Annotated in this window: 58 protein-coding genes and 1 tRNA gene (2 of these 59 running past the window's edge); 31 read left to right on the top strand and 28 right to left on the bottom strand. The window is 72.6% G+C overall.

The window, feature by feature from the left end; genetic code table 11:
* Nucleotides 1–746, top strand: partial view of an arginine deiminase gene (locus JOF41_RS31170; RefSeq protein ID WP_372448502.1) — the 3' portion only. 499 nt of this gene lie to the left of the window's left edge; 746 of the gene's 1,245 nt are visible here — the last part of the coding sequence; the start codon falls outside the window, past its left edge; its stop codon occupies nt 744–746.
* A gap of 91 nt (nt 747–837) precedes the next feature.
* A complete protein-coding gene (locus JOF41_RS31165) occupies nt 838–1,395 on the top strand; it encodes a ferritin (RefSeq protein ID WP_189221448.1) in 558 nt (185 codons plus the stop codon).
* A 47-nt stretch (nt 1,396–1,442) separates the two neighbouring features.
* On the opposite strand, the gene JOF41_RS31160 is transcribed toward JOF41_RS31165, so the two are convergent.
* Genes JOF41_RS31160 through JOF41_RS31150 form a run of 3 tightly spaced genes read right to left on the bottom strand, consistent with a single transcriptional unit; the run spans nt 1,443 to nt 3,476 of the window.
* The gene (locus JOF41_RS31160; protein ID WP_189221449.1) at nt 1,443–1,766 is read right to left on the bottom strand and encodes a DUF952 domain-containing protein; all 324 of its coding nucleotides are present in this window, start codon (nt 1,764–1,766) and stop codon (nt 1,443–1,445) included.
* Between the two features lie 37 nt (nt 1,767–1,803).
* Complete coding sequence (locus JOF41_RS31155) at nt 1,804–2,757, bottom strand: DUF5926 family protein (protein WP_189221450.1); 954 nt, start codon at nt 2,755–2,757, stop codon at nt 1,804–1,806.
* Nucleotides 2,758–2,777: 20 nt separating this feature from the next.
* Entirely contained in the window at nt 2,778–3,476 is a 699-nt protein-coding gene (locus tag JOF41_RS31150) for a glycerophosphodiester phosphodiesterase family protein (RefSeq protein WP_209623502.1), read from the bottom strand.
* 60 nt (nt 3,477–3,536) lie between these two features.
* Here JOF41_RS31150 and JOF41_RS31145 point away from each other — a divergent pair, with 60 nt between their 5' ends.
* From JOF41_RS31145 to JOF41_RS31135, 3 genes are all read left to right on the top strand, one after another.
* Nucleotides 3,537–4,766: a cytochrome P450 gene (locus tag JOF41_RS31145; RefSeq protein WP_209623501.1), complete on the top strand. Its 1,230-nt coding sequence runs from the start codon at nt 3,537–3,539 to the stop codon at nt 4,764–4,766.
* Nucleotides 4,767–4,866: 100 nt separating this feature from the next.
* Nucleotides 4,867–5,430, top strand: coding sequence for an RNA polymerase sigma factor (locus tag JOF41_RS31140; RefSeq protein ID WP_307867579.1), 564 nt, complete (start codon nt 4,867–4,869; stop codon nt 5,428–5,430).
* A 2-nt stretch (nt 5,431–5,432) separates the two neighbouring features.
* Nucleotides 5,433–6,071 carry a hypothetical protein gene (locus JOF41_RS31135; protein ID WP_209623499.1) on the top strand — a complete coding sequence of 213 codons (639 nt, stop codon included), beginning with the start codon at nt 5,433–5,435 and terminating at the stop codon, nt 6,069–6,071.
* A gap of 77 nt (nt 6,072–6,148) precedes the next feature.
* Here the strand turns inward: JOF41_RS31135 and JOF41_RS31130 are convergent, their stop codons facing one another.
* Nucleotides 6,149–6,994 carry a helix-turn-helix transcriptional regulator gene (locus JOF41_RS31130; RefSeq protein WP_209623498.1) on the bottom strand — a complete coding sequence of 282 codons (846 nt, stop codon included), beginning with the start codon at nt 6,992–6,994 and terminating at the stop codon, nt 6,149–6,151.
* 77 nt (nt 6,995–7,071) lie between these two features.
* Between JOF41_RS31130 and JOF41_RS31125 the strand changes: the two genes are divergently transcribed.
* The gene (locus JOF41_RS31125) at nt 7,072–7,833 is read left to right on the top strand and encodes an SDR family NAD(P)-dependent oxidoreductase (RefSeq protein ID WP_209623497.1); all 762 of its coding nucleotides are present in this window, start codon (nt 7,072–7,074) and stop codon (nt 7,831–7,833) included.
* Nucleotides 7,834–7,864: 31 nt separating this feature from the next.
* Here the strand turns inward: JOF41_RS31125 and JOF41_RS31120 are convergent, their stop codons facing one another.
* Nucleotides 7,865–8,500, bottom strand: coding sequence for a TetR/AcrR family transcriptional regulator (locus tag JOF41_RS31120; RefSeq protein WP_209623496.1), 636 nt, complete (start codon nt 8,498–8,500; stop codon nt 7,865–7,867).
* A gap of 84 nt (nt 8,501–8,584) precedes the next feature.
* Between JOF41_RS31120 and JOF41_RS31115 the strand changes: the two genes are divergently transcribed.
* From JOF41_RS31115 to JOF41_RS31105, 3 genes are all read left to right on the top strand, one after another.
* Nucleotides 8,585–9,523 (top strand): NAD(P)-dependent alcohol dehydrogenase, encoded by a 939-nt coding sequence (locus JOF41_RS31115; RefSeq protein ID WP_209623495.1) that lies wholly within the window; start codon nt 8,585–8,587, stop codon nt 9,521–9,523.
* A gap of 158 nt (nt 9,524–9,681) precedes the next feature.
* Nucleotides 9,682–10,479, top strand: coding sequence for a hypothetical protein (locus JOF41_RS31110; protein ID WP_189221454.1), 798 nt, complete (start codon nt 9,682–9,684; stop codon nt 10,477–10,479).
* Nucleotides 10,480–10,598: 119 nt separating this feature from the next.
* Nucleotides 10,599–11,666: an LLM class flavin-dependent oxidoreductase gene (locus tag JOF41_RS31105; protein ID WP_244992420.1), complete on the top strand. Its 1,068-nt coding sequence runs from the start codon at nt 10,599–10,601 to the stop codon at nt 11,664–11,666.
* Here JOF41_RS31105 and JOF41_RS31100 read toward each other — a convergent pair.
* The 3 genes from JOF41_RS31100 to JOF41_RS31090 are packed head-to-tail and all read right to left on the bottom strand — an operon-like array spanning nt 11,641 to nt 13,834.
* Complete coding sequence (locus JOF41_RS31100) at nt 11,641–12,648, bottom strand: glycerophosphodiester phosphodiesterase (RefSeq protein ID WP_209623493.1); 1,008 nt, start codon at nt 12,646–12,648, stop codon at nt 11,641–11,643. The genes JOF41_RS31105 and JOF41_RS31100 overlap by 26 nt on opposite strands.
* Before the next feature lie 23 nt (nt 12,649–12,671).
* Nucleotides 12,672–12,944 (bottom strand): DUF397 domain-containing protein, encoded by a 273-nt coding sequence (locus tag JOF41_RS31095; RefSeq protein WP_189221765.1) that lies wholly within the window; start codon nt 12,942–12,944, stop codon nt 12,672–12,674.
* An 8-nt stretch (nt 12,945–12,952) separates the two neighbouring features.
* Nucleotides 12,953–13,834 carry a helix-turn-helix domain-containing protein gene (locus JOF41_RS31090; RefSeq protein WP_307867578.1) on the bottom strand — a complete coding sequence of 294 codons (882 nt, stop codon included), beginning with the start codon at nt 13,832–13,834 and terminating at the stop codon, nt 12,953–12,955.
* A gap of 48 nt (nt 13,835–13,882) precedes the next feature.
* On the opposite strand from JOF41_RS31090, the gene JOF41_RS31085 reads away from it, so the two are divergent.
* A complete protein-coding gene (locus tag JOF41_RS31085) occupies nt 13,883–14,101 on the top strand; it encodes a hypothetical protein (RefSeq protein ID WP_189221455.1) in 219 nt (72 codons plus the stop codon).
* Here the strand turns inward: JOF41_RS31085 and JOF41_RS31080 are convergent.
* Nucleotides 14,098–14,715, bottom strand: a complete 618-nt coding sequence (locus JOF41_RS31080) for a TetR/AcrR family transcriptional regulator (protein ID WP_189221456.1) — start codon at nt 14,713–14,715, stop codon at nt 14,098–14,100. The genes JOF41_RS31085 and JOF41_RS31080 overlap by 4 nt on opposite strands.
* Nucleotides 14,716–14,825: 110 nt before the next feature.
* Here JOF41_RS31080 and JOF41_RS31075 point away from each other — a divergent pair, with 110 nt between their 5' ends.
* From JOF41_RS31075 to JOF41_RS31065, 3 genes are read left to right on the top strand one after another with little or no spacing between them, the layout of a single operon-like run.
* Nucleotides 14,826–16,937 (top strand): 2Fe-2S iron-sulfur cluster-binding protein, encoded by a 2,112-nt coding sequence (locus JOF41_RS31075; protein ID WP_244989736.1) that lies wholly within the window; start codon nt 14,826–14,828, stop codon nt 16,935–16,937.
* 30 nt (nt 16,938–16,967) lie between these two features.
* On the top strand, nt 16,968–17,465 hold the full coding sequence (locus JOF41_RS31070; protein WP_189221457.1) for a SigE family RNA polymerase sigma factor: 498 nt from the start codon (nt 16,968–16,970) through the stop codon (nt 17,463–17,465).
* On the top strand, nt 17,465–18,421 hold the full coding sequence (locus tag JOF41_RS31065) for a hypothetical protein (protein ID WP_189221458.1): 957 nt from the start codon (nt 17,465–17,467) through the stop codon (nt 18,419–18,421). The genes JOF41_RS31070 and JOF41_RS31065 overlap by 1 nt, the downstream gene beginning before the upstream one ends.
* A 90-nt stretch (nt 18,422–18,511) precedes the next feature.
* Here JOF41_RS31065 and JOF41_RS31060 read toward each other — a convergent pair whose 3' ends face one another.
* The 11 genes from JOF41_RS31060 to JOF41_RS31010 all read right to left on the bottom strand — a co-directional run bounded on the left by JOF41_RS31060 (nt 18,512) and on the right by JOF41_RS31010 (nt 27,439).
* Nucleotides 18,512–18,991, bottom strand: coding sequence for an NUDIX domain-containing protein (locus tag JOF41_RS31060; RefSeq protein ID WP_209623492.1), 480 nt, complete (start codon nt 18,989–18,991; stop codon nt 18,512–18,514).
* 1 nt (nt 18,992) lies between these two features.
* Nucleotides 18,993–19,898, bottom strand: a complete 906-nt coding sequence (locus JOF41_RS31055) for a DUF4328 domain-containing protein (RefSeq protein ID WP_229794975.1) — start codon at nt 19,896–19,898, stop codon at nt 18,993–18,995.
* A gap of 1 nt (nt 19,899) precedes the next feature.
* The gene (locus JOF41_RS31050; RefSeq protein ID WP_189221460.1) at nt 19,900–20,235 is read right to left on the bottom strand and encodes a rhodanese-like domain-containing protein; all 336 of its coding nucleotides are present in this window, start codon (nt 20,233–20,235) and stop codon (nt 19,900–19,902) included.
* Nucleotides 20,236–20,248: 13 nt separating this feature from the next.
* The gene (locus JOF41_RS31045) at nt 20,249–20,539 is read right to left on the bottom strand and encodes a hypothetical protein (RefSeq protein WP_189221461.1); all 291 of its coding nucleotides are present in this window, start codon (nt 20,537–20,539) and stop codon (nt 20,249–20,251) included.
* Nucleotides 20,526–20,930, bottom strand: a complete 405-nt coding sequence (locus JOF41_RS31040; RefSeq protein ID WP_209623491.1) for a hypothetical protein — start codon at nt 20,928–20,930, stop codon at nt 20,526–20,528. Before JOF41_RS31040 ends, JOF41_RS31045 begins: the two co-directional genes overlap by 14 nt.
* Before the next feature lie 152 nt (nt 20,931–21,082).
* Complete coding sequence (locus JOF41_RS31035; protein WP_189221463.1) at nt 21,083–22,669, bottom strand: monocarboxylic acid transporter; 1,587 nt, start codon at nt 22,667–22,669, stop codon at nt 21,083–21,085.
* Nucleotides 22,666–23,022, bottom strand: a complete 357-nt coding sequence (locus JOF41_RS31030; protein ID WP_189221464.1) for a DUF485 domain-containing protein — start codon at nt 23,020–23,022, stop codon at nt 22,666–22,668. Before JOF41_RS31030 ends, JOF41_RS31035 begins: the two co-directional genes overlap by 4 nt.
* 432 nt (nt 23,023–23,454) lie before the next feature.
* On the bottom strand, nt 23,455–25,215 hold the full coding sequence (locus JOF41_RS31025) for a sodium/solute symporter (protein ID WP_209623490.1): 1,761 nt from the start codon (nt 25,213–25,215) through the stop codon (nt 23,455–23,457).
* Between the two features lies 1 nt (nt 25,216).
* Nucleotides 25,217–25,654 carry a hypothetical protein gene (locus tag JOF41_RS31020; RefSeq protein WP_189221465.1) on the bottom strand — a complete coding sequence of 146 codons (438 nt, stop codon included), beginning with the start codon at nt 25,652–25,654 and terminating at the stop codon, nt 25,217–25,219.
* Nucleotides 25,651–26,511 carry a LytR/AlgR family response regulator transcription factor gene (locus tag JOF41_RS31015; protein ID WP_189221466.1) on the bottom strand — a complete coding sequence of 287 codons (861 nt, stop codon included), beginning with the start codon at nt 26,509–26,511 and terminating at the stop codon, nt 25,651–25,653. The genes JOF41_RS31020 and JOF41_RS31015 overlap by 4 nt, the downstream gene beginning before the upstream one ends.
* A gap of 61 nt (nt 26,512–26,572) precedes the next feature.
* The gene (locus tag JOF41_RS31010) at nt 26,573–27,439 is read right to left on the bottom strand and encodes a S49 family peptidase (RefSeq protein ID WP_189221467.1); all 867 of its coding nucleotides are present in this window, start codon (nt 27,437–27,439) and stop codon (nt 26,573–26,575) included.
* A 36-nt stretch (nt 27,440–27,475) separates the two neighbouring features.
* On the opposite strand from JOF41_RS31010, the gene JOF41_RS31005 reads away from it, so the two are divergent.
* Nucleotides 27,476–27,643, top strand: a complete 168-nt coding sequence (locus JOF41_RS31005; RefSeq protein WP_189221468.1) for a hypothetical protein — start codon at nt 27,476–27,478, stop codon at nt 27,641–27,643.
* A gap of 1 nt (nt 27,644) precedes the next feature.
* On the opposite strand, the gene JOF41_RS31000 is transcribed toward JOF41_RS31005, so the two are convergent.
* A complete protein-coding gene (locus JOF41_RS31000) occupies nt 27,645–28,904 on the bottom strand; it encodes a sensor histidine kinase (protein WP_189221769.1) in 1,260 nt (419 codons plus the stop codon).
* A gap of 93 nt (nt 28,905–28,997) precedes the next feature.
* On the opposite strand from JOF41_RS31000, the gene JOF41_RS30995 reads away from it, so the two are divergent.
* From JOF41_RS30995 to JOF41_RS30985, 3 genes are read left to right on the top strand one after another with little or no spacing between them, the layout of a single operon-like run.
* Nucleotides 28,998–29,708: a (Fe-S)-binding protein gene (locus JOF41_RS30995; protein WP_189221770.1), complete on the top strand. Its 711-nt coding sequence runs from the start codon at nt 28,998–29,000 to the stop codon at nt 29,706–29,708.
* The gene (locus tag JOF41_RS30990) at nt 29,687–31,102 is read left to right on the top strand and encodes a LutB/LldF family L-lactate oxidation iron-sulfur protein (protein WP_209623489.1); all 1,416 of its coding nucleotides are present in this window, start codon (nt 29,687–29,689) and stop codon (nt 31,100–31,102) included. The genes JOF41_RS30995 and JOF41_RS30990 overlap by 22 nt, the downstream gene beginning before the upstream one ends.
* Nucleotides 31,095–31,694: a LutC/YkgG family protein gene (locus JOF41_RS30985; protein ID WP_189221470.1), complete on the top strand. Its 600-nt coding sequence runs from the start codon at nt 31,095–31,097 to the stop codon at nt 31,692–31,694. The genes JOF41_RS30990 and JOF41_RS30985 overlap by 8 nt, the downstream gene beginning before the upstream one ends.
* Here JOF41_RS30985 and JOF41_RS30980 read toward each other — a convergent pair.
* The 3 genes from JOF41_RS30980 to JOF41_RS30970 form a co-directional block, all read right to left on the bottom strand.
* Nucleotides 31,687–32,550: an Fpg/Nei family DNA glycosylase gene (locus JOF41_RS30980; protein WP_209623488.1), complete on the bottom strand. Its 864-nt coding sequence runs from the start codon at nt 32,548–32,550 to the stop codon at nt 31,687–31,689. The two genes, JOF41_RS30985 and JOF41_RS30980, sit on opposite strands and share 8 nt — an antisense overlap.
* A gap of 27 nt (nt 32,551–32,577) precedes the next feature.
* Nucleotides 32,578–33,015: a DUF983 domain-containing protein gene (locus JOF41_RS30975; RefSeq protein ID WP_189221472.1), complete on the bottom strand. Its 438-nt coding sequence runs from the start codon at nt 33,013–33,015 to the stop codon at nt 32,578–32,580.
* Nucleotides 33,016–33,157: 142 nt separating this feature from the next.
* The gene (locus JOF41_RS30970) at nt 33,158–34,582 is read right to left on the bottom strand and encodes a sigma-70 family RNA polymerase sigma factor (protein WP_209623487.1); all 1,425 of its coding nucleotides are present in this window, start codon (nt 34,580–34,582) and stop codon (nt 33,158–33,160) included.
* A 227-nt stretch (nt 34,583–34,809) separates the two neighbouring features.
* On the opposite strand from JOF41_RS30970, the gene JOF41_RS30965 reads away from it, so the two are divergent.
* The 4 genes from JOF41_RS30965 to JOF41_RS30950 all read left to right on the top strand — a co-directional run bounded on the left by JOF41_RS30965 (nt 34,810) and on the right by JOF41_RS30950 (nt 36,125).
* Nucleotides 34,810–35,205, top strand: a complete 396-nt coding sequence (locus tag JOF41_RS30965) for a DUF7674 family protein (RefSeq protein WP_189221474.1) — start codon at nt 34,810–34,812, stop codon at nt 35,203–35,205.
* A 26-nt stretch (nt 35,206–35,231) separates the two neighbouring features.
* Nucleotides 35,232–35,304, top strand: a tRNA-Gly gene (locus JOF41_RS30960).
* Nucleotides 35,305–35,400: 96 nt separating this feature from the next.
* Nucleotides 35,401–35,829: an OsmC family peroxiredoxin gene (locus JOF41_RS30955; protein ID WP_189221475.1), complete on the top strand. Its 429-nt coding sequence runs from the start codon at nt 35,401–35,403 to the stop codon at nt 35,827–35,829.
* Between the two features lie 89 nt (nt 35,830–35,918).
* The gene (locus tag JOF41_RS30950; RefSeq protein ID WP_189221476.1) at nt 35,919–36,125 is read left to right on the top strand and encodes a hypothetical protein; all 207 of its coding nucleotides are present in this window, start codon (nt 35,919–35,921) and stop codon (nt 36,123–36,125) included.
* A 58-nt stretch (nt 36,126–36,183) separates the two neighbouring features.
* On the opposite strand, the gene JOF41_RS30945 is transcribed toward JOF41_RS30950, so the two are convergent.
* Nucleotides 36,184–37,920, bottom strand: a complete 1,737-nt coding sequence (locus JOF41_RS30945; protein WP_209623486.1) for an SdrD B-like domain-containing protein — start codon at nt 37,918–37,920, stop codon at nt 36,184–36,186.
* 937 nt (nt 37,921–38,857) lie between these two features.
* Between JOF41_RS30945 and JOF41_RS30940 the strand changes: the two genes are divergently transcribed.
* The 8 genes from JOF41_RS30940 to JOF41_RS30905 all read left to right on the top strand — a co-directional run bounded on the left by JOF41_RS30940 (nt 38,858) and on the right by JOF41_RS30905 (nt 49,296).
* Nucleotides 38,858–39,166 (top strand): hypothetical protein, encoded by a 309-nt coding sequence (locus tag JOF41_RS30940; protein WP_209623485.1) that lies wholly within the window; start codon nt 38,858–38,860, stop codon nt 39,164–39,166.
* Between the two features lie 4 nt (nt 39,167–39,170).
* On the top strand, nt 39,171–39,695 hold the full coding sequence (locus JOF41_RS30935; protein WP_189221479.1) for a type II toxin-antitoxin system RelE family toxin: 525 nt from the start codon (nt 39,171–39,173) through the stop codon (nt 39,693–39,695).
* 146 nt (nt 39,696–39,841) lie between these two features.
* Nucleotides 39,842–40,996, top strand: coding sequence for a hypothetical protein (locus tag JOF41_RS30930; RefSeq protein WP_209623484.1), 1,155 nt, complete (start codon nt 39,842–39,844; stop codon nt 40,994–40,996).
* The gene (locus JOF41_RS30925) at nt 40,989–44,753 is read left to right on the top strand and encodes an FkbM family methyltransferase (protein ID WP_209623483.1); all 3,765 of its coding nucleotides are present in this window, start codon (nt 40,989–40,991) and stop codon (nt 44,751–44,753) included. Before JOF41_RS30930 ends, JOF41_RS30925 begins: the two co-directional genes overlap by 8 nt.
* A gap of 97 nt (nt 44,754–44,850) precedes the next feature.
* Nucleotides 44,851–45,495, top strand: coding sequence for a hypothetical protein (locus JOF41_RS30920; RefSeq protein WP_209623482.1), 645 nt, complete (start codon nt 44,851–44,853; stop codon nt 45,493–45,495).
* A complete protein-coding gene (locus JOF41_RS30915; RefSeq protein WP_209623481.1) occupies nt 45,488–46,429 on the top strand; it encodes a hypothetical protein in 942 nt (313 codons plus the stop codon). The genes JOF41_RS30920 and JOF41_RS30915 overlap by 8 nt, the downstream gene beginning before the upstream one ends.
* Entirely contained in the window at nt 46,426–47,532 is a 1,107-nt protein-coding gene (locus JOF41_RS30910) for an acyltransferase family protein (protein WP_209623480.1), read from the top strand. Before JOF41_RS30915 ends, JOF41_RS30910 begins: the two co-directional genes overlap by 4 nt.
* A gap of 123 nt (nt 47,533–47,655) precedes the next feature.
* A complete protein-coding gene (locus tag JOF41_RS30905) occupies nt 47,656–49,296 on the top strand; it encodes an acyltransferase family protein (protein ID WP_307867577.1) in 1,641 nt (546 codons plus the stop codon).
* A 70-nt stretch (nt 49,297–49,366) separates the two neighbouring features.
* On the opposite strand, the gene JOF41_RS30900 is transcribed toward JOF41_RS30905, so the two are convergent.
* On the bottom strand, nt 49,367–49,807 hold the full coding sequence (locus tag JOF41_RS30900; RefSeq protein ID WP_189221485.1) for an RICIN domain-containing protein: 441 nt from the start codon (nt 49,805–49,807) through the stop codon (nt 49,367–49,369).
* Nucleotides 49,808–49,955: 148 nt separating this feature from the next.
* On the opposite strand from JOF41_RS30900, the gene JOF41_RS30895 reads away from it, so the two are divergent.
* Nucleotides 49,956–52,706, top strand: coding sequence for an AfsR/SARP family transcriptional regulator (locus tag JOF41_RS30895; protein WP_209623479.1), 2,751 nt, complete (start codon nt 49,956–49,958; stop codon nt 52,704–52,706).
* 75 nt (nt 52,707–52,781) lie between these two features.
* Here JOF41_RS30895 and JOF41_RS30890 read toward each other — a convergent pair whose 3' ends face one another.
* Nucleotides 52,782–54,083 carry an alginate O-acetyltransferase AlgX-related protein gene (locus JOF41_RS30890; protein ID WP_209623478.1) on the bottom strand — a complete coding sequence of 434 codons (1,302 nt, stop codon included), beginning with the start codon at nt 54,081–54,083 and terminating at the stop codon, nt 52,782–52,784.
* Between the two features lie 370 nt (nt 54,084–54,453).
* Here JOF41_RS30890 and JOF41_RS30885 point away from each other — a divergent pair, with 370 nt between their 5' ends.
* Complete coding sequence (locus JOF41_RS30885; RefSeq protein ID WP_189221489.1) at nt 54,454–54,828, top strand: hypothetical protein; 375 nt, start codon at nt 54,454–54,456, stop codon at nt 54,826–54,828.
* Between the two features lie 57 nt (nt 54,829–54,885).
* On the opposite strand, the gene JOF41_RS30880 is transcribed toward JOF41_RS30885, so the two are convergent.
* On the bottom strand, nt 54,886–55,413 hold the 3' portion of the coding sequence (locus JOF41_RS30880) for a response regulator transcription factor (RefSeq protein WP_209623477.1). Its footprint extends 132 nt past the window's final position; 528 of the gene's 660 nt are visible here — the last part of the coding sequence; its start codon lies off the right edge, out of view; its stop codon occupies nt 54,886–54,888.

The following is a 55,413-nucleotide window of genomic DNA, read 5'->3' as shown; positions in this document are numbered from 1 at the left end:
CGAACCTGCTGTTCACCCGCGACTCGTCGGTGTGGGTGGGCGACCGGGTGGCGATCACCTCGCTGGCGATGCCCGCGCGCGACCGCGAGACGGCGCTGACCGACCTGATCTACGCCTACCACCCGCGCTTCGCCAAAACCGGCCGCGCGTACGGGGCGCACTCCGCGCCGGTGGAGGGCGGTGACGTGCTGCTGCTCGCGCCGGGCGTGCTGGCCATCGGCGTGGGCGAGCGCACCACGCCTGCGGGCGCGGAGTCGTTCGCCCGCTCGGCGCTGGCCGACGGCCTGGCGCACACCGTGCTGGCGGTGCCGATCACCCAGGAGCGGGCCACCATGCACCTGGACACGGTGTGCACGATGGTCGACCGCGACGCGGTGGTGATGTACCCGGCGGTGCGGGACAACCTGTTCGCCTACCCGGTGCGCGCGGACGGCGACGGCGTGGTGGTGGAGGGCCCGGTGCCGTTCCTGGAGGCCGCGGCGGAGGCGATGGGCATCGACCGGCTGCGGGTCATCGACACCGGCCTGGACCCGGTGACCGCCGAGCGCGAGCAGTGGGACGACGGCAACAACACGCTGGCCGTCGCGCCGGGGCTGGTGGTGGCCTACGAGCGCAACGTGGAGACCAACGCGCGGCTGGAGGAGGCGGGTGTGGAGGTGCTGCGGATCAGCGGCTCGGAGCTGGGCTCCGGGCGCGGCGGGCCGCGGTGCATGTCCTGCCCGATCGACCGGATGGCCCTGAAATAGGTTCGCCTTACCTTTCCCAGGTAATGCTGACCTAATTTCGCACAGCCTTGCCTCAAATGCGGACGTGAATATTTTCGGTTATTCTCCCGACATGGCCCTGAACATCAAGAAGATTACTCCGAAGTCGTCCCGGTTCCACGAGTTGCTGCAGGCCCAGGTGCGCAACGAGTTCACCGCGTCACAGCAGTACGTGGCCATCGCGGTGTGGTTCGACGACAACGACCTGCCGCGACTGGCCGCGCACTTCTACAAGCAGTCGCTGGAAGAGCGCAACCACGCGATGATGATCGTGCAGTACTTGATGGACAACGACCTGAAGGTGACGATTCCCGGCGTCGACGAGGTGCGCAACGACTTCACCGACGCGCGCGAGCCGGTGGAGCTGGCGCTGCAGCAGGAGAAGGCGGTCACCGAGCAGATCGTGGCGCTGGCCGAGACCGCCCGCGAGGAGGGCGACTACCTCGGCGAGCAGTTCCTGCAGTGGTTCCTCAAGGAGCAGGTGGAGGAGGTCGCGTCGATGAGCACGCTGCTCAACGTGGTCGACCGCGCGGGCGGCAACCTGTTCCACGTGGAGAACTTCCTGGCCCGCGAGCAGGTCGGCGAGGCCGCCGACCCGACCGCCCCGCGCGCGGCGGGCGGCGCGCTCTGACCGCGCCGTGCTGTGGCCGTGCCGTGCTGTGATCGGGTGGGCCCCGGTCACAGCACGGGCAGCGGGCGGAACTTCCCGTCCGGGTCGGGCGGGAAGTCGTGCACCGCCACCACCGCGTCGGCCGGGATCGGGCCGTAGACGTGCGGGAACCACGGCCCGGCCTCGGTCTCCCCCGGCTCGTACAGCAGCGGCAGGCCCTCCGGGTCGATCACCAGCAGCACCAGGTCCTCGCGCCCGGCGTGGAACAGGTTGGCGGGGATGTGCACGGTGCCGGGGTCGGAGCAGTGCACGAACCCGTCCGGGTCGAGCGGGATCGCGCCGTCCTCGCGCGCCCGCGCCCAGTCCGGGCGCGAGCTGATCCGCACCAGCATTTATCCACACCCTCCTGTGGACAGACCTGTGGACAGGTCAGCGCAGGGTGATCTGCCGCCCGCGCAGACCGTCCCGCGAACGCCGCTCGGCCTCGGTCAGCGGCTCGGTGTCGAGGCTGGTCAGCGCGTCGGACAGGCGCTTGCCCAGGCCCTCCGCCGGACCGGCCCACTCGCTGGAGTGCATCTCCCGGTCCAGGTCCCACACCGGCACCAGCAGGCCGTGGGCGCGGAACGAGCCCGCGTACCGCGAGCCCTCCCCCAGGTCCAGCTCGCCGCGCACGGACAGCCGCGCCATGGCCGCCAGCAGCCGCTCCTCCGGCTCGGGGCGGACCCAGCGCAGGTGCGCCTTGTCGCCGGCGTCGACCCAGTAGGCGGCGGTGACGCCGGGCGCGGAGACCCGCTCGGTGGGCAGCACGGCCGCGTTGGCGCGCTCCAGCGACAGCGCCACCTCGCCGGTGGGCTCGCTGCCCGGCGGCATCCACCAGCCGAAGTCGGCGTGCAGCTCGGGGGTGATCCCGGCCTCGGGGTCGAGCAGGTCCTGGAGGCGACCGGGGTCGCTGCCGTCGTCCGGGCCGACCACGGGCAGCGCCTCGCCGGTCTCGGCGGTCAGCGCCCACCGCACGGCGCGGGCCAGGTCGCGGCTGAGGTCGCCGGAGCGGGTCTGCACCTGCAGGCCGACGAACGCGGTGCCGTCGCCGCGGATCACGCCCGCCGCGGCCATCGGCAGCACCGAGGCCAGGAAGACCTCCCGCGCGCCCTGGTCCTTCAGCGGCAGCTTCACCGTCGCGGACGGCACGAACTCGCGCAGCGCGATCAGCTCGGCCTCGGCCCGCAGCCCCTCGAACGGGCGGGCCACGATCACGTCGGCCGCGCCGCCCGCGCCGCCGTGGCAGGCCTTGTAGCGCTTGCCGGAGCCGCACGGGCACGGCTGGCGGGGGTTGATCCCGTCCGCAGGCTTGTTCTTGTCCTTCAGAGCCGTCCGCTTGGCCACGCCGCCGCCTCCTTGTGCGTTCAGGGCGACAAGTTAGCCGCAAGCAGCCCGCGAGTTCGAGCCGGGTTGTCGGTGGCCAGGAACCGCACGCCGCGCTCCCGGCACAGCGCCACGTCGGCCGGGTCGTCCACGGTCCAGCAGTAGGCGCCCGCGCCGCGACCGGGGTGCCTGCGCAGCAGGTGCACGCCGGGTCCGGCGACGTCGGCCCAGGTGGGGAGGCGTCGCGGCCAGAACCGGTCGAGCAGCAGCACGGTGGGCACGTCCGGGCGCAGCGCCTTGAACCGGCGCACCGCCAGCGGCGAGAACGACATCACGTGCGCGTCGATGCGGTAGCGGGACAGCGCCCTCGCGAGTTCCCGCTCGACCCGCCCGCCCTGGCGGACGGGGTGCTTGGTCTCCGCGAACAGCCGCACCCGGTGATCGGCGGCCAGGCCCGCGAGCTGCTCGAACGTCAGCACCTCGGCGGGTTCGCCGCCGTGCCAGGAGCCGAAGTCGTGCCGCCGGAGCTGGGCCAGGGTCAGCGCGCCGACCGCGCCCGCGCCGTCGCTGGTCCGCCCGATCGTGCGGTCGTGGACGCAGACCAGGTGGCCGTCGCGGGTGAGCCGGACGTCGCACTCCAGCCCGTCGGCCCCCTCGCGCAGGGCCAACTCGTAGGCGGCGAGGGTGTGCTCGGCGCGGGCGGCGGAGGCCCCTCGATGGGCGACGACTTCGGTGTCCACGACCACCGATGGTGACCCGACGTCACCAACATCTCAATATTTGCGCCAACAAGTAACCTGATGGACGTAATCCCGTCTCACGAACTACCGTCCGTGACCGTGCTCCTCTTCGACCCGCGTGACCCCGCCTTCCTCGCCGACCCGTACCCCGCGTTCGCGGAGCTGCGCGAACGCGGCGAAGTGCACCACCACGAGGGCATGGGCCTGGCGGTGGCGGTGTCGCACGCGGCGTCCTCGGCCGTGCTCCGGCACCGCGACCTCGGCCGGATCTGGACCGACGCCCGCCCGGTCGAGGCGTTCACCTCGTTCAACCTGCTGCACCGCAACTCGCTGCTGGAGAACGAGCCGCCCACGCACACCCGGCTGCGCCGCCTGGTCGCCAGCGCCTTCGGGCGCGGCCACGTCGAGCGGCTGCGGCCCTGGGTCGCCCGGCTGGCCGACCGCCTGGTGGACGACCTCGCCGCGCGCATCCGCGACGAGGGCTCGGCCGACCTGCTGGCCCACGTGGCCGGGCCGCTGCCCGTCGAGGTGATCGCGGAGCTGCTGGGCGTGCCCGAGGCCGACCGGCCGCTGCTGCAACCCTGGTCGAACACCATCGTGAAGATGTACGAGTACGGCCTGCCCGAGGAGCAGCGCGCCGCCGCCGAGCGGGCGTCCGGCGAGTTCGTGGCCTACCTGCGCGAGCTGGCCGCGCGACGGCGCGCGGAACCCGGCGACGACATGGTGTCCAGCCTGGTCGCGGTGACCGACACCGACGGCGCGAAGCTGACCGAGGACGAGCTGGTGGCCACGTCGGTGCTGCTGCTCATGGCGGGCCACGAGGCCACCGTGAACGTCATCGGCAACGGCGTGCTGGCCCTGATGCGGCACCGCGAGCAGTGGGAACGCCTGGTCGCCGACCCCTCCCTGCTGCCCACCGCCGTGGAGGAGCTGATCCGGTACGACTCGCCGCTGCAGCTGTTCGAGCGCACCGCGACGCGGCCGGTGGAGATCGCCGGGCACGTGGTCGAGCCCGGTCAGAAGATCGCCGCCCTGCTCGGCGCGGCGGCCAGGGACCCGCGCGTGTTCGCCGACCCCGACCGGCTGGACATCGGCCGCTCCCCCAACCCGCACCTGGGGTTCGGCATGGGCGTGCACTACTGCCTGGGCGCGCCGCTGGCCCGCATCGAGGTGCAGGCGGCGCTGGGCTCGCTGGTCCGCAAGCTGCCCGGCATCGAGCTGGCCGCCGAACCCCACCGCCGCGCCGAGTTCGTCATGCGCGGCCTGCACACCCTCCCCCTCACCACCTGACGCCACGCGCCCCCGGCGCGCCCCCGGCGGAAGTCCCCCGTGCGTGCAACCGATGGCCGCCTGCGGCTGTATGGGGTGGTGACAGCGGGGAGGCTTGCTCGTGGATCGTCACGACTTCACGCACGTGGTGCGTGAGCGATCGGTGCCGTGGCGGCGTGTCGCGTTCCTGATCTGCGGGGACTGGGGACGTGCCGAGGACCTGACGCAGGTGGCGTTGATCCGGCTGTACCGGCACTGGCACCGCATCGACGGCGACGGGCTCGAAGCGTACGTCCGCCGGGTGATCTCACGGCTGGCCGTGGACGAGGCGAAGCGCGCGGCGCGGCGCGGTGAGGTGTTGGGCGAGGTGCCCGATCGGGCGGGCAGCGGTGTCGCGGTGGACGAGGCGGTCAGCGGGACGCTGGACGTGCGCGAGGCGTTGCGGAAGGTGCCGCCGCGACAGCGCGCGGTGCTGGTGCTGCGCTTCTACGACGAGCTGAGCGTGGCCGAGACCGCTGCGGCGCTGGGCATCAGCCAGGGCACGGTCAAGTCGCAGTGCGCCCGCGGGTTGCAGGCGTTGCAGACCGCTCTGGGACTACCGGTGGATTCGCATTGGGCACCGACTGCGCACTCCTGGTCCGCCGGGCACACCGAACGGCCACACGCCGAGCGATCGAGGGGGTAGGGGTGAGCCGCTACGACGATGGACCCGGCGAGGTGTTCGAGCGGGCGTTGGACGGCGAGCCGCCCCTGCGGCTGGACTTCGAGGCCATCGAGCGGGCCGGGGCGCGATCGCTGCGCCGTCGCCGAGCGGCGGTGCCGACGCTGACCGCGGTGGCCGCGATCGTGGTGGTCGGCGGCGTCGTAGCGCTCACCGGCACCGGAAGCGGAGGCCCGACACGGGTCGCCGGTCCGGGGCAGAGCGTTCCCGCCGGGTCGCCCACCAGGACCGCACCGGCGCCGATCAGCACGGCGGTGCCCACCACGCGCACCGCCGGTTACTGCTACCGCACCGCCGACATCACCACCGATGAACCCGACCAGCACGTGATGATGGGCGTGGCCGGTGACGACCCCGACGGTCGTGGCGACGTCGCCTCCCGACTGCTGAACATCTGCGGCATGGCCTGGACCGAGAACCTCTACGGCTGGCAGGGCCCGGTTCACGAGGGCGGGACCCACACCGCGCCGCAACTGGTGGCCTGCGTGCTCGACGCCACCGCCGCCGCGGCCACCGACGTGGTCGCGGGGGCCGCCGCCGTGTTCCCCGGCACCGAGCAGACCTGCGCCGACATGGGGCTCCCGGTGGCCGAACTGGGCGGGTGACCCCGTCCGGGGTGCCGCCGGCAGCACGGTCGTGACAGCGGTCGTGACAGCCGCACCGGGTGCGAGGGGACGACCGCTCACCCCCTCGGGCCCGCTGCTCGTCGTCGGCGGGCCAGCTTGCGCAGCGCCTCCTCCGAGCGGCTGCCGGGCGCGGCCGTGAACAGCACGACCTGGTGGTCGCGGTCGGGCACGTCGAGCACGTCGTAGTTCAAGGTGAGCGTGCCTTCCGCCGGGTGGCGCAGCGACTTCCTCCCGCTCCGCCCGCCGGGGCGGACGGGCTCGGCCCACATCTCGCGGAACCACGCGCTGCCGTCGCGCAGCTCGGCCACGAGGCGGCGTGTCCGCGCGTCGTGCGGGTACCGGTTGGCGGAGCCCCGCAGCGCGGCGACCGCCTGCCGCGCGAACTGGTCCTCGTCGATCCGGGAGAGGTAGCGCACGTCCGGGTCGGGGTGCAGGAAGTAGCGCCGCAGCAGGTTGCGCTCGTGATGGAAGGACGTGAAGAAGCCGCTGAGCAGCACCGCCGCCAGCGGGTTCCAGGCCAGCACGTCGGACCGGGCGTCGCGGACCAGAGCAGCGGTGAGCGGCAGGCGGTCGATCAGGTCGCGCACGTGCCGCGGGACGTCGACCGAGGGGCTGCCCGGCACCCGCTCGACGTCGTCGGCGAGCGCGAGGAGGTGGTCCCGCTCGGTGTCGTCGAGCCGCAACGCCCGCGCGATGGAGTGCAGCACGTGCCGGGACGGCGCCGACCCACGAGCCTGCTCCAGGCGCGTGTAGTGGTCGGTGGAGCAGTGCGCCATGGCCGCCACCTCCTCGCGCCGGAGACCGGGTGTCCGGCGACGCCCGACCGCGACGAGACCGACATCGGCGGGTGTGAGGGCTTCACGGCGACGGCGCAGGAACTGCCCCAGGGCTCTGCGGTCCACGTCCCCGAGCCTATCCGCGCCAACCAGGGACGGGTCGTCCCTGCTTACCCGGTGCGCGGTGGCGCACCGTCGAGGACATGACCACACCACTGCTGTTCGGCCGGAAGATCATCATCACCGGCGCGAGCCGGGGCATCGGCGCCGCGGCGGCCCGGCTGTTCGCGCGGGAGGGGGCCGCCGTCGCGCTGGCCGCCCGCAGCGCCGACGCGCTCGGCTCCGTCGTCGACGAGGTGACCTCGGCGGGTGGCACCGCCTTCTCCGTGGTCACCGACCTGGCGGACGCGCGCGGCGTGGAGCGCGCCGTCACCGAGGCCGCCGACCGCTTGGGCGGGCTTGACGGCGCTTTCAACAACGCCGCGTCCTTCGAGCGCACCAGCGACCTCACCGACCGCACCGAAGAGGAGTTCGACGACCTCGTGCGGGTCAACTTCAAGGGGACCTGGGTGGCGATGGCCGCCCAGGTGCGCGTCATGCGGGCCACGGGCGGCGGGGTGATCGTCGGCACGAGCAGCATCGCGAGCGTGCGCCAGTACCACCTGACCCCGGTGTACAGCGCGTTGAAGCGGGCGCTCAACAGCCTCACCGAGAGCGCGGCCGTCAGCTACGGCCCCGACGGCATCCGCGTCAACGCCATCGCCGCCGGGCTGACCGTCACCGACATGGTCGCCGACTGGGAGCGGCAGCAACCAAGAATCACCGAGGCGCTCATCGAGCGGATTCCGCTGCGCCGCGCCGCCCGGCCGGAGGAGATCGCCGAGGCCGCCGCGTGGTTGCTCAGCGATCGGGCCTCCTTCGTCACGGGAGCGGTGCTGCCCGTCACCGGAGGCGCGGACGTGTGACCTGATCACGTGGGCCACCCGCGACAGCGGCTCAGTCGCGGCAGAACAAGTCCTGCAGGTTGATCGGGGCCGGGGCGGGCAGCGGCTGCGCCTGCTCGGCGCGGAAGGACTGGAGCAGGTAGCCGACGAGCCTGCGCGAGGCCGCCGCCGCCGCTTCGCCCGCCGACCCGGCCACCCCGTTGTTGGCCATGATCAGCAGCGTCAGGTCGCTGTGCGCGAAGTCCCGGCGCAGCTTCCCGGCCTCCTTGGCGCGCCGCACCAGCTCGGCGAACTGGCGCTCGGCGCGGGCCCGCTCGGCCACGTTGGCCTCCCGCTCGGGGAAGGTCGACAGGAACACGGCGGTGAAGCCCCGGTCGGCCACCTGCATGGCGCAGATCTTCTCGATCACCGAGCAGAAGCCGCGCCACGGGTCGGGGTCGGCCAGACCGTCGTCCACGGCCGCCGCGCAGGTCGTCAGCTGGTCCGCGAAGACCTCGTGGACCAGCGCGCTCTTGGTCGGGAAGCGGCGGTACAGCGTCGCGACGCCGACCTCCGCGCGGCGGGCGATCTCGATCATCGGCACGTCCAGGCCGAGTTCGGCGAAGGCGTCCGCGGCGACCTCCAGGATGCGGTCGCGGTTGTGCTGCGCGTCGACCCGCAGCCCGATCCGAGAAGGTTCCGTCTTCACGACTATCACTTTACCGCAAGTGGAGAGCCTTTTCCGATTACCGTGCTAGCGTGTTTTCAAAGGCACTCCTACGAATGGTGAGAAATGCGCGCAGCTCTGTACGACCGCTACGGGCCACCCGAAGTGCTGTACGAGGGCGAAGTGCCCGAACCGGTTCCCGGAGAAGGTGAGGCGCTGATCCGCGTCATCGCCACCAGCGTGAACGGCGGCGAACTGTACATGCGGGCCGGGAAACTGAGTCCGCTGAGCGGCCGGAAGTTCCCCAAGAGGATCGGCATCGACTTCACCGGGGAAGTCGTCTCCCCCGCCGCCGGCCTGAAAGCGGGCGACCTGGTGTGGGGATTGGCCGGGCGGACGGCCCACGGCAGCGCCGCGGAATTCGTCGCGGTGCCCCCGGACCACGTCTCGCGCCTGCCCGCCGGGCTCGACCCGGTCGAGGCCGCGGCGCTGCCCGTCGGCACGACGGCGATCACCGCGCTGCGCGACAAGGCCCGCCTCAAGCCGGGTGAGCGGCTGCTCGTGCGCGGGGCCAGCGGCGGCGTCGGCTGCATCGCTGTGCAGCTCGGCAAGGCAATGGGGGCGCGCGTCACCGGGCTGGCCGGGGCGAAGAACCTGGACCTGGTGCGCGAGCTGGGCGCGGACGAGGTGTTCGACTACCGCACCACCAAGCCGTCCGACCTGGGCGCCTTCGACGTCGTGCTGGACACGGCGGGCAGCGAGCTGCGCGCGTACCGGCGGCTGCTCCGCCCCGGCGGGCGGATGGTGGGCATCACGTTCGACACCGACCACTTGGCGTCGTCGCTGGGCTACGTCCTCGGATCGGTGGTGTTCGGGTCGCGGCGGGTGCGGTTCTTCAGCGGCAACCCCAGGACCCCGCTGTTCGAGGACCTGGCGGGGTACGTGAAGAGCGGCGCCATCCGGCCCGTGGTCGACACGGTGTGGCCGCTGGCCGACATCGCGGGCGCGCACCGGGCGCTGGAAGCGGGCGGCGTGCGCGGCAAACACGTCGTGCGAGTGGCTTGACCGCGCACGATCGTTTTTAGGGGTCGGCTCGTTACACCTTTACCGAAATGATGCCGAAAACCCGCGAAAATCACAACTGCGACTATTACCGTGACTCCTGCTAACGCCATCCGGATCGTTGACGACTTTCCGGAGGACGTTTGATCAAGGAGATTGCCATGACTCACCCTGAGGCACCGCAGTACTACCCTCCGCAGCCCGCGCCGCCGAAACCGGCGAAGTTCGGCGCGCTCGCCTGGACCGCTCTGATCCTGGGCATTGTCGGGGTGGTCGGCTCGCCCATCATCATCCTGAACAACTTGACCGCCATCGTGGCGGGCGTGGGCCTGGTCCTGGGTGTCATCGCGCTGTTCGGCACCCGGAAGGTGCTGGCGATCATCGGTGTCGTGCTGTGCGTCGCGGGGATCGCGTTCACCGTGGCCGCGCAGGCGGCGGCCGTGAAGGAGCTCGACGAGATCATCAACGGCTCGACCAACCAGGGCCAGGTCAGCGAGGGCAGCGGCCAGTCGGCGGCTCCCGAGCAGGCCGCCCAGCCCCCCGCTGCCCAGACCCCGAGTGCGGAGACCCCGACCTGGGGCAAGCGCTACACCTGGAAGGACGGCCTGGCCGTCGAGATCTCGGCTCCTGCCGCCTGCACGCCCGGCCAGTTCTCCGCGCCCCAGGACGTGGCCCGCGCGGTGAAGTTCACCGTCACGGTCGTCAACGGCACCGACAAGCCGTTCGAGGCCGGGCTGCTGACCATCGGGGACAACGCGCAGTTCGACGGTCGGACCGCCGAGAAGATCTTCGACTCCAGCGGTGGGTGCGGCGGCGGCCTCGACTCGGCCACGATCCTGCCCGGCAAGACCTACACCTACGAGGTGTCGTACGCGGTCGGCGCGCAGCCGGGCGAGATGCAGATCGCCCTCCAGCCCACCTTCGGGGCCGACAAGGCGGTCTTCGTCGGGCAGGCGTAGTGCTTCCGGGCACCGCGAACGCTCGGTTCGCGGTGCCCGAACGCTCGGTTCGCGAGAGGGACTGGTTGGCGGTAGCTGGGGTGGGACAGTCGGCGTTAGCGTCGGGTGGCGTGGGGACCATGAAGTTCAGCTACGCGATGCTGCCCGACTACCCGCTCCACGAATCCCTGGCCGCGATCGAGCTGGCCGACCAGCTCGGCTTCCACGCGGTCTACGCGGCTGACGAGACCTGGCACAAGGACATGTGGCAGCTCTTCGCCGCCGCGGCGGGCCGGACCCGCACCATCCGGTTCGGGCCGAGCCTGTCACCGGTCACCCTGCGCGAACCGACGCTGATCGCGCAGGCTGCGGCGACGCTGGACGAGCTGACCGGCGGACGCGCGGAGTGCGTGATCTCCAGCGGCAACTTCGGCCTGCTCGCGCAGTACTGCGTCGACTGGACGACCACCAAGCCGCTGTCCCGCGTGCGGGAAGCCCACCGCGTAATGCGCACCTTCCTCGACGAAGGCGCGATCACGCACGTCGGCGAGTTCTTCAACTACCGGGGTCTGTTCACCTTCGCCCGTCCCGTGCAGCGACACCTGCCGCTGATGCTCGGCGCGATGCGCGGCCCGAAGTCGTTCCAGGCGGCGGGCGAGATCTCCGACGGCGTGCACCACGCCCTGAGCTACACCCGCAGCGCCTACGACTACGTGGTGGAGAACGTCAGGATCGGCGCGGAACGCGCGGGCAAGGACTGGAAGTCGCTGGACCTGGGCGCGTGGGTGGTGTTCGCGACCGGTCCGGACGCCGACGCGGCACGTCAGGCGGCGCGGGCGATGGTCGGCCTCTACGCCTCCTCCATGCCGGCCGAGCAGTTGGAGCGCAACGGCGTCGACCCGGACTCGCTGCGGGACATCATCGCCGCCGTGGGCACCGGCGACCTCCAGCGCGCCTACGAGCTGACCCCGCCGGAACTGGCCGACAAGCTCTCCATCTCGGGCACCCCGCAGGAGTGCGCGGACAAGCTGCGCAGCGAGGTCGCCGCCGCCGGGATGAACCACGCCATCCTGGCCATCACCGACTCCGCCCTGGTCAACGCCTTCACCGGGATGGAGCTGCCGAAGGTGGCGGGCGTGAAGGAGCAGCTGCGGCTCATCCACGACGAGATCATGCCCGCGTTCAGCGGTAGCGCTTCGGGAGCTTGAACCCGCGCTCCTTCATCACCTGCCGCAGCCGGTCGGGGTAGTCGGTGATGATGCCGTCCACGCCGTCGTCGATCAGCTTGTGCATGGTCGCCACGTCGTTGACGGTCCACGGCACCACCTTCAGCCCCGCCCGGTGCGCCTCGTCCACCAGGGCTTTCGTGGTGAACGGGACGTAGTTCGGGTCGTTGACGGCGCCGTTCTGCGGGTTGCCGTGCACCGGGGACAGCGCGGAAGCGCTGAAGCTCTTCACCGCCCGGACCACGCTGCCGCCGAAGTCGGCCAGCTCCAGCCCGCCGGTCCACGGCGAGCCGGGGCGCAGGAACTCCGGCTGGGTCAGCGCGACCAGCGGCAGGCGCGGCTCCGCCTTGCGCCACAGCATCAGCGTGCCCCAGTCGAAGGACTGGATGGTGACGTTGCGGGAGAAGCCGGACTTGCGGATCTCCCGCGCGGTGACCTCCACGAACCGCTCGCGCGGCGCGGTCTCGTGCGGGGCGGCGGCCTCGACCTTGGTCTCGATGTTGAGCTTCACGTCCCACGCCCGGTGGGCGCGCACCAGGGCGAACACCTCGGCGAGCGTGGGCATCCGCGCGCCGGGCGAGAGCTCCTGGTCCGGGTACTGCGACCAGCGGCGCGAACCGCAGTCCAGGGTGCGGACCTGGGCGAAGGTGAGGTCCTTGACGTACTTGCCCGCGTACGGGAAGTCCGGGTCACCGGGGAACGCGGGCGCGGTGTCGACGCACTTCGCCGGGTTGGTCTTGCGGTCGTGGGTGACCACCTCGCGGCCGTCCTCGGTGATCTGGACGTCCAGTTCCAGGGTGGTCACGCCGACCGCGAGGGCCTTGTCGAAGGCGGCCAGGGTGCTCTCGACGGTCAGGCCGATGCCACCCCGGTGCGCCTGGAGGTCGAAGTCGCGCTTCTTGTGCGCGCTCGCCACTCCGGGGAGCAGGAGCGTTGCCAGCAGTGCCACGACGAGTGCCCGCATGGCTCCACGGTCGCAGAGCCGGGTCAGTCGCCCAAGGTCCGGAGGAAGTACGCCCACTGAACAGCGGGGAAAGCGAGGGTGGGGCCGGTCCGGTTCTTGGAGTCCCGCACGGCCACGGCAGGCCCGGTGAACGCCACTTCGACGCAGGCTGTATTGCTGGCTCCGTTGCTGCGGCTGCTCTTGCGCCACACTGCATCAGCGCAGGCCACCTCGACACAGGCCGCGTTGCTCGCACCGTTGGTGCGACTGCTCTTCCGCCATCTCGCACCGGAAAGGTCCACTGTAGACACAGCCATCGCCTCTCTCATCCGGCCAGGACCCGCTCGATCAAGGTCACTGACGCATCGGGGCTCAATGCCTTGGCGGCGAGGTGATCGAACGTCAGTCTAGCCTCCCGGAGTTCATGCTCATCTTCGACGTGCAGCGCCCCGGTCACGTATTCGATGAAGAGGACACCTGTTTCTTCGGGCTCGGAGAAGTCCAGCAGGATAAAGCTAGTGCTCAGCCCATCGGGAACACCAATTTCATGCGGCACCACTTGCAGCGTGACATTGGGCAGCCGAGCTGCCCTGACCAGCTTTCCCAATTGATCATGCATAATCTCGGCGCTGCCGACCACCGTGCGAAGCGCACCTTCGCCTACGACGGCGTGCAGCCGCAGGGGGTTCTCGGAGTCGATGATCCGCTCTTGGCGGATTTGCCGGACTTTGATGTCGTTCTCCAACCAGCGCTTGGTCCGTTGCAATCGATGAGACTCGAACAAGGCGCGCATGTAGGCGGGCGTCTGGAGTAGACCGGGGATGATCAATGCCGCCACTTCACGCACATCGGATGCCTCTGTCTCCACGTCGATGTAGCCCTGGTTCTCGATGCCGAAGGAGGTCCACCAGCCCCGCTCGCGGGCGCGTTGGGTCTGGTCGACCAGGTCGGGGTCGTAGTGGTCGTACAGGTCCATCATCGACTTCACGAGGTGGACGTCGACCAGCGTCTCGCCCTTCTCGATGCGGTGCAGGGCGCTGCGCGTCTTGTACAGCGCCGCCGCGGCTTCGTCCAGCGTCATCTTCGCCCGCACGCGCATCCGGGCGAGCTTCTTCCCCAACCTGCGGCGGCGGAAAGGCGGTCGGTTCGGCACGTCTTCCATGATCGCAGCGGGACGGACAAAATCGAGATTTCCAATGATGTTCACCGAAAAGTGTGGCCGTCTCGGGTGGACATTACCCCTATGGAAGCCAACTTGTTCTCTCTCGTGTCCGCGAGCGACCCGAGCAAGGTGTTCGCCTACGGCATGGAAATCGCCCAGGAGACCCGCACCGACGCGATCGTCTACCGCCGCGACCCGGACACCGGCAGGACCATGGTCGGCCAGCACTCCACGGCCGAGGACGCCCTGAAGCGCTACGGCAAGCGGGTGCCGCTCGTCCTGCGCTGGGAGTACGACGAGGACGACTGCTAGTCGCCGCGCAGGTAGCGGGTCATCATCGCCACCAGTTCGTTCTCGAACTTCTCCACGGGAATTCCCTGCGGCATGGCCATGAACTTGTGCGTGTTCATCTCCACGGTGAACAGGACGAGTTCCGTGGCCATGTCCAGGTCACCCACCCGGACGTCGGGGTGGCGGGCGAGGACGTCGCGGACCTGGCTCGTGCGCAGCTGCTGGTGCCGGGCGACGGTGTCCAGCAGCTCCTGGGAGACCGGGGCCTCCTCGATCATCAGCCGGAGCAGCCGGGGATCGTCGCTGTGGTTGTCGATCGCGTCGCGGACGAGCGCCCGGACCGCGGCCTCCAGCGTGCCCGGCGAGAGGTCGAGCCGGTCGGCCTCGGTCCAGGTGCCGCGGTCGATGTGCTGGACCGCCAGCTCGGCGAGGATGGCGTCCTTGTTCGGGAAGTACTGGTACAGCGAGCCGATGGAGACGCGGGCGCGCTCGGCGATGCGGTTGGTGGTGCCCGCCGCGTAGCCGTGCTCGGCGAAAACGTGAGCAGCGGCGGTGAGGATGCGCTCGCGCGTCAGCTCGGCGCGCACCTGGCGGGGCTTGCGACGTGGCTCCAAGCGGCGGTCGGCCGAGGGCATCCTGATCCTCTCCGAGGGCGGTAAAAGCGAGTAGCAAAGACCTGAGCTAATGCTCACAATAGTGCTATGAGCTGCGAAAACAAGAGTCCGTTGTGAGTACGCCACACCGCTTGGCCACTGTCGCCGAGGTGGAGGCGGCCGTGGGGCAGCGGCCGTCGATGGTCATGCTGAAGCAGATCGGCGCGCTGGACGAGGGCTGCCGCTCCGTCCTGGCGCGCTGCCCGCTGGCGGGCTTCGGCTACCGCGACGCCGGTGGCGTCAGCCGCACGACGTTCATCGGCGGCACACCGGGCTTCGTGCGCGTCCACTCCCCCACGCGGATCTCCTTCGCCCTGCCGGAGGGCGAGGCGCACGGGCCGGTGTCGTTCGTGTTCCTCCTGCCGGGCATCGGGGAGACGTTGCGCCTCAACGGTTCCGTGGTCGAGCGGAAGGGGGTCGAGACGTTCGTCGACGTCCAGGAGGCGTATGTGCACTGCGCGCAGGCGGTGATCCGCTCGCGCCTGTGGCAGCAGCCGGTGGCCGAGGCCACGCCCGTGATCGTGGGCGACGGCCCGTTGGGTGGTCCGGGTGTCGTGGAATTCCTCGCTGCCGCACCGTTCCTGGTTCTGTCCACTTGGGACAAGTCGGGTGGCGGCGACAGCAGCCCGCGCGGGGACCAGCCGACCGTGGCGCGCGTGCTCGACGGCCGGACGCTCCTCATCGCCGACCGCAGGGGCAACAAGCGCACGGACAGCCTGCACAACCTGCTCCAGGACGACCGGCTGTCGTTCGCCGCGCTGGTCCCCGGCCGGACGGGCGTGCTGCACGGCAGGGGCCGGGGCTCGATCACCGACGACCCCGCGCTGCTGGAGACGGTGGCGCTGCGCGGGACGCCCCCGCACGCGGCGCTGCTCATCGAGGTCGAGCACGCCGAGGTGGCCGCCAACGACGCCGTGGCGCGCTCGCGGGTGTGGAGCGCGCACGTGGAACCCGGCGCGGTGCCGGACCTGATGGTGCTGGCCGGGGAACACCTCGCCGCGAACATGGCCGCCCGCCGGGGCGTGCTCGCCCGCGTGCTCAAGGTCGTCGGGAGGATTCCGGGGTTCGAGCGGGCGTTCCGGGCGGTGATGAACCGCGCCTACCGGTCCGGGCTGCTCAAGGAGGGCTACCAGGACGTCGAACTGGGCTCGCGGCCCGCGCGGTCCGCGGCGGACAAGCCGTTGCGGGAGGTGCGGGTCGTCGAGGTGCGGCGGGAGACGCCCAGCGCGGTCACCCTCGTGCTGGAGGACGCCGAACGCCCGCGTCCCTTCGACTTCCGGCCTGGGCAGTTCTTCACGCTGGTCGCGGACGTCGACGGCCGACCGTTGCGGCGCGCGTACTCCGCGTCGTCCGCGCCGGGGTCGCCGCGGCTGGAGATCACGGTCAAGCGGGTCGAGGGCGGCCGGTTCTCCACCCACGTCCACCGGAACCTGCGCGCCGGGGACCGGCTGTCGGTGCGCGGCCCGTCCGGATCGTTCCACGTGGAACCAACGTCGGGGGAAGTCGTGCTGGTCGCGGCGGGCAGCGGGGTCACGCCGATGATGAGCGTGATCCGCGCCCTGCTCGCGGAACCGACGTCGGGCCGGATCGCGCTGCTGTGCAGCAACCGCAGTGAAGAAGAGGTCATCTTCGCGGACGAGTTGCTGCGGCTGACGAAGGAGCACCCCGAACGGCTGACGGTCACCCACGTCCTGACGCGGGAGCGCGGGCGGCTCGACGCGGCGGGGGTGCGCGGCTGGCTGGCCGACCTGCGGCCGTCCGACGACGCCCGGTACTACCTGTGCGGGCCGGATGGGCTGATGGACACGGTCGGGGGCGTCCTGGTCGAACTCGGCGTGCCCGACGATCGCGTGCACCGCGAGCGCTACACCAGCGGGGCGGACGCGACCGCGACCACCGCGCCGCAGAAGATGGTGGTCGCGGACGGGACGCGCGAGGTCGGCTCGGCGGTGGTCGAACCCGGTCAGACGCTGCTGGACGCCGGGCTCGCCGCCGGGCTGCCGATGCCGTACTCGTGCACGGTCGGCAACTGCGGCGACTGCGTGGTGAAGCTGCGCGGCGGGCGGGTCGCGATGAGCGGGCCGAACTGCCTGACGCCGCGGCAGGAGGCCGACGGCTACGTCCTGACGTGCGTGGGCAGCCCGCTGACCGAGGTCGTCCTGGACATCGCCGCCGGTGCAACCCCTCCGGGCACAACCGCGTAGTTGGGGTGACCGCAGGCAGGAGGGCACCGGGTGGGACGCGACGACGAGTTCTCCGAGTTCTTCACGAACCGGTTCGACCGGGCGCGCCGCACCGCGTACGCGCTGTGCGGCGACTGGGTGGAGGCCGAGGAGATGGCGCAGCAGGCGTTCGTCCGCATGTACGCCAACTGGCGCAAGGTGCGCCGGGAAGGCGCGGACGGCTACCTGCACGTGGTGGTGACCAGGGTGTTCCTCGACTCCCGCCGCCGGGGCAGGCGACGGGAGCACACCGTGGCGGACCCGCCCGAGCGAGCCGTGCCCGCCGACACCTCGGCGGCCGAGGACCGGCAGCCGCTGCTCGCCGCGCTGCGCCTGGTGCCACCCCGGCAGCGCGCCGTGCTGGTGCTGCGCTTCCTGCACGACATGTCGGTGGAGCAGGTCGCGGACACGTTGCAGTGCTCGACCGGCACGGTCAAGAGCCAGACCGCGCGGGGCCTGGAGACCCTGCGCGAGGCCTACCGCGCAACCGAGACCCCGGAGTGTGCCTGATGTGGGACGACGAGCAGGAGCTGCGCGAGGTGCTGCGGTCCGAGGTCGAGGGGCCCGCGCCCGCGCCGTCCACCGAGCTGGCCGAGGTCCTGCGGCGGGGCCGCCGCCGGGTGCTGGCGCGGCGGGCCGGGGCGATGGCGGGGGTGCTGGCGGTGGTCTGCGGGGTCGGCTTCGGCACGATGGCGCTGCGCGACCTCGCGGGACCTCCGGTGCAGGTCGGGAAGCTCGACGGGCCCGCCGTCACCACGACCGCGCCCACCGCGACCGCGCCCACCGCGAACTGGACCCCCGCGAGCCTGCCCCCGCGCACCCCGTACGGCACCTGGCAGCCCGCCGCGTCGGCGCCACCCCCGCCGGACCGGTCGGTCCTGTCCATCCCGCAGTGCGACATGGGGGGCGACCCGCTCGGGAACCTGGGCACGGTCGTGCCGCCCAAGTCGCTGCTGGACGCGTGGCAGGCGGCGGTCACCGAGGTCGCCGCGCCCGCGCGGGTCGGCCCGCTCAACGAGCAGGTGCTCAAGGCGAACAAGGCGAAGCGCCCGGACTCGGTCGACGCCTACCAGCACTGGCTGGACGTCACCGACCCGCTGGGCACCGGCGGGGTGTGGCTGTCCGTGGGCACCCACCGGGGCGACCCGTTGAAGGCCGCGGACGAGCAGGCGTTCTCGCAGGGCAACTGCGCCCCGCCGCGGCGGGCCGTGCTGCCGGACTCGACGGTGGTGCAGTTCTACCCGGTGCGGCCCAGCGAGCCGTTCCAGTCGCTGAGCCAGGTGCTGCGCGTGTACCGGCCGGACGGGCGGTTGGTGCAGGTCGAGGTGCACAACTACGGCAGCCCGGACTTCCGGTTCCGCCCCGACCTGGAGGCATTCGACCGCTTCGGCCCCGGCCGCGCCACGCTGCCGCTGTCGGAGGACCAGCTCACCCGGATCGGCCTGGCCCTGGCCACCACCCCCTGACCCCCAGCCGCGTCGGCAAGTACTACCCGAGGGGCTCACCAGGGCCGTTAACTACTACCCGCCGGCGGACAGACGCGGGCCGGGTAGTAGTTAACGGCCCCTTTCGGGGGGTCGGGTGGTACTTGCAGGCGCGGGGGGCCAGCCGGTGAGGGTGAGGGAGGTTCCGGAGAGGTAGCCGCGCAGGCCGGCGGCGGGGTAGTCGATCAGGTCGGCGGGGAGGGCGGCCAGGGGGAACCAGGTCAGGGCGGAGCACTTGTCGGGCTCGCGGTTGACCGGCTCGCCCGACCAGCGGGTGACCTCGAAGAACAGGCCCAGGCGGGGCTCCAGGCCGGGGGCGGTGACGTGCACGGTGTGCACGTGCCGCAGGTCGGCCTGCTCGACGCGGACGCCGATCTCCTCCTCGGTCTCGCGCGCGGCGGCGGCGAGGACCGACTCGCCCGCGTCGACCTTGCCCGAGGGCAGGTGCCACCGGCCGTCGAAGCGGGAGTCGGTGTCGCGGCGGCGCGACAGCAGGACACGACGGTCGCGCACGAGCACGACGTGCACATCGACCAGGTGGCGGTGGACCACGCTAGCGCGGCGACCCGGCGGCGCGGACCGGGCGCAGTTCCGGCTCCGGGGCGTCCTTCACGCCGACCACCCGCATCCGGCGCACCGCCGACGGGTCCACCGGCAGCAGCAGCGTGGTGATCCGCCGCACCACGGCGGCCGTGGTCAGCGCCACCGCGGCGGCCAGCAGGTCGGCGACGGCGTGCAGCAGCACCCCGTCCGCCATGGCCTGCACGCTGTCGCGGAAGGACCAGGCGAAGGTGAACGCCACGAACAGGCCGGTGCCCGCCCACAGCGCCCACCAGGTGCGGACCAGCTTGGACGGCTTCGGGCGCGCGTTCGCGGGCTGCCGCGCCGCGGCGTGCTCCAGCTCGGCGGCGACCGAGCCGGGCACCACCAGGTTCACGCCCGGCACCACCAGGCCCAGGACGATTTCCCGCTCCGAGCGGGACGGGCCGTAGCCCGCCGTCGCGGCGGCGGCCTCGCGGGCCCGGCGCAGCCACAGCAGCGTGAAGACCACCGCCATCGCGCCCGACACGAACGCCACCACCGACGAGGCGACGACCATCGCGTCGGACACGCCGACCGTCGTCGCCGACAGCGCGCCGTACCGGCTGAGCAGCAGCAGCACGTAGCGCCACAGCTCGCTGCCCGCCGCCCACAGCGCGGTCAGCGCGACCAGGCCGAGGGCGTGCACGGCGGTGCGGGCGGACCGGCGGACCTGGTCGGCGGAGTCCAGGGGGCGGACGGCCTCCAGCGCCACCGAGGTGGGCCAGCGCCACGCCAGCAGCGGGAAGCCCCAGCGCGGCGGCACCGGGTAGGACGGGGGGCCCGCGTAGGGGCGGGTGGGCGCTCCGAACCGACGGTTGGGGTAGGCGCCGGGCGGAGGGCTCGCCACCCAGTCCACGCGCATCGGCTGGAACACCACGTCAGATGACCTCCGGCCGCGCGCCCTCGACCTCGGCCACCAGCGGACGGCCCTGCGCCGCCCACACCTGCATCCCGCCGTCGACGTTGGTGGCGTCCCAGCCGTTGGCGTTGAGGTACTGGGTGACCCGCGCCGACCGGCCGCCCGCGCGGCAGACCACGTACAGCTCCTTGTCGGGCAGCTCGTCCAGCCGCCCGGCCAGCTCGCTCATCGGGATGTGCAGCGCACCGGGGGCGTGGCCCGCCGTCCACTCGTCGTGTTCGCGCACGTCGAGCAGCACCGCGCCGTCGGGCAGCTCCTGCGGGACCTCGGACACTTCAACGCTGGGAACGCTCACGCGGACTATGGTGTCACGCCCCGCGTTGCACTGGCATGAGGACGGACTCCTGCTCGTGGACGTGCTCCCGGTGCGCCCCGGTGTGCGCGCTGGTCCCGGTGGGGGCCGCGCACCGCAGGCCCAGGGCGGTCACCCCGGCCGCCGCGGCGACCACCGCGAGGATGGCCACCGGGGTCCACCACCCGATGGCCGCGGCGATCGACACCACGGCGGCGGCGATGGCGACGGCCACCGCGCCGATCAGCGCCCACCGGGCCGCCCCGATCCGCCCGTGCCGGTTCCGGAAATCGTCAAGAGAACTCATACACCCTCACTCCCAACAGCACCGCGCTGAGCAGGAAGACAATTCCCACCAGGTTGGCCGTGACCACCCAACCCCACTTCTCCATCTCAGCACGGCCGGCATAGGCGAAGCTACGCAAAAAGATGGGAAACGCGGTGACGCCCAGCAGCAGCGCCAGGAAACTCGCCACCAGCTGGAGCGGCGGGACGGGTTTGCCCGCGAACGACAGCGCGAGGGTGGAGCCGATGAGCGCGACGGACGCCGCGATGATCCAGTCGGTCCAGAACAGCAGGTCGTCGCGCCGCAGGCCGTGTGATCTGCCGCCGAGACCCGGCCGACTGGCGGCCTTCATGAACATCTGCGCGCACGCCGTGCCGACCGCCACCGCCAAGGTGACCAGAACCCCGCCCACTCGGACCACTTCCTCACTGGAAACGACCACCCGCTTCCCTCGCCGGGTCATTCGCGAAAGAACTACTCAGCGTTAGCCAAATTTTCCGATGATCACACGAAAGAGGGCCATTCCCGCAAAAAGCGGGAATGGCCCTCTTTCTCAGCGTGACGCTAGTGCGCGGTCGCCTTCTCGGCGCCCACGCCGGTCAGCGCGCGCACCTCCATCTCGGCGTACTTCTCCGCGTCGTTCTCCTTCGACAGCACCGTGCCCAAGTAGCCCAGCAGGAACGCCACCGGGATCGACACGATGCCGGGGTTGGACAGCGGGAACAGGTCGAAGTCGGCGTTGGGGAACATCGACGACGGCTTGCCCGACACCGCGGGCGACAGCACGATCAGCAGGATCGTCACGCTCAGGCCGCCGTAGATGCTCCACAGCGCGCCCGAGGTGTTGAAGCGCTTCCAGAACAGCGAGTACAGGATGGTCGGCAGGTTCGCCGACGCGGCCACCGCGAACGCCAGCGCGACCAGGAACGCGATGTTCTGGCCGTTGGCCGCGATGCCGCCCAGGATCGACACGATGCCGATCACGATGGCGGTCCGCCGGGCCACCTTGACCTCGGTGTCCTTGTCCTCCGCCTCACCCTTCTTGATGATGTTGGCGTAGATGTCGTGCGCGAACGAGGCCGACGCGGTGATCGTCAGACCGGCCACGACCGCCAGGATCGTGGCGAACGCGACCGCCGCGATCAGGCCCAGCAGCAGCGGACCCCCAAGGGCCTCGGCGAGCAGCGGAGCCGCCGAGTTGGCCTTGCCGGGTGCCGCGTTGATCTTGTCGGGGCCGACCAGCGCCGCCGCGCCGTAGCCCAGGACCAGCGTGAACAGGTAGAACAGGCCGATCAGCCAGATCGCCCAGACCACCGAGCGGCGGGCTTCCTTGGCGGTGGGCACGGTGTAGAAGCGCATCAGGATGTGCGGCAGGCCCGCGGTGCCCAGGACCAGCGCCAGCGCCAGGGACAGGAAGTCCAGCTTGGTCGTGCCGCTGGTGCCGTACTGCAGGCCGGGGCTGAGCAGCTTCTCGCCCGCCTTGGGGGCGTTGTCCACCGCCGCGCCGAGCAGGCCGGACAGGTTCAGGCCGAACTTGGCCAGCACCCACAGCGTCATCACGCCCGCGCCGATGATCAGCAGCACGGCCTTGATGATCTGCACCCAGGTGGTGCCCTTCATGCCGCCGATGAGCACGTAGGCGATCATCAGCGCGCCGACCACCGCGATGACCACGGCCTGGCCGACCTTGCCGGTGATGCCCAGCAGCAGCGCCACCAGGCCGCCCGCGCCCGCCATCTGCGCCAGCAGGTAGAAGAAGGACACCGCCATGGTGGACGTGGCCGCCGCGGCCCGGACCGGGCGCTGCCGCATCCGGAAGCTGAGCACGTCGCCCATCGTGTACTTGCCGGTGTTGCGCAGCAGCTCGGCGACCAGCAGCAGCGCCACCAGCCACGCGACCAGGAAGCCGATGGAGTACAGGAAGCCGTCGTAGCCGTTGAGCGCGATGGCGCCCGCGATGCCCAGGAACGACGCGGCGGACAGGTAGTCGCCCGCGATCGCCACGCCGTTCTGCGGGCCGGTGAACGCGCGTCCGGCGGCCAGGTAGTCCGCGGCGGTCTTGGTGTTGCGGCTGGCCCGGATGACCACGACCAGGGTCGCCGCGACGAAGACGCCGAAGATGCCGATGTTGAGGAGGGCGTTGCCGTTCACGAGCGGCCCCCTTCGAGCTCAGCGCGGATCTTCTCCGCGGTCGGGTCGAGGTTCTTGTTCGCGTGGCGCACGTACAGCGTCGTGATGGCGAAGGTCGACACGAACTGGAGGAGGCCGAGGATCAGGCCCACGTTGATGTTGCCGACGACCTTGGTGGCCATGAAGTCGTGCGCGTAGTCCGCGAGCACCACGTACAGCAGGTACCAGGCCAGGAACAGGCCGGCCATGGGGAAGACGAACTTGCGCAACCTGCTGCGCAGTTCCACGAAGTCGGGGCTGGACTGGACCTCGACCCAGTTCTGCCCGGCCGAGTCGGACGGGGTGGGCCCCGAGGTGTTCTCAGCGGTGCTCAACGGTCCCCTCCTCGCTTACTTGGCGACGGTGTCAGCGGCATGAACGGCACGTAAGCCCTCCTGGTGCGCTCCGGTTCGCCGTGCACCGTAAAGAGACGTGGCTCACGCTCGGTAGTCCCCGTCCACGCTTATGCGCCCAACTGTCGAGTGATGCGACGAGCGGTAGTAATGCTGAGACGAAGTACCGTTCCGTGACCAACCTCACCGGTCACCCTATGGTGAGCACACCGTCACCCATCCGAGCAAGCCTCGACAAGGCAGCGCCCCCGGACCCCCGAAGGCTCGACCACCCCCCAACCCCGCGCCAGGAGCCACGTCGGCACACCGGACGCATCCGGCACCGATCATGCTCCCCGGCCGCCCTGGGACCGGTCCCGACAAGCCGACACGCGCCACCCCCGCATGGGGGGCAGTGCGGGGGGACAGCGCCGATCAGGCGTCCGCTTTCTCGCCGCTGCCGAAGCGCTGCACGTCGCGGTCGCGCATGAACCCCAGCGGGTCGGGCGCGTGCAGCCGCAGCAGGATCTGGTTGACGTCCTCGGGGGACCGGCGGGCGGTCAACTTGCTGATGACGACCATGGTGGCGAACGCCGCGGGCACGGTGAGCAGCGCGGGCTGGGCGGTGATCGGCGGCGCCCAGTCGCCGGTGTAGGAGCTGATCACGGTCAGCACCTGCGAGCCGATCACCAGGCCGCCGCCCACGATCAGACCCGCCATCGCGCCGACCCAGGTCAGGCCGCGCCACCAGATGCCCAGCAGCAGCAGCGGGCAGAACGTCGAGGCGGCCAGGGTGAACGACATGGCCACCACGGTCAGCGAGGCGTCGCCGCGGGGCAGCAGCAGCGCCAGGCCGATCGCCACCGCGCCGGTCAGCAGGGTGGCCCACCGGAAGTCGCGGACCTTGCCGGGCAGGATGTCCGTGGACACCACCCCGGCCACGCTCACCACCAGGCCCGACGAGGTGGACAGGAACGCGGCGAACGCACCCGCCGCCACGATCGCGCCGAGGATCTTGCCGCCCAGGCTGGGCACCATCATGTGCGGCAGCAGCAGCACCGCCGCGTCGGTCTTGCCGGTGACCAGCAGCTCCGGCAGGTACTGCCGGGAGATCACCCCGAGCACCGTGGGGAACAGGTAGAACAGGCCCAGCAGGTACAGCACGTGCAGCGCGGTGCGGCGGGCCGCCCGGCCGTCGGGGTTGGTGTAGAAGCGGACCAGCACGTGCGGCAGGCCCATGGTGCCCAGGAACGTGGCGAAGATCAGCGAGTAGGTCTCGAGCAGCCCGCTCAGGCCGCGGCCCCGCGGGTCCAGCCACTGCGCGTTGGACGCCGGCGAGCCCTCCACCACCGGCACCGGGTCGCCCGCGCGGAACCGCAGCTCGGCGCGCGCGCCGACCTCGTAGACCCGCGGCGTCCAGTACACCGGGCCGTTGGCCAGCGCGCCGTTGACCTGGCCGACGACCTCCAGCTCCATCGGCAGCACCGCCCGCACCCGCACCGGCTCGGTGGTGGTGATCGTGGTGTCCTGGTGGAACCGCAGCACGCCCTGGTCGTCCACGTCCTGCGCGCCGTTGCCCGGACCGGCGAGGAACACCGCGAACAGCACGAACGTCGGGGCCGCGACGGCGAACAGCTTGCCCCAGTACTGGAACGCCTGCACCAGGGTGATGGCGCGCATCCCGCCGCCGAGCACGTTGACCACGACGATCACGGCGACGACCACGCCGCCCAGCCACACCGGCAGGCCGGTGATCGTGTTCAGCGTCAGCCCCGCGCTCTGCAGCTGCGGCACCAGGTACAGCACGCCGATGCACACCACGAAGAACGTGCACACGTGCCGCAGCTCGCGCGAGCCGAGCCGGGCCTCGGCGAAGTCGGGCAGGGTGTAGGCGCCGGAGCGGCGCAGCGGCGCGGCGACGAACAGCATCATCGCCAGGTACCCGGCGGTGAACCCGATCGGGTACCACAGCGCGTCGATGCCGTCCTTGAGCACCAGCCCGGCCACGCCCAGGAACGACGCGGCGGACAGGTACTCGCCGGAGATCGCGGCGGCGTTGCGGGTGGCCGGGATCGCGCGCCGGGCCACCAGGAAGTCCGGTGTGGTGTTGGCCCGCCGCGATCCCACGTAGCCCAGCAGGAAGGTCAGCGCCGCGACCAGCACGACCAGGCTCAGGCTCCAGATGTTCTGCACCATGTCAGCGGTCGACCATGTTGACGAAGTCGCGCTCGTGCCGCTCGGCGGCCCGGCGGCAGACGTAGCCCACACCGTAGAACAGCGGGAACGGCAGCAGGCCCAGCAGCACCCACGGCAGCCGCACCCCCAGCAGCTGCACCCGCGACACGTCGTCGTACAGGTGGAACAGCGCGGGCAGCAGCGCCACCGCCACCAGCGCCGAGCCGCCGAGCAGCGCGGTGCGCAGCTGCGTCCGGATCAGGTCGCGGACCAGCTTCTCGCCGACGCTGGTCTGCTCCTCCAGCTCGATGATCGTGCGCAGCACCCGGCCGCGGCCCTTCGGGTCGGCCAGCACCACGCGCCTGCGGCGCGGCCTGCGCGCCCCGACCGAGAGCCACGCGTCCCGCTCGCCCGGCTGCGGCTGCTCCGGCTGGCCGGGCGGTCCGGAGTGCCTGGTCATCCCCAACCGCTCTTCGGGGGCCGCACGATCCGCTCCTTCAGCTCCCTGGTGTGCCTGCGGCTGACCGGCAGCTCCTTGGCGCCGTCACCGCTGCCGATCACCACCGCGTACCCGTTCGACGTCATCCTCAGCTCGGTCACCAGCGGCAGCGCCACCAGGTAGGACCGGTGGATGCGCACGAACCCGGCGTTCTCCCAGCGCTCCTCCAGCTGCGCCAGCGGGATGCGCACCAGGTGGCTCTGCCCGTCGCTGGTGTGCAGGCGCGCGTAGTCGCCCTGCGCTTCGACGTAGCGGACGCTGGCCCTGGGCACGAGCTTGATGGTGCCACCCAGCTCGACCGGGATCACCTCGTCCTCGGCGGCGTCGACGGGCGCGGGCTCCGGTGCGCCCGCCGGGGTCAGCGAGACCCGGTCGACCACCCGCGAGATGGCCTTGTTGACCCGGTCCTCGTTGATCGGCTTGGTCACGAAGTCCAGCGCGCCGACCTCGAACGCGACCACGGCCTCGGAGTGCTCCACGCCGGTGACGAACACCAGCGCGGGCGGCGCGCGGAACGCGCCCAGCACGCGGGCCAGGTCGGTGCCGCTGAGCCCCGGCATGTTGATGTCCGCGAACACGGCGTCCACCGGCGGCAGCCCGGCCTTGGCCCGCTCCATCACCTCGACGTCGTAGTCGCCGCGCAGGATGCGCAGCGCCTCGGCGGCGTCGAAGGCGGTGAGCACGCGGCGGATGTGCGGGCTGCTCTCCAGCAGGAACTGGATCTCGTTCAGGCCGGGCGCCTCGTCGTCCACCGCCAGGACGAGGAGGCCGGCGCTGCTCACTGGGGTATTCACTGGGCTGCTCACTGTGCCGCGCATCTTGCCCACCGACCATCGGTCGTGTCCACGCCGGTCGGGGCGCGGCGGCGCGACCGGGGGCTCACAAGCCGAATCGCGACCAGCGCGCCCGCTCTTCCAGCGCCGCCAGCCCCTCCGCGAAGAAGTCCCCCGATCGTGTAGTGGCGCCGGCGAGCCCGAGGCGGGCCAGCAGCGGCTTGCGCGGCTCGGCGACGGCGATCTCGGCGTCCGGGTAGCGCTTGGCCACCACGCCGCGCAGCGTGCCGATCCCGTCGACCAGGCCGAGCTCGGCGGCCTTCGCGCCGGTCCAGATCTCGCCGTTGAACAGCTCGTCGTCGGTGCCCACCAGCTTGTCGCCGCGGCGCTCGCGGACCCACGCCGCGAACTGCTCGTGCAGCTGGACCTGCAGGCCCTTGAGCCACTCCACGTCCTCCGGCTTCTCCGGGCTGAACGGGTCCAGGCGCACCTTGTGATCCCCGGCGGTGTGCACCCGGCGCTCCACGCCGTAGCGCTCCAGCAGCCCGTTGAGCCCGAAGCCCGCGCTGACCACGCCGATCGAGCCGACCAGCGAGGTGCCGTGGGCGTAGATCTCGTCGGCCGCGCAGGCCAGCCAGTAGCCGCCGGAGGCGGCCAGGTCCTCGCAGAACGCCAGCACCGGCACCCGCTTCTTGGCGGCCAGCTCGCGCACCCGCTCGGCGATCAGCGCGGACTGGGTGGGCGCCCCGCCCGGCGAGTTGATCAGCAGCGCCACCGCGACCAGCCGGTCGTGGTCGAACGCGCGGGTCAGCGCGGTCTCCACGGTCTGCACGCTGATGGTGTTGCGGGCCATGGGCGTGGGGGTCGGGGTGATGACGCCGTGCAGCCGGACGGCCGCCACCACTGGTCCGCGCTCGCTCCGCTCGCTGACGATCTTCGGCAGCCTGGCCGCGATCTTGTCCGTCACGCTCATGCACTCGACCATACGTGGCGCAGCTAACATCGGGGCGTGACGTTCAACCCGATCCGATGGCTGGAGCGGTACGTCGAGTGGTGGGACGATCGCGGCCGCCGGAACCCGGACGGTCCGACCCCGATGCAGGTCTACTGGATGTGGGTGATCTGGTCGGCGTGCGGCGTCATGCTGGTCAGCGCGCTGGCCATCGCGGCGGGGTGAGCTAGACGCCGATGGCGGGCTGCTCGGCCGTGTCGTCGAGCTTGGGGGGGACCAGCGGCAGGTTGGTGCGCACGCCCTGGCGGTACTTCGGGATCTTCAGGATGATCTTCATCCCGGCGTCCGGCGCGGTCTCCACGACCAGCGCGTACTCGTCGCCGAACACCGCGCGCATCCGCTGGTTGATGTTGCCCAGGCCCACGTGCGCGCCGGTCTGGTGGGCGTCCTTCAGGTCGTCGAACAGCCGGTCCGGGTCCATGCCGACGCCGTCGTCCTCGACGCTGATCAGCGCCTCGGCCCCGTTGTCCTCCGCGATCACGGTCAGCAGCCCGCCGCCGGGCTTCTTGGCCAGGCCGTGCCGCACCGCGTTCTCCACCAGCGGCTGGAGCACCAGGAACGGCAGCACCACCTGGAGCACCTCGGGCGCGATCTTCAGCCGCACGTTCAGCCGCGAGCCGTAGCGGGCCCGCTCGATGGTCAGGTAGCGGTGGATGTTGGTCAGCTCGTCGGCCAGCGTGGTGAAGAACCCGTCGGTGCGGAAGGAGTACCGGGTGAACTCGGCGAACTCCTGCAGCAGCTCGCGCGCCTGCGCCGGGTCGGTCCGGATCAGCGAGGAGATCGTGTTCAGCGCGTTGTAGACGAAGTGCGGGGAGATCTGCGCCCGCAGCGCCTTGACCTCCGCCTGCGCCAGCGCCTGCCGGGACTTCTGCAGCACCTCCAGCTCCAGCTGGGTGGAGACGAACCGCGCGGTCTCCTCGGCGATGCGGATCTGCCGCTTGTGGGCCACCCCGCTGACCACGATCAGGGTGCCCGCGACCTCGCCCTCCACCACCAGCGGCACGATCACCGCGCTGCTGAGCGGGCACGGTCCGGTCTGGTCGCAGTCCAGCTTGGCGTGCTCGACGTGCTCCTTGTGGCCCTCGCCGATGGCGCGCTCGATGTACTCGCGCAGCCACACGTAGTGGTCGTTGGCCTCGCCGTCCCACGACAGCAGGGTGCCCTCGTGGTCGGTGATGCCCACGGCCACGCAGCGCAACATCTCGCGCAGGTGGGGGGTGGCCTTGTCGGCCGCCTCCTGGGTCAGGCCCTCGCGCAGGTCGGCGGACGCCTTGGACATGCGGTGCAGCATGTCCATCACGGCGTCCTCGACCGAAGTGCTCACCCGTCGGGCGCGGCACAGCATCACGAAAAGACCCAGCACGGCCAGGGTGGCGATGAGACCGAGAACCGCACGCTCAGTAAGGAGGTCGCGCACGGCGTCCATGCTCTGGGTTGCGGGCGCGTCGGGCAAGGGGTCTCACCCCCGCACCGGTAGACATCCGATCATTCGCCGGCCACAGTGGGTGCCGTGGAGAGGATCGCGCTGTTCGCCACGTGCCTGACCGACACGCTGTACCCGGCGACGGCCAGGGCGGTGGTGCGGCTGCTGGAGCGGCTGGGCCGCGCGGTCGAGTTCCCGCTGGACCAGACCTGCTGCGGGCAGATGCACTTCAACACCGGTTACGCCGCGCACGCGGAGGGCCTGGCGCGCTCGTTCGCCTCGGTGTTCGCCGGGTACGACGCGGTGGTGACGCCCTCCGGCTCGTGCGCGGGCATGGCGCGGGAGGTCCACCCGAAGCTCGGCGCGGGCGGCGTCCCCGTCTACGAGCTGTCCGAGTTCCTGGTGGACGTCCTGGGCGTCACCGACGTGGGCGCGTACTTCCCGCACCGCGTCACCTACCACCCGACGTGCCACTCGCTGCGGGTGCTCGGCGTGGGCGACAAACCGCTGGCGCTGCTGCGGGCGGTGCGCGGGCTGGAGCTGGTGGAGCTGCCGCTGGCCGAGTCGTGCTGCGGGTTCGGCGGCACGTTCGCGCTGAAGAACGCCGACACCTCCACCGCGATGCTGGCCGACAAGATGCGCTGCGTGCTCGACACCGGCGCGGAAGTGCTGACCTCGGGCGACAACTCGTGCCTGATGCACATCGGCGGCGGCCTGTCCCGGCTGCGCGCGGGCGTGCGCCCGGTGCACCTGGCGGAGATCCTGGCGAGCACGGAGGAGGACCCTTGGGCACCCGCAACCCGGTGACCTGGCTGGGCAGCCCGGCCTTCCCGGAGGCGGCGCGCACCGCGCTGGCCGACACCCAGCTGCGCCGCAACCTGCGCAACGCCACCACGACCATCCGGGGCAGGCGCGCCGCCGCCGTCGCCGAGCTGCCGGACTGGGAGCGGCTGCGGCGGGCGGGCGAGGCGATCAAGGACCGCGTGCTGGCCGAGCTGGACACCCACCTGGAGCGGCTGGAGGCCGCGGTGACCGCGCGCGGCGGCGTGGTGCACTGGGCGCGCGACGCCGCCGAGGCCAACGAGATCGTGCTGCGGCTGGTCGGCGACGAGCGCGAGGTGGTGAAGGTCAAGTCCATGGCCACCGCCGAGATCGGCCTCAACGAGGCGCTGGCGGCCGGTGGCGTGCGCGCGGTGGAGACCGACCTGGCCGAGCTGATCGTGCAGCTGGGCGACGACCGGCCCTCGCACATCCTGGTGCCCGCCATCCACCGCAACCGCGCGGAGATCAGGGAGATCTTCCGCCGCTCGGGACTGGCCGCGACCGGCGACGCGCCGCGCGAGCTGGCCGAGGCGGCGCGCGCGCACCTGCGCGAGAAGTTCCTGTCCTGCAAGGTGGCGATCTCCGGGGCGAACTTCGCGGTCGCCGACACCGGCTCGGTGGTGGTGCTGGAGTCCGAGGGCAACGGGCGGATGTGCCTGACCCTGCCGGAGAAGCTGATCACCGTGATGGGCATCGAGAAGCTGGTGCCGACCTGGCAGGACCTGGAGGTGTTCCTGCAGCTGCTGCCGCGCTCCTCCACCGCCGAGCGGATGAACCCCTACACCTCGGTCTGGACCGGCGTCACCCCCGGCGACGGACCCGCCGAGTTCCACCTGGTGCTGCTGGACAACGGCCGCACCGCCACGCTGGCCGACCCGACCGGGCGGCAGGCGCTGCGCTGCATCCGGTGCTCGGCCTGCCTGAACGTCTGCCCGGTCTACGAGCGCACCGGCGGCAAGTCCTACGGCTCGGTCTACCCCGGCCCGATCGGCGCGATCCTGACCCCGCAGCTGGTCGACGACCCGCACGACGCGCAGGCCGCGTCGCTGCCGTACGCCTCGTCGCTGTGCGGGGCGTGCTTCGAGGTGTGCCCGGTGCGCATCGACATCCCCGAGGTGCTCACCCACCTGCGCGCGCGGGTGGTGTCCGCCAGGGGCCGCACGGCCGAGTCGGTGGCGATGGCCGCCGCCGCCTGGGTCTTCGGCGACCCCGCCCGCTACGAGCGGGCGCAGCGGCTGGGGTCGCTGGCCCGCTTCCTGGGCCGGGACGGGCGGATCTCCCGGCTGCCCGGACCGGGCGCGGCGTGGACGGCCTCGCGCGACGCGCCCGTGCCGCCCCGCGAGTCGTTCCGCGAGTGGTGGAGGCGCAACCGTGGCTGACGCGCGTTCCGAGGTGCTTGCCCGCGTCCGCGCGGCCCTGCGCGACCGGCCCACCCCGCCGGAGGTGCCGCGCGACTACGAGCGCACCGGCGACGCCTCGCTGGCGCTGCTGGCCGAGCGCGTCGCGCACTACCGGGCGGCGGTGCACGAGGTGGGGCCGGACGAACTGGTGCCGCTGCTGGCGCGGCTGCTGGCGGGCAAGCGGATCGCCGTGCCCGCCGACCTGCCGTGGCAGGTGCCCGGCGTGACCTGGCTGGTCGACTCGCCGCCGCTGCCGGTGGCCGCGCTGGACGGCGCGGACGGCGTGCTGACCGGCTGCGCGGCGGCCATCGCGCCCACCGGCACGATCGTGCTCGACGGCGGGGTCGGCCAGGGGCGGCGGGCGCTGACGCTGCTGCCCGACCACCACGTGTGCGTGGTGCGCGAGGACCAGGTGGCGGGCAGCGTGCCGCAGGCGCTGGCGCGGCTGGACCCGTCGCGCCCCCTGACCTTCATCAGCGGGCCGTCGGCGACCAGCGACATCGAGCTGGACCGGGTGGAGGGCGTGCACGGGCCGCGCAGGCTGGAAGTCGTGCTGGTGCGCGCTACTTGAGCAGCCGCGACATCCGCCGGTCCGCCAGCGGCCTGCCGCCGGTCTGGCAGGTCGGGCAGTACTGGAAAGCCTTGTCCGCGAAGGAGACCTCGCGGACCGTGTCGGCGCACACCGGGCACGGCAGCCCGGTGCGGCCGTGCACGCGCAGGCCCGAGCGCTTCTCGCCCTTGAGCCGGGCCGCCGACTGCCCCACCGACCGCGCCACGGCGTCGGTCAGCACGCCGATCACCGCCTCGTGCAGGCGGTCCAGCGCCTGCGCCGACAGCCTGCCCGCCGTGGCGTAGGGCGACAGCCCGGCGGTGTGCAGGATCTCGTCGGAGTAGGCGTTGCCGATGCCCGCCAGCAGCGCCTGGTCGGTCAGCGCCGTCTTCAGCCGCTCGGTGCGGCCGGCGAGCAGCTCGGCCAGCTCCGCCCGGCCCAGCGACAGCGCGTCCGGGCCCAGCCTGGCGACGGAGGGCACCTCGGCCGGGTCGTGGACCACCCACGCGGCCAGGCCCTTCTTCGTGCCCGCCTCGGTCAGGTCGAACCCCGGCCCCCGCCCCGGCGGACCAAGGTGCGCGCGCAGCGCCAGCGGCCCCCGGCCGGGCTTGGGCGGCGCCGCGGCCACGGTGTCCGACCAGCGCAGCCAGCCCGCCCGCGCCAGGTGCACCACCAGGTGCAGCCCGTCGCAGTCCAGGTCCAGGTGCTTGCCGAAGCGGCCCGCGCCGGTCACCTCCCGGCCGTGCAGGGCGGTCACCGGCGGGTCGAACGTCTTGAGCACCTGCGGGGACGCCACGTCGACCCGCGCCACCACGCGGCCGACCGCGTGCTCGCGCAGGTGGTGGGCCAGGGCCTCGACCTCGGGGAGTTCCGGCACCGGGACAGTGTGGCCCGCCGGTCGCGATCAGTCGACCGGTTGCAGCGGCCCCTCGATGTCGGGCAGCGAGTACATCTCGATCTTGCGGGCGATGGTCCGGACCTCGTTGCGCACGGTCAGCACGCCGCGCACGTAGCCCACCCAGCGCTCCGGCGGCAGGTCGTCACCGGTCGCCTTGGACTCCGCCACCACCAGCCACGGCCTGCGCAGCGCCCAGCGGGCCGGGAAGAACAGGAACATCAGCAGCAGCGCCAGGATCAGCCACCCCGGCACCACCACGTCCGCGGGCTTCCAGGCCACCAGCACCACGGCCAGCGCGATGACCACGGCGAGCATCAGCACCCCCGGCCCCTGGCCGCCGCTGACGTCGTGCTCGAAGTCGGCGTCGGCGGCCGGGTTGCGCCACTCCACCTGGCTGCGCACCGTCCACATCCGGCCGTCCGCGCCGCGCACCAGCCGTGTCATGCCCGTCTCCTCGACGTCGAGCGGTCACCCAGCGTGTCCCCACGGTACCCGCCGGGCCTTGCGCCCCGAGGGTGAACCGCGTGGCCGTGATTGTGCCGTGCCGTGATCGATCCGGCACGCGCGGAGATCTCCGGCCCACTCTTCAGAGCAAGCGCGGGGTGGGGGTGGGCCGCAGCGTCACCGTCGTGGGCGTGGTCGCGGGCTCCGAGGTGCGCATCACGGTGTTGGCCTTCTCCGTGCTGGTGGAGTCCGTGCCGGTGGAGTGCGTGCCGGTGGGGTCGGCGCCGGTGGGGTCGGCGGGCGTGGAGGACTGCTTGAGCAGCTGGGCCTCGGTGCCCGCCGTCTCCGCGGGGGTGTCGACGACCACCCGCCCGGAGGACTGCCCTTCGGCTTCCCCCGCCGAGGGCGACGACCGCCGCGACTGGTCCGCCGCGCTGGTCGGCGCGACCGGCGTGGTCGAGGTGACCACCGTGCCGCCGCTGGTCGTCGACGGGGGCGTGCCGGTCGCGGCGCGCTGCGTCCGCGCCGCCGTCTCCACGTGCGGCCGCGCCCGGCTGGTGGCCTCGCCGGTGACCGTGACCTCGGCGGCGGTCGTGGTGGAGGCCAGCGCCAGCACGTCCTCCCCGTGCCGGGCGTTCGGGCCGGGCTGCACCAGCGCCGGGCCGGGCCCCCCGGTGAACGTGCCCGCCACCATGCCGAACAGGCCGACCGCCGCGGCCGACGCGGCGGTGGTCAGCACCAGCTTGAGCCTGCCCGCGACGCCGCCGATCGCGGTGATCGCCGCGGTCGCGTGCGGGGCGATCACCGCGGTCGCCGCCACCGGCACGGCCAGCATCGCGGCGTGGGCGCGCAGCGTGGAGCAGACCTCGACCAGCTCGGCGTGCAGCGCGTTGCAGGACGCGCAGGTCCGCAGGTGCTTGCGGATGCGCAGCTGCTCGGCCCCCTGCACCCCGCCCGCGGTGTAGGTGCCCAGCTTGGCCACCACCGAGCTGCACGCGCGCGGCCCGCCGTCCGCCCCCGCCGCCAGGTGCGCCTGCAGGTAGGCGGCGCGCAGGCCCTCGCGGGCGCGGCGGGCCAGCGCGGCCATCGCGTTCGGGCTCAGGCCGAAGTGCGGCGCGACCGCGGCGGGCCGCTCGCCCTCCACCTCGACCCGCCACAGCACGCTGCGCCAGCGCTCGGGCAGGCTGGTGAACGCGCGGGAGATCAGGGTGTGCTCGGCGCGGTCGGCGGTCGCGTCCGGGAACGGCTCGACCCGCCTGCTCAGCTCCTCGTCCGCCACCGGCACGTCGCGCCTGCGCCCGCTCCACTCCCAGGCCACCCGGCGGGCCACGGTCAGCAGGTAGGTGCGCACGTGGTCGGTGGGGCCGTTGCCCCGGCGGATCGCCTGGAGCACCCGGAAGAACGCCTCGGCGGTCAGGTCCTCGGCCTCGGCGTGCTCGCGCACGTGCCGCAGGGCGAACCGGCGCACCGCGTCGGAGTGGCGGGAGAACAGCTCGCCGAAGGCGGTGTCCTCGCCCGCGCGGACCCTGGCGAGCAGCTCACGGTCGAAATCGGCGTCCTCGGCCATCGTGCCCGGCACCTCCCGCCCCTGCTGAGCACTACTCGGCCAAGATGCCACAACCGGTCGGTAACCCTCGGGCCGATAGCGAGCCGACAGCCAATACCACCCGTTCGTCGTGAGCCGTTCGGCCCAACCGGTGCACCCGCCCTCCGGTACGCCACCGGTGACGACCCGGTTACGGCTCGGCGTCGAGTGCTCTCCCCGGCGCCCGGTGGCGGGTAGCCTCCCGCCGTGTGGTCGATTGGCGCGCAAGGGCTTGCGCACTCCTGCCAGAGCTGAGCGCGGTCGTCGAGCGCGAGTCCTGGTCGTGCCACGTGTTCCTGTCGGAGCTGTGGCAGCTCGCGCTGGAGGCGCACCGCGAGGGTGATCACGAGGTGCTCGGCCGGGTGTACGGCTTCGCCCACTGGTGCTTCCAGCAGGAGCAGTTCCTGTCCAACGCCGCGGTGGTCAGCTTCTACGAGCACGTCTTCGACGAGTGGGAGCTGCGCGACGAGGTCGCGCCGTGGCTGCCCGCCGAGGTGGTGGCCAAGGTCCGCCCCCTGTGGGAGTGGCGCTGGCCCCAGGAGCGGTTGACCGAGGTGGACCGGCTGTTGTCAGGATCACCACCCCCCGGTCGAAACGCGGTGTGAACGTCCGCTATAGTTGTCCCCAACAGGCGGATGTAGCGCAGTTGGTAGCGCATCACCTTGCCAAGGTGAGGGTCGCGAGTTCGAGTCTCGTCATCCGCTCGTCACGAAGAGGTCGGTTCTCCCCGGAGAGCCGGCCTCTTCGTTCATCGATAAGGTTCGCTCCGCAAAGGTTTCCTCTCGATACGGAGCAGCTACATGGCCACCACCCGCAAGGCCACCACGCACTGGGAAGGCAGCCTGCTGGAGGGCAGCGGCGCTGTCACCCTGGAGTCCTCTGGCATCGGCACCCACGCGGTGGACTGGCCGTCGAGGTCCGAGCAGGCCAACGGCAAGACCAGCCCGGAAGAGCTGATCGCCGCGGCGCACTCCTCCTGCTACTCGATGGCGCTGTCGCACGCCCTGGCCCAGGCGGGCAACCCGCCGCAGCAGCTCGACACCTCCGCCGAGGTGACGTTCCAGGTGGGCACCGGCATCACCGGCATCCACCTGACCGTGCGCGCCGTCGTGCCGGGCCTGGACGCCGACGCCTTCGCCGACGCGGCGGAGACGGCCAAGAAGAACTGCCCGGTCAGCCAGGCGCTGGCGGGCACCACCATCACGCTGGACGCGGCGCTGGCGGAGTGACCGGTCGCCGGTGCGGGCCGGTGGCCCGCACCGGTGATTCCATCGATTCCCGATGCGAGCGGCTCCGCGCGGTTTGGCAAGATCGCACCGTGACGTTCAGCCAGGAGCCTGACCAGTCCCAGCCCCGCAACGACTTCCCCACCGTGCGCATCGCACCCGTCGCCGTCCCCTCGGCACAGCCAGCTCCCACCACCCCCGCGGCCGCAGCCCCCGCCAAGCCCGTCAAGAAGCGCAGCACCCTGCGCCGCATCGCCCGCCGCATCGTCGGCCCCGGCCTGCTGACCAAGAAGGGCTGACCACGCGGCGGCGGGCGGCCCCCGTCCCAGGGGACCGCCCGCCGACCAGCCGCGCGGGTCAGCCCCTGGCGCGCCTGCGCCCCAGCACCAGCGCGGCCGTGCCCGCCACCAGCACCAGCGCCCCCAGGGCACCCAGCCCCAGCACGCTCGCGCCGGTCCGCGCCAGGCCCTCACCGGTCGACGTGCCGCCGCCGTCGGCCTCCGCCCGCCCGGCCGGGGCGGCGGTCGTCGAGTTCGGAGCACCCGTGGGCGCCGCTGCGGGCACGTCCGCGGGCACCTCCGAGGACACGTCCTCCTCGGGCACCTCCGGACCGGGCACCGCGGTCAGGTAGAGGCCGGTGCAGTTGCGGCAGGAACCGACGAAGGTGATCGTCTCCGGGTGGGTCAGCCGCCACGGTCCGTAGACCTTCACCCGGTACGGGCCCGCCTGCACACCCCGGAAGTCCACCCGACCGGTGCCATCCGTGCGCGCCTTGGCCACCAGCGCCCCGCTCTGCGCGTCCACCAGGCCCACCGGCACGTCCCGGACGCGCTCGTCGTCGGCCGCGGTCCAGTCGCCGTCGCGGTCGTGGTAGATCACCAGGTAGGTGTCGGCGGGCGGAGCGGCGACACGGGCCACCGCGTACGCCGCCGGGTGCCCCTCGGGGAACTCCTGCGGGCCGAAGTCGCAGCCGTAGGTCACGCCGCCGTACTCGCCGCTCTCCTCGGAGACGCTGCCGCTGATGGTGAAGGTGCGGGAACCGCCCGCGGGCACGGTCACCCCCGGCGCGTCCCAGCTCAGCTCGCCCAGGTCCACCTCGCGCAGCTCCGGCCCCTCGCCGCCGCTGCGGTCGCAGAACGTCTTGACCCCGGTGACGTCGGCCGGGCCGCCGTTGGTCAGCGTCACCTCCACCCGCGCCCGGTCGCCCACGTGGTAGGTGTCGCGGGTGAACCGCATCGAGGCGGAGAGCTGATCGGTCAGCGGACGCCGGGCCCGGTAGACCAGGTTGGCGGCCGACCCGTTGCCGTCGGCCCGGACGGCGGCGTACGAGGCGCCGTCCACGACCCAGCCGCCCGGCGCGTCGGAGATCGTCAGGTGGTAGACCCGCGCGGGCAGGCCGTCGAACCGGAAGCGGCCCTCCGCGTCGGTCGTGGCGGTCCGGTTCTCGCTCCACATGGCCAGCCGCACGGGCACGCCCGCCAGCGCCTCGCCCGCGTCCGGCGCGCCGTTGCCGTTGCCGTCGCCGTAGACCACGCCCGCGACGGAGTCGGTGGCTGAGCCGGGGTCGCGCAGCGGGAGCACCAGGTCGGCGTAGTTGTTGCCGTCCCAGCCGTTGTCCTCGGCGGAGTGCACGGCGAACCGCACCGCCGCGACGCCGTCCCAGTTCCGGACCTCGCCGCGCACGGTGAGCACCCGCCGCTGCCCGGCGGGCAGCGTGATGCCGGGCCCCGGCCAGGTGGCCAGGTCGCCCCACTGGTCGGGCTGGACGGAGAAGGACGAGCCGGAGGTGGAGTAGGCGCTGGCCTTCACCGCCGTGGCGTCCGCGCCACCCCGGTTGGTGATCACGACGTCGACCGGGACCTGCTCACCGACCAGGTACGGACCGCCGACGACGGTGGCCGAAATGCTGACGTCCGCCTTGTCCGCCGATTTCGGCGTTTCCGGGGCGGAGGAACCGGACGGGGCCTGGGAGGTGCCGGTCGGCACCGCGCCGCTGGTTTCCTGTGCGTGAGCGGTCGAGCACAGCGCGAAGGTGGCCGCGGCCGCGAGAACAGTTGATCTTCGCGCCAAGCGGCGCGCGACGAGCGCGTTCACAGGTTTAATGCCCCCTGAGGTGGAATGAACGCAGGAAAGCTAACCCGCCCACCTCGGAGGCTCAAACAACGATTCGGCCACGTCGGGTGGTCCGAACCACCCGAGGAAGCTCTCGGATGACCCGGTGGCGGTCGCCCCGTGACCGCCACCGGGCCCCACCGCCTGCCCGGACCACGCCCGTCCAACAGGCGGTTCAGTGCCCCTCCGCCCGCTGCTGCGACGCCGCGGGTCCCCTGCCCAGGACCCGCGCGGCGAGCGGGGTCGGGACACGGGAACAGCATGAACGAAAAAGTCTTCACCAGCCAGCGAAATCATTCTTGCGAGCAGCAGTACACCCGACCGTGTCGATCAACGATCCGTCATTACGGAGTGCTATCGGAATGTTCACCGGAAAGGTTGTAAGCTCACACGAGAGCACAGGAATCCCCACGGAGGAAAAGGGTCACCCAATCGGGTAAACGGGGCGAGGAGGACCATCCCCCGCGTGGCAGAGCACAAGCTGCTCCGGGTCCACTTCGCGATCAACGAAGCGGTGACGCACGCCTGGCAGCGGTCCTGCCGTGGCCCCTGGGCAACACGAGGAGACGCCAGGGACCGTGAGTTCGACTTGCCCGGTGACGCGGATCGCCTGCCGGATTCCGCGGTGGACCGTAGAAGACATCCGGCGACAAAGCCCCCGAGGAGGCCGAGGGTGCGTCATCCACAAAGGGAAGGGTCCGGCAGCAGACCAAGCGTTCTCCCCGCGCCCCCTCGGAGGCCCTGCGAATCCATCGTGCCGACCCCACCGGACAAATGTCCGCCTCAATGGCACGAGGCAGGCAGTCCATGCTGGAACAGGCTCGTTGGACCCGCCTCTCTTCACGGGAACCGCCACCAGCGGCGCCCTCGATCACCACGCCGGATGACTAACTGTACAGATTTCTGTACAGTGGCTGGCATGGCCGCGTTGAACGAAGCTCGCGAACTCACGGTTACCGAGGCGACCAAGCGGGGTGTGGCGGGGCTGGTCGCGGATGCCGAGCACGGCGACGCCCTCGTAGTCACCCGCCACCACCGCCCGGTGGCCGCCGTGGTCGGCTTCCACCGGTTGGCCGAGATCGAGGAGGCCGAGGCGGACTTGCGAGACCTGGCACTGGTGCTCGCGCGCTCGGCTGCGGACACCGGTCGACGCACCTCGCTCGACGATGTCCTCACGGCTTTCGGACACACACGGGAATCGCTCGCCGCGGTGGAGGAAGACGACTGACCTGATGACGGACATCGTCTTCACCGACGCGGCCGTTGACGACCTGCGTCGACTCGGGCCCGATCTGGTGCCCAGGGTTCTCAAGAAGGTTCTGATCCTCCTCGACGACCCGGAGGCAGGCCATCCGCTTGGCGGGCAGCTCACGGGATTCCGCAAGTTGGTGGTGGGACGCAAGCACTGGCGCATCGTCTACCGCCTCGCCGAGGACGGTTCGGTCGAGATTTGCGAGATCTGGTGCGTCGGTGTCAGGAGTGACGCCGAGGTGTACGCGGAGGCCGCCGCACGAGTGTCCGCCGCGGCAGGCGGCGATCCGCGGCTCCAGCGCCTCGCGGACGTGATCGACAGGCTCGGACGCCGCGCGGGTGGTGTCCGCGTGGCAGAGGAGCGACGCGGTGAGCCGGTACCCGACTGGCTCGCCCAACGATTGATCCACACCGCGGGCATCCCCCGCGAGAAGGTCGCGGCGCTGGACCTGGAGCAAGCTGTGGACCTCTGGGCGGCGTTCACCAGCGCCCCGCCTCCCCGGTAGCCGCTGAGCCGCGCCGCCCCCGCGCCGCCGGGCCTCCAGCGCGGCACCGGCTCCGGCAACGACAGCATCACAAGTGCCGGATGCCGGCAACCCGCGCCCGCGCATAGGCAACAATGACGCTCGCGCGGCAACCTTGGAGGAGCGGAATGTCCTGGCAAGAGGACCTGGCGGAGCTCGACCGGACGTTGGCGGAGGGTCGCATCAGCGCTGACGACTACCGCCGTCGTCGGGACGAGCTGCTCTCTTCGGCGTCGAGGGGCACCCCGACCCCGCAACCGGAGACGAGCAGCGGTCCGTTCGCGCCGCCGTTCCGGTGGGAGCCGACGCCCGCCCACCCGAACCCCGACGCCACCCAGGTGGTCAACACCGGCGGGCAGCCCCAGCAGCAGCCCAACCCCGACGCCACCCAGGTCGTCAACACCGGCAGGCCGCAGCCGCCGAACCCGGACGCCACCCAGGTGGTCACCGGCGGCCAGTCGGCCGACGCCGAGCGCACCCAGTACGTCCGGCCGGTGCCCCCGGCGCAGTCCGGGCCGCTGCCGCAGCAGCAGCAGGGCTGGCAGACCGGCTCCCCGGTGACCACCCCGCCGTGGGGCGGCGAGGGCTACGGCGACCAGAACCCCAGCTGGATCGCCCAGGGGCCGGAGGTCTTCGACGAGTCCGGCGGCGGCAAGGGCAAGATCATCGGCATCGTGCTGGCCGTGGTCCTGCTGGCGGGCATCGCCTTCGGCGCGTACTGGATCTGGGGCCGGGGCGAGTCCTCGTCCACCGCGGGCGGCGGGACCAGCACCACGCCGACCCAGTCGACCAGCACCACGCCGAGCGCGCCGCCGGACCCGCTGGCGGTCGGCGAGCTGCCCGGCAAGGCCACCACCAACAAGGCGGTCACCGACTTCTCCGCCGTCCCCGGCCTGAAGTACCTGCTCGACACCGAGGCCCAGCTCTACACGACGGCGGGCGCGAGCGACACCAAGCTGGCCCAGACCGCGCTGGCGGACAACGCCACCGGCATCGTGCTGATCGTCCAGGCCAGTGACGCCGACGCGGCGGCCACCGCGGCCTCGGGCCTGTACGACATCCAGGTCAGCAACGGCATGACGCCCGCCACCGGCGCCCCCAAGGGCGTGCTGGTCACCGAGATCGACACCAAGAACGGCCAGGCGGCCCGCGTGCGCGGCCACTACGCCAGCGAGGACCTGATCGTGCGCATCGACGTCACCGGCAAGGACCTGGCGACGGCGCAGAAGAACTTCCAGGAAGTCCTGGACGCCCAGCTCGAGGCGCTCGCGGCCGATGGGTGAGCCGACCACCGGCCACGGCCGGGTCACCGCCTGCACCGTGGTCGCGCGCAACTACCTGCCCGCGGCGCGCGTCCTGGCCGCCTCCTACCTGGAGCACCACCCGGACGACGAGTTCGTCATCGCGGTCATCGACGCCCCGCGCGGCTGGGCGGAGCGCTCCGGCGGGCTGCGCTCGGTCGGACCGGACGCCACCGGCATCGACGAGGACGACTACCTGCGGATGGCGACCTCGTACAACGTCACGGAGCTGGCCACGGCGGTGAAGCCGTACCTGCTGCGGCAGCTGCGCGAGCACTCCGACGTGGTGATGTACCTGGACCCGGACATCCAGGTCTTCGCGCCGATGCCGGAGCTGCCCGCGCTGGCCCGCGCCCACGGCGTGGTCCTCACCCCGCACTTCCTCAACCCGCTGCCGCGCGACGGCAAGGACCCGAGCGAAGCGGCGATCATGGGCTCGGGGATCTTCAACCTCGGCTTCGTGGCCACCGGCCCCGGCTCCGGCCCGTTCCTGGACTTCTGGGCCGAGCGGCTGCGGCACGACGCGATCGTGGCGCCCGAGCGGCAGCTGTTCACCGACCAGCGGTGGGTGGACCAGGTGCCCGCGCTGTTCGGCAACCACGTGCTGCGCGACCCCGGTTTCAACGTCGCCTACTGGAACGTCCACGAGCGCCCGGTCGAGCGGGACGCCGACGGCGTGCTCACCGCGGGCGGCCACCGGCTGCGGTTCTTCCACTACAGCGGCTACCGGCCGGAACGCCCCTGGCTGCTGTCCCAGCACACCCCGCACCGGCCGCGCGTGGTGCTCTCCGAGCACCCGACCGTGCGCGAGCTGTGCGACGCCTACCGCGCCGCGCTGCAGGCCAACGGTTACGCCGAGACGCTGGAGTCGATCCCGTACGGCTTCGCCGAGATGCCGGACGGCACCAGGCTCACCCCGGCGATGCGGTCGCTGTACCGCGAGGCGTGGGTGCGCGCCGAGCGCAAGGGCGAGCAGCCCCCGCCGCACGCCTTCGGCCCCGACGGCGGGGCGGCGCTGCGCCGCTGGCTGGCCGGTCCGCCGGAGGACGCCCCGCTGGGCACCGCGCTCAACCGGGTCGCCCAGGCCGTCTGGAACGGCCGCCCCGACCTGCGGGCCGCGTTCCCGCAGCCGCACGGCCGCGACGCCGAGGCGTTCCGCTCCTGGTGCGCCACCTCGGGCCTGACCGAGGAGCAGCTGCCCGAGTGGGCGGTGCCCGCCGAGCCGGAGCCACTGGCCGACCCGGTGGACGAGTTCGGCGTCAACGTGGTCGGCTACCTGACCGCGGAGCTGGGCGTCGGCGAGATGGGCCGGATCGTGCACGACGCGATCACCGCGGCGGGCGTGCCGGTGGCCTCGGTGGTCGAGGACCGCCTGGTGGCCAACCGCACCGGCCTGGAGCGGCCCGCCACCGCGGGTGAGCCCCGGTTCCCGGTCAGCCTGCTGTGCGTGAACGCCGACCAGACCGGCGCGGTGCTGGAGCGCAGGCCGCAGGTCGGCCACCAGCGGTACCGGATCGGCCTGTGGGCGTGGGAGCTCGAGCGGTTCCCCGCCTCGATGCACCACGCCTTCGACCTGGTCGACGAGGTGTGGACGATCAGCGAGTTCTGCCGCGAGGCCATCGCCGCGCACTCGCCGGTGCCGGTCAGGGCGATCCCGGTGCCGGTGCGCGACCCCGGCCCGGTGGACCGGGCGCCGCGCCGCCCCGGCGACCCGGTGCGGTTCCTGTTCGCGTTCGACTTCTTCAGCATCGGCGAGCGCAAGAACCCGTGGGGCCTGGTCGACGCCTTCCAGCGCGCCTTCGAGGGCCGTGACGACGTGCGGCTGGTCCTCAAGGCCATCAACGGGGCCAAGAACCCGCAGACCGCCGAGCGGCTGCGGGTGCGGATCGCGGGCGACCCGCGCATCGAGCTGGTCGAGCGCTACCTGTCGGTGCCGGAGCTGCACGAGCTGTACGCCAGCAGCGACTGCTACGTGTCGCTGCACCGCAGCGAGGGCTTCGGGCTGACCGTGGCCGAGGCGATGGCGCGGGCCATGCCGGTGATCTCCACCGACTACTCCAGCACCGCCGAGTTCCTGGACCGGGAGACCGGCTGGCCGGTGCCGCACCGGCTGGTCCCGGTCGGCAAGGGCAACGGCCCCTACCCGCCGGACGCGCTGTGGGCCGAACCGGACCTCGACGCCGCCGCGGCGGCGATGCGCGAGGTCGCGGACGACCCGGCCGAGGCCGCCCGGCGCGGTCGCGCCGCCCGCGAGCGCATCCTGCGCACCCGGTCGATGGACGCCGCCGCGGACTGGGTGCGCGCGCGGCTGCGCCAGGCGTTCGACACCTGGCGGGCCCGCGCCGAGGGCAGCGCCCCCGAGCAGGCCCCCGCGCCTGAGCAGCAGGACCCGCTGCGGCGGCTGCGCGAGTCGCGGCAGGCGCTGCTGTGGCGGGCCGAGGCGGGTGCGCCGTCGCGGCTGCCGCTGGCGCCCGCGATGCGACGCGCGGTGCTGCGCGCCATCGACCACTACGACGTGCACCAGCGCAAGGTGATGGGCGCGCTCGTGGACGGGGTCGAGGGCACGCTGGAGGAGCTGGTGTCCCGGCTGGAGGCGGTGGAGTCCGGCGTGGAGTCGGCTCGCTCGGCGGGCGAGGGCCTCCGCAGCAGGCTGGCCTCCGTCGAGGGCACCGCCGCGGAGGGCGTCGGGCTGGCCGAGGCCGCGCGCGAGACCGCCCGTGAGGCGGCGCGCGCCGGGCAGGAGGCCGCCAGCGCCGTGCGCGACGAGCTGGGCGAGCTGCAGCAGCGGGTCGACGAGCGGCTGGAGCGGGTCGCCGCGCGGCTGGACGAGGGCGAGCGCAAGTCGTTCAGCATGTTCGCCGAGCGCGACCTGCGGCTGGACGAGGACGAGAAGCGCCTGGTCGAGGTGGTCAAGGAGCTGTCGGCGGTGCAGGACGCGGCGCGGCTGCGGCACGCCCCGGTGCCGCCGGGCGCGGAGGTCGTGCTGTGCGACGCGGGCGCGCTGCTGCTCCCGGTCGACGCGGTGGTGCTGCCGTGGCTGGCCTACCACCGGTCCTGGGAGCGCGCCGAGGCCGACCTGATGGCCGAGCTGGTGGGCGACGGGACGTTCCTCGACATCGGCGCGCACGTCGGCTACCACACGCTGCGGCTGCTCCAGCGGACCAACGGCGTCGCCTCGGCGGTGGCCGTGGAGGCCAACCCGGTCAACGCCGAGTACCTGCGCCGCAACATCGCGGCCAACCTCTCCCCGGAGGCGGCGGGCCTGGTGTCGGTGCTGCCGGTGGCGGCGTGGGACGCGCAGGGCAGCATCCGCCTGGTGCAGTCCGAGGGCGACAACAGCGGCGACCACCGGGCGCACGACGCGGCCGACGAGTCGGTGGGCGGCGTGGTGGTCCCGGCGGTGCGGCTGGACGGCAGGCCCGAGGTCACCGACCAGCGGATCTCGCTGGTCAAGGTGGACCTGCAGGGCCGCGACCACCGGGCGCTGGCCGGGCTGACCGCGGTGCTGGAGCGCGACCGCCCGCACGTGGTGTGCGAGTTCTGCCCCGGTGCGATCGCCGAGCTGGGCGACGACGCGGCGCAGGTGCTGCTCGGCTACCGCAAGCTCGGGTACGCGCCGCTGCTGGTCGACGACGACGGCGGCGCGGAGGAGCGGTCCGACGAGGAGCTGATCCGCCTGGCAGACGCGGCCGACAGCGGGTTCGTGACCCTCTGGCTACGGCCTGAACAGGGGCTGTGACCTGCCCGCGTTTCACGGGACGGACGCCTGATCGACCTGCACAATCGACGCGACCCCCGATCATCCCAGGGGTCGCGTCGATGGGAGGCACCACCGCGTGGAACAGGCTCGGACACCCGCGCGCGCTCCCGTCGCGGGCACGCTGCTGATCGTCGTGGCGTTCGCGGCCGCGGCGGTGGCGGCGTGGGTCGCGTGGGGCGGTGCGCCGCTGCCCGCGACCGCCCGCAACCTCCCGGCCACCGGCGAGGCGGGCAGGTTGGCCGCCGACCCGCTGGCGCTGGCCGACTTCGACGCGGGCACCGAGGACTACTCCCACGTGCGCGGTTTCCCGGACGTGCGGGCGCTGGACTTCCTCAGCCCGGCCGAGGTGAGGGCCTACGAAGCCGCGGGGGCGGGGGCCGCGCGGATGACCGTGGCGTCCCGGCGCCCCGAGGGCAGGGTGCTGGCCGTGGTGGTCAAGGTCGCCGACCGGGCCGCCGCCCTGCGCGCGGCGGACGAGCTCGACGGGCTCCAGTCGCGGTTCGGCCTCCAGCGGCGCGACCCCGAGCAGGGGGTCCACCGGATCACCGAGGTCGATCCCGCCAGGGGCGGCGACGCCGGGTCGCGCCCGACGGCCCGCGCCCACTACACCCACGCCGACCTGGTCGTGCGGGTCGAGCTGAACGCCCGGACCTCGGCCGATTTGGCCCGGTTCGGCGCGCTGGTGGCCAAGCAGCTGACCGCGCTACCCGCCGATGGGTGAAGTCGGGACGCGGGCCGGGACGTCCCCCGGCGTTCGGGCGGCAACCGCGGCGGGGGTGTGCGCGGTCGCCTACAGCTACCTGGTCGGCCTGTGGCTGAGCAGGCACGACGCCCTGCCCGATGCGGTGGTGGCGATCCGCGACTGGGTGAACCGGCCCACCGGTCTCGGCGAGGACTTCGGGTTCCTCGGCGTGGCCCTGCTCCTGATGGCCTGCGGGTACCACGTCGCGGAGGGCTCCGAGGCCGATCGACGCGGACTGGCCCTTCGGCTGCTGCGCGGTGGCGTGCCGCTGGCCTGCGCGGCGCTCGCGGCGGCCCTGCTGGTCGCGGTGGGCGCGCGACCGCTGCTCGACGCCGAGGTGATCGCCCCGGTCGCGGCGCTGGTGCTGTTCGGGGTGCTGGAGGTGGCGCTGCTCCCGCTGCTGCGCCGGCACCCCGCGCTGGCCCTGCTGGTGCTGCTGGAAGCCGCGTGCGCGCTGGTGCTTGCCGGCGGCGCGGGCCTGCTGCCCGGCCTGGGGCTGGTGGCGGCGTACCTGCCGCTGCCGCTGCTGGGCCGGTTGGCGCGGCTGGGCGGCACCGGGCGGGTGACCGCGCCGCGCGGGGTGGTGCTCGGCGTGGCGGGCCTGGCCGTGGTGGCGGTGGCCGACCGGGTGTTCCCGGAGGTCGGCGGGTACTGGCACGCCCTGGGTGCGGCGATCGCGCTGCTGCTGTTCCTGATCGCGGTGCCCAGGGGCGCCTCGGTCGAGCACGTGCGGCCGGTGCGCTGGTTGGCCGAGCGGGCGCTGCCGCTGGCGCTGGCGGTGCCCGTGGTGGGGTACGCGGTGCTCGAAGAGCTGGGTTCCCTGGTGCCCGCGTTCGTGGCGGTGCCCGCGGGGGTGCTGGCGGCGGGGCTGGCGGGCGAGGCCGTGCACCGCTGGGCGGAGGGCCCGGCATGACCTCGTCCCCGACCGAGCGGGCCCCTGCCACCACCACCGGGGCGGGCGAGTACCTGCACGGGCTGGACCTGCTGCGCGTGATCGCGTCGTGCGCGGTCGTGCTGACCCACCTGTCCGCCTGGTTCGCCCTGAACCACGAGGAGTTCTGGCTCGCCGAGCTCGTCGAGCGGGGCCTCGTCGACCCCCTGCACCTCAACCCCCGCCTGTCCTTCCTGGGGGTGGCCCTGTTCCTGCTGGTCAGCGGGGTGGTGGTGACCCACGTGGCGGACCGCGAGCGACCGCTGCAGTTCCTGCGCAAGCGCGTGGTGCGGCTGCTGCCGCTGCTGTGGGTGGTCACCGCGCTGGCGTGGGCGCTGATCAACCTGGGCCTGCGGGTCTCCGCCGAGCGCGAGGGTCCGCTGGACCTCGGCGACCTGCTCAGCGGCCTGGCGCTGGCCAACTTCTTCCAGAGCCCGCAGGTCGCCCTGGCGGGGGTGACCTGGACGCTGCAGATCCAGGTCGCCTTCTACTGCTACGTCGCGCTGACCATCCCCGTGCTGCGCAGGCGCCCCTGGGTGCCGCCGCTGGGTCTGGCGCTGCTGTCGTTCGTGCTGCTGCTGCTGAACAACGGCGTGCAGACCGCGATGGCGCAGCAGATCGGCAAGCTCGGCGTGTACCTGCCGGTCGTGTGCATCGGGCAGCTGATCTCGCTGGCGCACTCCCGCAAGGTGGGCCCGGTCGCGGCCACCGCCATCGGGGCGGTGCACTTCACCCTGTTCACCTGGGCGGACAAGGTCGGCGGCTACACGTTCCAGGGCGAGGCGATGCCGCGCACGCTGCTGGTGGCGACGCTGCTGGTGGTGCTGCTGGTGGCGGCGGGAGGACCGGTCAGCCGGTCGGCGGTGGTGCGCGGCTGGTCGAAGCGGACCTACGCCATCTACCTGGTGCACCTGAGCGCCATGTACCCCCTCTACGACGCGCTGATGCCGCACCTGGACCACACGCTGGTCGCGGTGCTGGGCCTGGCGTGGGCCATGCTGCTGGCAGAGGCGCTGCACCGGTGGGTCGAGGTGCCCGCGGACCGGGCGGTGCGCCGCTGGGAGAAGCGGCGGTCCGCGCGGTGACGACGTCCCGATAGCGGTGCTCAGCCGAGAGCGGTCCGTTACCATCCTGGGCCGGGGAGCGGTGACCGGAGAGGGGGGCGGTCCCTGAACGGCACAAGCGCACCGCAGGCGGAGGCGCCATCCGTGAAGGCGCGCATCGCGTTCATCGACATCGGTCGCGGCGTCGCCGCCCTGCTCGTCTTCTACAGCCACCTCGCCGAGCAGTGGGTGGCCAAGCAGGAGGTCGGCCCCACCCCGGCGGTCGACTTCGTCGACAGCCTCACCAGCGATCCCATGCACATGGGGACGCAGGGCATCGGCCAGATCGCGGTGCCGTTCTTCTTCCTGGTCAGCGGGTTCGTGGTGACGCCGATCGCGCTGCGCCAGGGGCAGCGGCGGTTCGGCCTCAACCGGCTGGTACGGGTCTACGTGCCGATGATCTTCGCGGTCCTGCTGACCGCCGCCGTGGTCTCGCTGGGCGCGCAGCCGCTGGCGGGCGCGGGCGAGCCGAAGGTCACCTGGCTGACCGTGCTGACCAACTCGCTGGTGATCAACTACCTGATCGTGCCGCAGGTCGTGCTGGTCGGGGTGGCCTGGACGCTGGTCGTCGAGCTCATCTTCTACGCCCTGCTGGTGCTGGTGCTGCCGGTGCTCAAGCGCTGGACGTGGCTGGCCCTGGCCGGGCAGCTGACCTTCGTGTTCGTGGTCATGATGAGCGCCCGGCAGTTCGGCGACTCGTGGGCGCTGTTCGCGGTGAACGTCTCCTACCTGCCGATCCCGCTCATCGGGCAGATCATCTGGGCGACCACGAGCAAGCGGGTGCCGCTGTGGCTGGGGTGGACCTTCGGCGGCCTGGCGTGGGCCCTCTACGTGCTGGCCGAGCACCTCGACCTGGGCAGGCTGGACACCTCCTACAACCTGGCACTGGCCGTCGCGGTGCTGTTCTTCCTGCTCGGCATGTTCGCCGAGCCCCGGCTGCGGGAGCGCAAGCTGTGGACCGCGCTCTCCGAGCGCAGCTACTCGATCTACCTGCTGCACGGCGTGGTCGCCTTCGCGGTGCTGGACCTGGTGCGGCCCGCCGTGCCGCTGCTGCTGGCGGTGCCGCTGGCGGTGGCCGCGACGTTCGGCGTGGTGGAGCTGAGCTACCGGTACGTGGAGAAGCCCAGTCACGCGCTGGCGCGCAGGCTGTCCCGCAAGCCCGCGCCCAAGCCCGAGCCCGAGCCCGAACCGGAGCCCGAACCCGAGCCGGAGGAATGGGAGGAACTGGAGGATCTGGAGGAGCTGGAGGACGAGTTCGAGGCGGAGGACGAGGAGCCCGAGCACGACGACAGCACCGACGTCCTCCCGCCGGTGCCCCCCGCGCCGCGCCCGCCGAGGCGCAGGCCCCCGCTCGCCGCGCCCCCGCCCGCAGCCGCACCCGTCAGGCCGGTCCCCGACCGGCAGCCGCCGCCGCGCCGCGCTCCCGAACCGCGCCCTGCCCCCGAACCGCGCCGTGCTCCGGAACCGCGCCGCGCCCCCGAACCGCGCGTGGACGTCGAGCAGCGGCTGCGCGGACGGCTCACCCCCGAGGCGCCCGTCCGGCGTCCCCCGCGGCGCCCGGTCGAGCCACCCACCGTGGTCGTCGAACCGGTCGTCGAACCGGTCGTGGAGCCCGTCGTCGAGCAGGCGGCCGAGCCCGACCCGCCCCGCCGCCGCAGGCTGCGCGAGGACGACGACGCGCCCGCCGTCACCGTGGCCTCGCTGCTGGCCAACCACGCCAAGGAGAAGGGCACCCGCGCCCGCTAGAGGCCACCCCAGACCGTCAGGGCCGCCCCTGCCGTGCCCGACCCCTCGACGGGCACGACAGGGGCGGTGGTCACCAGCGCTGCCAGGGGCCGTCGTTGCGCTCGAAGGACCGCAACCCGTGCTCGAAGCTGTCGTCCACGGCCCGGCCGGTGACCTTGTTCACCAGCGTCACCGTCTTGTCCTCCCAGACGATCCCGAACCAGTTCTGGAACGCCATCTGGTTGCACGGATGGGTGCGCAGCCCGAACTCGAAGCTGTCGTCGAGGCAGCGGTCGGTCGCGACGTTGCGGATTTCGACCGCACCGTCCTCCCAGGGGTGGACGTGCCACGCCTGGTGGTCGTTGCCGTAGTCCGGCATGACGCGCAAACCGTGCTCGAAGCTGTCGTCGAGCATCCGGCCGGTGGCCACGTTGTGGTACCGGTCGATGAAGTCGCCCTCGGCGGCGTGCGCGCTCGCGGCGGGAGCTGTCGCCCCGAGCACGAGCGCGATGGCGGCGATCGTCCTGCGCATGGTCCCTCCTTCGGTGTCCCGACCCGGCGGGTCGTGGTGCCACCACGGTGCCGACCGGCCCCTGCGGAAACCCTGCGTGCCTGGTCGGGCACGGTGAATCACACGGTCGAGTGCTCAGCGCGGCGTTCCCCCGCGCCGATGTGAGGTGGTGCGGAGTGTCCAGCGGGTGCCCTCGCCCGCCTTCGGCGTGCTGGGCACGGTCCAAGCGCTGGTCGGCGGTGAGCCGGTCGACGTCGGGCAGCCCCGCCAGCGCAGCGTCCTCGCGGCCCTGCTCGTCGACGTCAACCGGGTGGTGCCCGCCGACGAGCTGGTGGACCGGGTGTGGGGCGAGCTGCCGCCTCCGCGCGCCCGGCACGCCCTCTACAGCCACCTGTCCCGGCTGCGCAGGGCCGTCGCCCCCGCGGGCGCGGCCCTGGTCCGCCGGGCCGGGGGCTACGTGCTGACCGCCGACCCGTCCTCGGTCGACCTGCACCTGTTCCGCCAGCTGTGCGCGCGTGCCCGCACGGGCGACGAAGCGCTGGAGGCCGCCGACGGGGCGCTGGCGCTGTGGCGCGGCCGCCCGTTCGAAGGCGCGGACACGCCCTGGTTCGCCGAGGTGGCGGCACGGCTGGACCAGGAGCGGCTCGCCGCCGAGCTGCACCGCAACGACCTGCTGCTGTGCGCCGGTCTGCACGCCGACCGGCTCGCCGACATCGTCGCCACCGCCACCGCGCACCCGCTCGACGAACGCGCCGCCTGCCAGGTGGTGCTCGCCTGGTACCGCTGCGGCCGCCAAGCCGAAGCCCTGGCGCACTGCCGGGCGACGCGCGAGCGGCTCGCCGAGGAGCTGGGCGCCGACCCCGGCCCCGAGCTGCGCGAGCTGCACCGGCGCGTCCTGGTCGGCGACCCGCCGCCGGTGCCGGGTCGGCCGGTGCCGCGTCAGCTGCCGCCCGCGCCGCCGCGCTTCACCGGTCGCGCCGCTGAGCTGGCCGCACTGGACCGGCACGGCACCGCGCTGGTGGTGGTCGCGGGCACCGGCGGCGTGGGCAAGACCGCGCTGGCGCTGCGCTGGGCGCACGACCACGCCGGGCGCTTCCCCGACGGGCAGCTGTACGCCGACCTGCGCGGCTTCGACCCGACGCACGCGCCCGTGCCGCCCGAGGCCGTGCTGCGCGGGTTCCTCGAAGCGCTCGGGGTGCCCGCCCACAACCTGCCGCCCGGTCAGGAGGAGGCCGCCGCGCTCTACCGCAGCCTGCTCGCCGACCGCCGCGTGCTCGTGCTGCTCGACAACGCCGCCGACGCCGGGCAGGTGGTGCCGCTGCTGCCGGGCGGCCCGCCCTGCCTCACCCTGGTCACCAGCCGCGACCGGATGACGCGCCTGGTCGCCGAGCAGGGCGCCGACCACCTCGGCCTCGACGTGCTGACCGGCCCGGAGGCCGTGGCGCTGCTGGCCGAGCGGCTGGGCCGTGACCGGGTCGACGCCGAGCCGCGGGCCGTCGCCGAACTCGTGGAGCACTCGGCCCGGCTGCCGCTGGCGCTGTCGGTCGTGGCCGCCCGCGCCGCGGTGAACCGGGGTTTCCCGCTGCGGGCGCTGGCCGACGAGCTGCGCGACGAGCACATCCGCCTCGACGCGCTGGACGCCGTGCTGGACGTGCGCGCCGTGTTCGCCTGCTCCTACCGCGTGCTGAGCCCGGACGCCGCGCGGCTGTTCCGGCTGCTGGGCGACCACCCCGGCGCCGACGTGGACGCCTGCGCGGCGGCGTCGACCGCGGGCGTCCCGGTGACGCGGGCCCGCGCGCTGCTGGCCGAGCTGAGCCGTCGGCACCTCGTCGACGAGCGCGTTCCGCACCGGTACCGCTCGCACGACTTGCTGCGCGCCTACGCGGTGGAACTGGCCCGCGCGCACGAGGACCCCCAAGATCTGGTCGCGGCCCGCGCGCGACTGGCCGACCACTACCTGCACACCGGGTACGCCGCCGAGCGGCGACTGGCCCCGCACTGGCCGCCGATCACGCCCCCGCCGCCGCGCGACGGCGTGACCGCGCGGCAGGTCAGCGGCTACGACGAGGCGATGTCCTGGTTCGACGCCGAGCACACCGCGGTGCTCGCGGTCCTCGACGACGCGGTGCGCCACGGCTGGCACGTGCACGCCTGGCAGCTCCCGTGGGTCCTCACCTCCTACCTCAACCGCCGCGGCCGGTGGCGGGAGAAGGCCGCCGCGCTGCGCACCGCGCTGGCCGCCGCCCAGCGGCTGGACGACCGGGACGCCCTGGCGGTCACCCACCACCTGCTCGGCCGCACGGCGAGCGCCCTCGGCGACCGGGACGCCGCGCTCGACCACCTCGAACGGGCCTTGGCCCTGCACCGCGCGCAGGGCGACCGGAGAGGGGAGGCGGTCGTGCACTTCTCGCTGGCCGCGGAGCACGGGCAGCGCGGCGACCCGGACCGGGCGGCGGCCCACGCCCGTCGGGCGCTGGCGTTCCACACCGACTCGGGCGAGCGCACGTGGCAGGGCTTCGACCTGATCGCGCTGGCCTGGTTCGCGGTGGGCCGGGGCGACCACGCCGCGGCACTGGCCCACTGCCGGGAGGCGTCGGCGCTGACCGACGACCGCGACGGGCTGGCCCACTGCGCCCAGATCACCGGCTGCGCCCACCACGGGCTGGGCGAGCACGCGCGGGCCGTGACGCACCACAGCCGGGCCGTCGAGCTGTTCCGCCTGCTCGGCGACCGGTACCGCGAGGCGTGGGGCCTGGTCCTCGTCGGTGACGCCCAGCGGGCGGCGGGGCGGGAGCGGTCGGCGCGCGAGGCGTGGGCGCAGGCGCTGGAGCTGCTGGAACGCCTCGGGCACCAGGACTGCGCCGCGGTGCGGGAGCGGCTGGGCCAGGTCCCGGTCGCGACCACGGCGGGGGAGGCGTGAGCCGCAGGCGGGCACCGCCGCGCCACCGAGGTCGCCGATCCCCCACGACCACCGGCCGGGTCGGAAACCGCTCGGCTAGCGCGGTCGCTTGGCCAGTTCCTCGGCGATGGCGTCGATCACCTGGGGGTTGAGGATCGAGTTGATGCCGCCGACCAGGTTCCGCTCGGCCGCCTCCAGCACCACCACGTCGTTGTCCGCGAGCATCCGCCCGACCTGGTGGGGGTCGGTGGTCACCGCGTCCACGTGCTGGAGGGTGATGTCGGTGAACCCGGCCACCAGGTAGCGCACCACGTAGAAGCTGAACGAGTCGCCGAGCAGCCCCACCTTGGCGTTCACCACGCCCGGCGCGGGCGGCTGGGTGACCCGCTGGGGTTGCCGGGGGTCGCCGGGGACCTCGCGGCTGCGCACGTTCTTCCCGTCCGGGGAGATGTCGTAGGACTGCACCATCTCCCGGTCGGAGCGGCCCAGCAGCGGCGGCAGGTCGGAGGCGCGCTCGACCTGGCCCGCCTGCTCCACCTTCCACGACGCCGAGGTGCCCGGCTTGACCGCGTTGGTGATGGCGCGGGCCATCACCAGGCCGCCCTCGTTGGTCCAGTGGGTGTCCTTCTCGGTGTAGACCGGGCGGCCCACCCGCTGCGCGGACTCGCGCAGCGCGGGCCGCAGGTCCAGCGCGCCGGTGCGGGCCACCACGTTGTTCCAGAAGTTGTCGCGGGCCTTGGTGAAGCACTCCTGGCCGAAGTAGCGGGCGGGCAGGTACTCGGGCACCATCGTGGTCTTGTTCGGGGCGACGACCAGCACGAACCGGCGGCCGGACGCCTCGACCGCGGCGCGCAGGCGGGCCAGCCGGGTGAAGACCTCGTCGGTGGGCAGCGCGGGTCGGCAGGCGTCCTTGATGTCGTGGCCCAGGTAGAGCCAGTTGCCCTTGCCCTCGATGACGTCGACGTAGGCGGTGGGCTCCGGCCGGTCCAGCGAGGGGTCCTCGGGCGGCTGGACGGGACCGACGCCCCCCTGCGGGCGCTCGAACTTGGGCGCCTCGCCGAACAGGCCGCGGCTGATGCCGTCCTGCGCGGCCACCGCCTGCTCGCGCAGCGGCAGGTGGTCGTTGGCCCACTGGTTGAGGCCGGTGAAGAAGCCCCAGCCGTCGGCGGGCGAGGGGAACTCGGCCAGCTTGCGGTTCTCGAACTCGCCCGGTCGCACGCCGAGGACCAGCAGCAGCAGCGGCACGCAGAAGAACACCGCCGCGGTGACCAGCGCGGTGCGCTGCCGGTCGGCGTGCCTCGGCCGGTAGAGGGCGTGCTCCCTGGGCAGGAACGACTCGGGCAGCGCCGGGAGCGGCGACCGGGCCCGGTGCGGGCTGGTGGGCTCCTCGACGCTCACCCGGACAGGGTAGCCGGCCAACCCGGTCCGGGGGGCCGCTTCGCCGCGGGGGAAGTCAGGGGTCCGGGATGCGCCCGCCGTGGCAACCCCGTTCGTGTGCCGCACGTCTTCCCTGGTGACCTGAGATGTCACTGGACCGGAGGCAGGGATGTGGCTGCATGTGAGCCTCGTCACCCTCGGGGCGCTGGCCTTCGTGACCCGAACCGTTCGCGTGCTGCGATCACACCAAAAGGCGACGCCCGATAGCGACTCGAATGAGACAACTTCATCGGCCTAGTCCCTATGGCGGATTGTCGGTTTGCCGTACGATCATTTCGGGTCATCAGACCTGTGCCTGCTTAGGGGACCTCACAACAGAGGTAGGTGCGTCATGGATCTCGCACTGAGCAAGGTCATCGAGCTGCGCGAGAGCGGGTTCCAGTTCCTGCACCTGCGGGACGAGGACGGGCAGCTCGACCGCATCATGGCGTTCAAGCAGCGCAGAGGCTTCATCGACTCGATCCTGTTCTGGTCGGAGACCGAGGCGCGCGCCGGTCGACTGCCCGCCGTGCGGGACAGCACGCGCGCCGCCCAAGCCGTCTGGATCTACGAGGGTCCGCTGGTCGAGGCCGTGGACCGGCTGCTGGACCTGCCGGAACCGGGCACCCGCAACGCGCCGACGCTGATGAAGAAGACAGCTTCGGATCTCGCCGTGGTCACCACGCTGCCGTTCAAGTTGAAGCTGCCGCCGGGGGCCATCGCTTAATGGCGTGAACTAAACGACCAATACCAATACTGATTGTTACGAAAATCTCCGAAAGTGTTACCGCCTGCGAGGGTTCACCAATCCGGACTCGTAGGCGAGCACCACGAGCTGGGCCCGATCCCGCGCCCCGAGCTTGGTCATCACCCGGCTCACGTGGGTCCGCGCGGTGGCCGGGCTGATCACCAGGTGGCCCGCGATCTCGTCGTTGGACAGCCCGCCCGCGACCAGCGCCATGACCTCCCGCTCGCGCGCGGTCAGCTCGCCCAGCGCCGCCGGGTCCGGCCGCCGGTGCTCGGGGCGGGCCGCGAAGTCCTCGATCAGCCTGCGCGTCACGCTCGGCACCAGCAGCGCCTCCCCCGCCGCCACCACCCGCAGCGCGCGCAGCAGCTCCACCGGGTCGGTGTCCTTGAGCAGGAACCCGCTGGCCCCGCCGCGCAGCGCCTCGAACACGTACTCGTCCACGTCGAACGTGGTCAGCACCAGCACCCGCACCCCTGGCAGCTCGGCGCAGATCCGGCGGGTCGCGGCCAGCCCGTCCACACCGGGCATCCGGATGTCCATCACCACCACGTCCGGCCGGTGCTC

It is taken from the genome of Saccharothrix coeruleofusca (assembly GCF_017876325.1).
GTDB lineage: Bacteria > Actinomycetota > Actinomycetes > Mycobacteriales > Pseudonocardiaceae > Actinosynnema > Actinosynnema coeruleofuscum.
This window is presented reverse-complemented; position numbering and strand designations above follow the sequence as displayed.

What these genes read in the sequence shown, in the direction of transcription:
- JOF41_RS31115 (WP_209623495.1), top strand. Translation starts at nt 8,585, where the DNA reads ATGCGCGCAGCTCTGTACGACCGCTACGGGCCACCCGAAGTGCTGTAC.
- JOF41_RS31125 (WP_209623497.1), top strand. Translation starts at nt 7,072, where the DNA reads ATGACCACACCACTGCTGTTCGGCCGGAAGATCATCATCACCGGCGCG.
- JOF41_RS31100 (WP_209623493.1), bottom strand. Translation starts at nt 12,648, where the DNA reads ATGCGGGCACTCGTCGTGGCACTGCTGGCAACGCTCCTGCTCCCCGGA.
- JOF41_RS30910 (WP_209623480.1), top strand. Translation starts at nt 46,426, where the DNA reads ATGACCTCGTCCCCGACCGAGCGGGCCCCTGCCACCACCACCGGGGCG.
- JOF41_RS30885 (WP_189221489.1), top strand. Translation starts at nt 54,454, where the DNA reads ATGGATCTCGCACTGAGCAAGGTCATCGAGCTGCGCGAGAGCGGGTTC.
- JOF41_RS31065 (WP_189221458.1), top strand. Translation starts at nt 17,465, where the DNA reads ATGTGGGACGACGAGCAGGAGCTGCGCGAGGTGCTGCGGTCCGAGGTC.
- JOF41_RS30970 (WP_209623487.1), bottom strand. Translation starts at nt 34,582, where the DNA reads ATGGCCGAGGACGCCGATTTCGACCGTGAGCTGCTCGCCAGGGTCCGC.
- JOF41_RS31145 (WP_209623501.1), top strand. Translation starts at nt 3,537, where the DNA reads ATGGACGTAATCCCGTCTCACGAACTACCGTCCGTGACCGTGCTCCTC.
- JOF41_RS30975 (WP_189221472.1), bottom strand. Translation starts at nt 33,015, where the DNA reads ATGACACGGCTGGTGCGCGGCGCGGACGGCCGGATGTGGACGGTGCGC.
- JOF41_RS30915 (WP_209623481.1), top strand. Translation starts at nt 45,488, where the DNA reads ATGGGTGAAGTCGGGACGCGGGCCGGGACGTCCCCCGGCGTTCGGGCG.
- JOF41_RS31045 (WP_189221461.1), bottom strand. Translation starts at nt 20,539, where the DNA reads ATGAGTTCTCTTGACGATTTCCGGAACCGGCACGGGCGGATCGGGGCG.
- JOF41_RS30930 (WP_209623484.1), top strand. Translation starts at nt 39,842, where the DNA reads ATGTCCTGGCAAGAGGACCTGGCGGAGCTCGACCGGACGTTGGCGGAG.
- JOF41_RS30900 (WP_189221485.1), bottom strand. Translation starts at nt 49,807, where the DNA reads ATGCGCAGGACGATCGCCGCCATCGCGCTCGTGCTCGGGGCGACAGCT.
- JOF41_RS30935 (WP_189221479.1), top strand. Translation starts at nt 39,171, where the DNA reads ATGACGGACATCGTCTTCACCGACGCGGCCGTTGACGACCTGCGTCGA.
- JOF41_RS31010 (WP_189221467.1), bottom strand. Translation starts at nt 27,439, where the DNA reads ATGAGCGTGACGGACAAGATCGCGGCCAGGCTGCCGAAGATCGTCAGC.
- JOF41_RS31015 (WP_189221466.1), bottom strand. Translation starts at nt 26,511, where the DNA reads ATGCGCGGCACAGTGAGCAGCCCAGTGAATACCCCAGTGAGCAGCGCC.
- JOF41_RS30925 (WP_209623483.1), top strand. Translation starts at nt 40,989, where the DNA reads ATGGGTGAGCCGACCACCGGCCACGGCCGGGTCACCGCCTGCACCGTG.
- JOF41_RS30940 (WP_209623485.1), top strand. Translation starts at nt 38,858, where the DNA reads ATGGCCGCGTTGAACGAAGCTCGCGAACTCACGGTTACCGAGGCGACC.
- JOF41_RS31110 (WP_189221454.1), top strand. Translation starts at nt 9,682, where the DNA reads ATGACTCACCCTGAGGCACCGCAGTACTACCCTCCGCAGCCCGCGCCG.
- JOF41_RS31095 (WP_189221765.1), bottom strand. Translation starts at nt 12,944, where the DNA reads ATGGCTGTGTCTACAGTGGACCTTTCCGGTGCGAGATGGCGGAAGAGC.
- JOF41_RS31105 (WP_244992420.1), top strand. Translation starts at nt 10,599, where the DNA reads ATGAAGTTCAGCTACGCGATGCTGCCCGACTACCCGCTCCACGAATCC.
- JOF41_RS31020 (WP_189221465.1), bottom strand. Translation starts at nt 25,654, where the DNA reads ATGACCAGGCACTCCGGACCGCCCGGCCAGCCGGAGCAGCCGCAGCCG.
- JOF41_RS31160 (WP_189221449.1), bottom strand. Translation starts at nt 1,766, where the DNA reads ATGCTGGTGCGGATCAGCTCGCGCCCGGACTGGGCGCGGGCGCGCGAG.
- JOF41_RS31080 (WP_189221456.1), bottom strand. Translation starts at nt 14,715, where the DNA reads ATGCCCTCGGCCGACCGCCGCTTGGAGCCACGTCGCAAGCCCCGCCAG.
- JOF41_RS31165 (WP_189221448.1), top strand. Translation starts at nt 838, where the DNA reads ATGGCCCTGAACATCAAGAAGATTACTCCGAAGTCGTCCCGGTTCCAC.
- JOF41_RS31000 (WP_189221769.1), bottom strand. Translation starts at nt 28,904, where the DNA reads ATGGACGCCGTGCGCGACCTCCTTACTGAGCGTGCGGTTCTCGGTCTC.
- JOF41_RS30955 (WP_189221475.1), top strand. Translation starts at nt 35,401, where the DNA reads ATGGCCACCACCCGCAAGGCCACCACGCACTGGGAAGGCAGCCTGCTG.
- JOF41_RS31025 (WP_209623490.1), bottom strand. Translation starts at nt 25,215, where the DNA reads ATGGTGCAGAACATCTGGAGCCTGAGCCTGGTCGTGCTGGTCGCGGCG.